The organism is Pseudomonas sp. NPDC089554 (assembly GCF_050280645.1).
GTDB lineage: Bacteria > Pseudomonadota > Gammaproteobacteria > Pseudomonadales > Pseudomonadaceae > Aquipseudomonas.
On sequence record NZ_JBNNVR010000027.1, the window covers coordinates 1 to 54,176 of the forward strand.

The 54,176-nt window shown below is 64.5% G+C and carries 58 protein-coding genes (1 of these 58 running past the window's edge); 25 read left to right on the forward strand and 33 right to left on the reverse strand.

What is annotated here, in order from left to right; genetic code table 11:
* Positions 1-148 precede the first annotated feature (148 nt).
* Positions 149-1,729: an aldehyde dehydrogenase (NADP(+)) gene (locus ACQKPE_RS10785; RefSeq protein WP_427665643.1), complete on the forward strand. Its 1,581-nt coding sequence runs from the start codon at positions 149-151 to the stop codon at positions 1,727-1,729.
* Between the two features lie 42 nt (positions 1,730-1,771).
* Here the strand turns inward: ACQKPE_RS10785 and ACQKPE_RS10790 are convergent, their stop codons facing one another.
* From ACQKPE_RS10790 to ACQKPE_RS10805, 4 genes are all read right to left on the reverse strand, one after another.
* Entirely contained in the window at positions 1,772-3,826 is a 2,055-nt protein-coding gene (locus tag ACQKPE_RS10790; RefSeq protein WP_427665645.1) for a pyridoxamine 5'-phosphate oxidase family protein, read from the reverse strand.
* A gap of 143 nt (positions 3,827-3,969) precedes the next feature.
* On the reverse strand, positions 3,970-4,719 hold the full coding sequence (locus ACQKPE_RS10795) for a FadR/GntR family transcriptional regulator (RefSeq protein ID WP_427665647.1): 750 nt from the start codon (positions 4,717-4,719) through the stop codon (positions 3,970-3,972).
* A gap of 82 nt (positions 4,720-4,801) precedes the next feature.
* Positions 4,802-6,103 (reverse strand): cation:dicarboxylate symporter family transporter, encoded by a 1,302-nt coding sequence (locus tag ACQKPE_RS10800; RefSeq protein WP_427665649.1) that lies wholly within the window; start codon positions 6,101-6,103, stop codon positions 4,802-4,804.
* 68 nt (positions 6,104-6,171) lie between these two features.
* The gene (locus ACQKPE_RS10805) at positions 6,172-7,527 is read right to left on the reverse strand and encodes a class-II fumarase/aspartase family protein (RefSeq protein ID WP_427665651.1); all 1,356 of its coding nucleotides are present in this window, start codon (positions 7,525-7,527) and stop codon (positions 6,172-6,174) included.
* Between the two features lie 117 nt (positions 7,528-7,644).
* Here ACQKPE_RS10805 and ACQKPE_RS10810 point away from each other — a divergent pair, with 117 nt between their 5' ends.
* The 3 genes from ACQKPE_RS10810 to ACQKPE_RS10820 all read left to right on the forward strand — a co-directional run bounded on the left by ACQKPE_RS10810 (position 7,645) and on the right by ACQKPE_RS10820 (position 9,947).
* Positions 7,645-8,382, forward strand: coding sequence for a GntR family transcriptional regulator (locus ACQKPE_RS10810; protein WP_427665652.1), 738 nt, complete (start codon positions 7,645-7,647; stop codon positions 8,380-8,382).
* Between the two features lie 80 nt (positions 8,383-8,462).
* A complete protein-coding gene (locus tag ACQKPE_RS10815) occupies positions 8,463-8,792 on the forward strand; it encodes a hypothetical protein (RefSeq protein ID WP_427665654.1) in 330 nt (109 codons plus the stop codon).
* A gap of 264 nt (positions 8,793-9,056) precedes the next feature.
* A complete protein-coding gene (locus tag ACQKPE_RS10820; protein ID WP_427665655.1) occupies positions 9,057-9,947 on the forward strand; it encodes a DMT family transporter in 891 nt (296 codons plus the stop codon).
* A gap of 36 nt (positions 9,948-9,983) precedes the next feature.
* Here ACQKPE_RS10820 and ACQKPE_RS10825 read toward each other — a convergent pair whose 3' ends face one another.
* On the reverse strand, positions 9,984-11,198 hold the full coding sequence (locus ACQKPE_RS10825; protein WP_427665657.1) for a YeeE/YedE family protein: 1,215 nt from the start codon (positions 11,196-11,198) through the stop codon (positions 9,984-9,986).
* A gap of 58 nt (positions 11,199-11,256) precedes the next feature.
* Positions 11,257-12,009, reverse strand: coding sequence for a methyltransferase domain-containing protein (locus tag ACQKPE_RS10830; protein ID WP_427665659.1), 753 nt, complete (start codon positions 12,007-12,009; stop codon positions 11,257-11,259).
* 96 nt (positions 12,010-12,105) lie between these two features.
* Between ACQKPE_RS10830 and ACQKPE_RS10835 the strand changes: the two genes are divergently transcribed.
* Both ACQKPE_RS10835 and ACQKPE_RS10840 read left to right on the forward strand, forming a co-directional pair.
* A complete protein-coding gene (locus ACQKPE_RS10835) occupies positions 12,106-12,777 on the forward strand; it encodes a class I SAM-dependent methyltransferase (protein WP_427665661.1) in 672 nt (223 codons plus the stop codon).
* Positions 12,778-12,935: 158 nt separating this feature from the next.
* Entirely contained in the window at positions 12,936-13,772 is an 837-nt protein-coding gene (locus tag ACQKPE_RS10840; protein WP_427665662.1) for a bifunctional allantoicase/(S)-ureidoglycine aminohydrolase, read from the forward strand.
* 70 nt (positions 13,773-13,842) lie between these two features.
* Here the strand turns inward: ACQKPE_RS10840 and ACQKPE_RS10845 are convergent, their stop codons facing one another.
* Positions 13,843-14,319: a hypothetical protein gene (locus ACQKPE_RS10845; protein WP_427665663.1), complete on the reverse strand. Its 477-nt coding sequence runs from the start codon at positions 14,317-14,319 to the stop codon at positions 13,843-13,845.
* 256 nt (positions 14,320-14,575) lie between these two features.
* Here ACQKPE_RS10845 and ACQKPE_RS10850 point away from each other — a divergent pair, with 256 nt between their 5' ends.
* Both ACQKPE_RS10850 and ACQKPE_RS10855 read left to right on the forward strand, forming a co-directional pair.
* Positions 14,576-15,181: an START domain-containing protein gene (locus ACQKPE_RS10850; RefSeq protein ID WP_427665665.1), complete on the forward strand. Its 606-nt coding sequence runs from the start codon at positions 14,576-14,578 to the stop codon at positions 15,179-15,181.
* A 216-nt stretch (positions 15,182-15,397) separates the two neighbouring features.
* The gene (locus ACQKPE_RS10855) at positions 15,398-15,685 is read left to right on the forward strand and encodes a hypothetical protein (RefSeq protein WP_427665667.1); all 288 of its coding nucleotides are present in this window, start codon (positions 15,398-15,400) and stop codon (positions 15,683-15,685) included.
* Between the two features lie 70 nt (positions 15,686-15,755).
* Here the strand turns inward: ACQKPE_RS10855 and ACQKPE_RS10860 are convergent, their stop codons facing one another.
* The gene (locus tag ACQKPE_RS10860; RefSeq protein ID WP_427665669.1) at positions 15,756-16,019 is read right to left on the reverse strand and encodes a DUF1652 domain-containing protein; all 264 of its coding nucleotides are present in this window, start codon (positions 16,017-16,019) and stop codon (positions 15,756-15,758) included.
* Positions 16,020-16,430: 411 nt separating this feature from the next.
* On the opposite strand from ACQKPE_RS10860, the gene ACQKPE_RS10865 reads away from it, so the two are divergent.
* Positions 16,431-19,616 (forward strand): hypothetical protein, encoded by a 3,186-nt coding sequence (locus ACQKPE_RS10865; protein ID WP_427665671.1) that lies wholly within the window; start codon positions 16,431-16,433, stop codon positions 19,614-19,616.
* A gap of 42 nt (positions 19,617-19,658) precedes the next feature.
* Here ACQKPE_RS10865 and ACQKPE_RS10870 read toward each other — a convergent pair whose 3' ends face one another.
* The 4 genes from ACQKPE_RS10870 to ACQKPE_RS10885 form a co-directional block, all read right to left on the reverse strand.
* Positions 19,659-20,531: an alpha/beta fold hydrolase gene (locus ACQKPE_RS10870; protein ID WP_427665672.1), complete on the reverse strand. Its 873-nt coding sequence runs from the start codon at positions 20,529-20,531 to the stop codon at positions 19,659-19,661.
* A 21-nt stretch (positions 20,532-20,552) separates the two neighbouring features.
* Positions 20,553-21,173 (reverse strand): LysE family translocator, encoded by a 621-nt coding sequence (locus tag ACQKPE_RS10875; protein ID WP_427665674.1) that lies wholly within the window; start codon positions 21,171-21,173, stop codon positions 20,553-20,555.
* A gap of 100 nt (positions 21,174-21,273) precedes the next feature.
* Positions 21,274-21,477: a helix-turn-helix transcriptional regulator gene (locus tag ACQKPE_RS10880; RefSeq protein WP_427665676.1), complete on the reverse strand. Its 204-nt coding sequence runs from the start codon at positions 21,475-21,477 to the stop codon at positions 21,274-21,276.
* Complete coding sequence (locus tag ACQKPE_RS10885) at positions 21,474-21,848, reverse strand: hypothetical protein (protein WP_427665678.1); 375 nt, start codon at positions 21,846-21,848, stop codon at positions 21,474-21,476. Before ACQKPE_RS10885 ends, ACQKPE_RS10880 begins: the two co-directional genes overlap by 4 nt.
* A gap of 159 nt (positions 21,849-22,007) precedes the next feature.
* Here ACQKPE_RS10885 and ACQKPE_RS10890 point away from each other — a divergent pair, with 159 nt between their 5' ends.
* Together ACQKPE_RS10890 and ACQKPE_RS10895 are read left to right on the forward strand one after the other, a co-directional pair.
* Complete coding sequence (locus tag ACQKPE_RS10890; RefSeq protein WP_427665679.1) at positions 22,008-22,907, forward strand: LysR family transcriptional regulator; 900 nt, start codon at positions 22,008-22,010, stop codon at positions 22,905-22,907.
* A gap of 120 nt (positions 22,908-23,027) precedes the next feature.
* Positions 23,028-23,816 (forward strand): class II aldolase/adducin family protein, encoded by a 789-nt coding sequence (locus ACQKPE_RS10895; RefSeq protein ID WP_427665681.1) that lies wholly within the window; start codon positions 23,028-23,030, stop codon positions 23,814-23,816.
* Between the two features lie 9 nt (positions 23,817-23,825).
* Here the strand turns inward: ACQKPE_RS10895 and ACQKPE_RS10900 are convergent, their stop codons facing one another.
* The 3 genes from ACQKPE_RS10900 to ACQKPE_RS10910 form a co-directional block, all read right to left on the reverse strand.
* Positions 23,826-25,145 (reverse strand): LLM class flavin-dependent oxidoreductase, encoded by a 1,320-nt coding sequence (locus ACQKPE_RS10900; protein WP_427665682.1) that lies wholly within the window; start codon positions 25,143-25,145, stop codon positions 23,826-23,828.
* A gap of 75 nt (positions 25,146-25,220) precedes the next feature.
* A complete protein-coding gene (locus ACQKPE_RS10905) occupies positions 25,221-26,174 on the reverse strand; it encodes an ABC transporter substrate-binding protein (protein WP_427665684.1) in 954 nt (317 codons plus the stop codon).
* Between the two features lie 78 nt (positions 26,175-26,252).
* On the reverse strand, positions 26,253-27,323 hold the full coding sequence (locus ACQKPE_RS10910; RefSeq protein ID WP_427665686.1) for an LLM class flavin-dependent oxidoreductase: 1,071 nt from the start codon (positions 27,321-27,323) through the stop codon (positions 26,253-26,255).
* 270 nt (positions 27,324-27,593) lie between these two features.
* Here ACQKPE_RS10910 and ACQKPE_RS10915 point away from each other — a divergent pair, with 270 nt between their 5' ends.
* The 3 genes from ACQKPE_RS10915 (at position 27,594) to ACQKPE_RS10925 (ending at position 30,965) form a co-directional block, all read left to right on the forward strand.
* On the forward strand, positions 27,594-28,202 hold the full coding sequence (locus ACQKPE_RS10915) for a cysteine dioxygenase (RefSeq protein WP_427665687.1): 609 nt from the start codon (positions 27,594-27,596) through the stop codon (positions 28,200-28,202).
* Positions 28,199-29,788 carry a rhodanese-related sulfurtransferase gene (locus ACQKPE_RS10920; protein WP_427665688.1) on the forward strand — a complete coding sequence of 530 codons (1,590 nt, stop codon included), beginning with the start codon at positions 28,199-28,201 and terminating at the stop codon, positions 29,786-29,788. The genes ACQKPE_RS10915 and ACQKPE_RS10920 overlap by 4 nt, the downstream gene beginning before the upstream one ends.
* 118 nt (positions 29,789-29,906) lie before the next feature.
* Positions 29,907-30,965 (forward strand): NAD(P)-dependent alcohol dehydrogenase, encoded by a 1,059-nt coding sequence (locus ACQKPE_RS10925; protein WP_427665690.1) that lies wholly within the window; start codon positions 29,907-29,909, stop codon positions 30,963-30,965.
* A 60-nt stretch (positions 30,966-31,025) separates the two neighbouring features.
* Here the strand turns inward: ACQKPE_RS10925 and ACQKPE_RS10930 are convergent, their stop codons facing one another.
* The 4 genes from ACQKPE_RS10930 to ACQKPE_RS10945 form a co-directional block, all read right to left on the reverse strand.
* Positions 31,026-31,316, reverse strand: a complete 291-nt coding sequence (locus tag ACQKPE_RS10930; RefSeq protein ID WP_427665691.1) for a LysR family transcriptional regulator — start codon at positions 31,314-31,316, stop codon at positions 31,026-31,028.
* Positions 31,306-31,617: an antibiotic biosynthesis monooxygenase gene (locus ACQKPE_RS10935; RefSeq protein WP_427665692.1), complete on the reverse strand. Its 312-nt coding sequence runs from the start codon at positions 31,615-31,617 to the stop codon at positions 31,306-31,308. Before ACQKPE_RS10935 ends, ACQKPE_RS10930 begins: the two co-directional genes overlap by 11 nt.
* A gap of 200 nt (positions 31,618-31,817) precedes the next feature.
* Positions 31,818-32,717 (reverse strand): LysR family transcriptional regulator, encoded by a 900-nt coding sequence (locus ACQKPE_RS10940; protein ID WP_427665738.1) that lies wholly within the window; start codon positions 32,715-32,717, stop codon positions 31,818-31,820.
* A gap of 85 nt (positions 32,718-32,802) precedes the next feature.
* On the reverse strand, positions 32,803-33,783 hold the full coding sequence (locus ACQKPE_RS10945) for a GlxA family transcriptional regulator (protein WP_427665694.1): 981 nt from the start codon (positions 33,781-33,783) through the stop codon (positions 32,803-32,805).
* A gap of 103 nt (positions 33,784-33,886) precedes the next feature.
* On the opposite strand from ACQKPE_RS10945, the gene ACQKPE_RS10950 reads away from it, so the two are divergent.
* From ACQKPE_RS10950 to ACQKPE_RS10970, 5 genes are all read left to right on the forward strand, one after another.
* Entirely contained in the window at positions 33,887-34,498 is a 612-nt protein-coding gene (locus ACQKPE_RS10950; RefSeq protein ID WP_427665696.1) for a LysE family translocator, read from the forward strand.
* Between the two features lie 43 nt (positions 34,499-34,541).
* Positions 34,542-34,883, forward strand: coding sequence for a cupin domain-containing protein (locus ACQKPE_RS10955; RefSeq protein WP_427665698.1), 342 nt, complete (start codon positions 34,542-34,544; stop codon positions 34,881-34,883).
* A gap of 102 nt (positions 34,884-34,985) precedes the next feature.
* Positions 34,986-35,903, forward strand: coding sequence for an AEC family transporter (locus ACQKPE_RS10960; RefSeq protein WP_427665699.1), 918 nt, complete (start codon positions 34,986-34,988; stop codon positions 35,901-35,903).
* A 47-nt stretch (positions 35,904-35,950) separates the two neighbouring features.
* On the forward strand, positions 35,951-36,574 hold the full coding sequence (locus tag ACQKPE_RS10965; protein WP_427665701.1) for a cell wall hydrolase: 624 nt from the start codon (positions 35,951-35,953) through the stop codon (positions 36,572-36,574).
* Positions 36,575-36,856: 282 nt separating this feature from the next.
* Entirely contained in the window at positions 36,857-37,717 is an 861-nt protein-coding gene (locus ACQKPE_RS10970) for a CAP domain-containing protein (RefSeq protein WP_427665702.1), read from the forward strand.
* A 26-nt stretch (positions 37,718-37,743) separates the two neighbouring features.
* On the opposite strand, the gene ACQKPE_RS10975 is transcribed toward ACQKPE_RS10970, so the two are convergent.
* From ACQKPE_RS10975 to ACQKPE_RS10985, 3 genes are read right to left on the reverse strand one after another with little or no spacing between them, the layout of a single operon-like run.
* Complete coding sequence (locus ACQKPE_RS10975; RefSeq protein ID WP_427665703.1) at positions 37,744-39,279, reverse strand: DHA2 family efflux MFS transporter permease subunit; 1,536 nt, start codon at positions 39,277-39,279, stop codon at positions 37,744-37,746.
* Positions 39,276-40,472, reverse strand: a complete 1,197-nt coding sequence (locus tag ACQKPE_RS10980; protein WP_427665705.1) for an efflux RND transporter periplasmic adaptor subunit — start codon at positions 40,470-40,472, stop codon at positions 39,276-39,278. Before ACQKPE_RS10980 ends, ACQKPE_RS10975 begins: the two co-directional genes overlap by 4 nt.
* Positions 40,473-40,494: 22 nt before the next feature.
* Positions 40,495-40,974: a MarR family winged helix-turn-helix transcriptional regulator gene (locus ACQKPE_RS10985; protein WP_427665707.1), complete on the reverse strand. Its 480-nt coding sequence runs from the start codon at positions 40,972-40,974 to the stop codon at positions 40,495-40,497.
* A 223-nt stretch (positions 40,975-41,197) separates the two neighbouring features.
* Here ACQKPE_RS10985 and ACQKPE_RS10990 point away from each other — a divergent pair, with 223 nt between their 5' ends.
* Positions 41,198-42,205, forward strand: a complete 1,008-nt coding sequence (locus ACQKPE_RS10990) for a FecR family protein (RefSeq protein WP_427665708.1) — start codon at positions 41,198-41,200, stop codon at positions 42,203-42,205.
* An 11-nt stretch (positions 42,206-42,216) separates the two neighbouring features.
* Here ACQKPE_RS10990 and ACQKPE_RS10995 read toward each other — a convergent pair whose 3' ends face one another.
* Complete coding sequence (locus ACQKPE_RS10995) at positions 42,217-43,536, reverse strand: Na+/H+ antiporter family protein (RefSeq protein WP_427665710.1); 1,320 nt, start codon at positions 43,534-43,536, stop codon at positions 42,217-42,219.
* A gap of 206 nt (positions 43,537-43,742) precedes the next feature.
* Between ACQKPE_RS10995 and ACQKPE_RS11000 the strand changes: the two genes are divergently transcribed.
* Positions 43,743-44,759, forward strand: coding sequence for an ABC transporter substrate-binding protein (locus ACQKPE_RS11000; RefSeq protein WP_427665712.1), 1,017 nt, complete (start codon positions 43,743-43,745; stop codon positions 44,757-44,759).
* 30 nt (positions 44,760-44,789) lie between these two features.
* On the opposite strand, the gene ACQKPE_RS11005 is transcribed toward ACQKPE_RS11000, so the two are convergent.
* The 10 genes from ACQKPE_RS11005 to ACQKPE_RS11050 all read right to left on the reverse strand — a co-directional run bounded on the left by ACQKPE_RS11005 (position 44,790) and on the right by ACQKPE_RS11050 (position 51,368).
* Positions 44,790-45,062, reverse strand: a complete 273-nt coding sequence (locus ACQKPE_RS11005) for a hypothetical protein (RefSeq protein ID WP_427665714.1) — start codon at positions 45,060-45,062, stop codon at positions 44,790-44,792.
* Positions 45,063-45,209: 147 nt separating this feature from the next.
* A complete protein-coding gene (locus ACQKPE_RS11010; RefSeq protein ID WP_427665716.1) occupies positions 45,210-45,680 on the reverse strand; it encodes a hypothetical protein in 471 nt (156 codons plus the stop codon).
* A gap of 143 nt (positions 45,681-45,823) precedes the next feature.
* Complete coding sequence (gene ureG, locus ACQKPE_RS11015) at positions 45,824-46,447, reverse strand: urease accessory protein UreG (protein WP_427665718.1); 624 nt, start codon at positions 46,445-46,447, stop codon at positions 45,824-45,826.
* A 10-nt stretch (positions 46,448-46,457) separates the two neighbouring features.
* Positions 46,458-47,132 (reverse strand): urease accessory protein UreF, encoded by a 675-nt coding sequence (locus ACQKPE_RS11020; RefSeq protein WP_427665720.1) that lies wholly within the window; start codon positions 47,130-47,132, stop codon positions 46,458-46,460.
* Positions 47,132-47,677: a HupE/UreJ family protein gene (locus tag ACQKPE_RS11025; protein WP_427665722.1), complete on the reverse strand. Its 546-nt coding sequence runs from the start codon at positions 47,675-47,677 to the stop codon at positions 47,132-47,134. Before ACQKPE_RS11025 ends, ACQKPE_RS11020 begins: the two co-directional genes overlap by 1 nt.
* Positions 47,678-47,695: 18 nt before the next feature.
* Positions 47,696-48,175, reverse strand: coding sequence for an urease accessory protein UreE (ureE, locus tag ACQKPE_RS11030; RefSeq protein ID WP_427665723.1), 480 nt, complete (start codon positions 48,173-48,175; stop codon positions 47,696-47,698).
* A 10-nt stretch (positions 48,176-48,185) separates the two neighbouring features.
* Complete coding sequence (ureC, locus tag ACQKPE_RS11035) at positions 48,186-49,889, reverse strand: urease subunit alpha (RefSeq protein WP_427665725.1); 1,704 nt, start codon at positions 49,887-49,889, stop codon at positions 48,186-48,188.
* Positions 49,886-50,203, reverse strand: a complete 318-nt coding sequence (locus ACQKPE_RS11040; protein WP_427665726.1) for an urease subunit beta — start codon at positions 50,201-50,203, stop codon at positions 49,886-49,888. The genes ureC and ACQKPE_RS11040 overlap by 4 nt, the downstream gene beginning before the upstream one ends.
* An 18-nt stretch (positions 50,204-50,221) precedes the next feature.
* The gene (locus ACQKPE_RS11045; protein WP_427665727.1) at positions 50,222-50,524 is read right to left on the reverse strand and encodes an urease subunit gamma; all 303 of its coding nucleotides are present in this window, start codon (positions 50,522-50,524) and stop codon (positions 50,222-50,224) included.
* Positions 50,525-50,534: 10 nt separating this feature from the next.
* Positions 50,535-51,368 carry an urease accessory protein UreD gene (locus tag ACQKPE_RS11050; protein ID WP_427665729.1) on the reverse strand — a complete coding sequence of 278 codons (834 nt, stop codon included), beginning with the start codon at positions 51,366-51,368 and terminating at the stop codon, positions 50,535-50,537.
* 217 nt (positions 51,369-51,585) lie between these two features.
* On the opposite strand from ACQKPE_RS11050, the gene ACQKPE_RS11055 reads away from it, so the two are divergent.
* The 4 genes from ACQKPE_RS11055 to ACQKPE_RS11070 form a co-directional block, all read left to right on the forward strand.
* Positions 51,586-51,951, forward strand: a complete 366-nt coding sequence (locus ACQKPE_RS11055; RefSeq protein ID WP_427665731.1) for a glyoxalase superfamily protein — start codon at positions 51,586-51,588, stop codon at positions 51,949-51,951.
* 119 nt (positions 51,952-52,070) lie between these two features.
* Positions 52,071-53,087 (forward strand): branched-chain amino acid aminotransferase, encoded by a 1,017-nt coding sequence (locus ACQKPE_RS11060; protein ID WP_427665732.1) that lies wholly within the window; start codon positions 52,071-52,073, stop codon positions 53,085-53,087.
* A gap of 147 nt (positions 53,088-53,234) precedes the next feature.
* Complete coding sequence (locus ACQKPE_RS11065; RefSeq protein WP_427665734.1) at positions 53,235-53,915, forward strand: response regulator transcription factor; 681 nt, start codon at positions 53,235-53,237, stop codon at positions 53,913-53,915.
* Positions 53,893-54,176, forward strand: partial view of a sensor histidine kinase gene (locus ACQKPE_RS11070; RefSeq protein WP_427665736.1) — the start only. The gene runs 1,096 nt beyond the window's last position; the window shows 284 of its 1,380 coding nt (coding positions 1-284); it begins with the start codon at positions 53,893-53,895; its stop codon lies beyond the right edge, outside the window. Before ACQKPE_RS11065 ends, ACQKPE_RS11070 begins: the two co-directional genes overlap by 23 nt.

Consider the following 54,176-nt stretch of genomic DNA (forward strand, 5'->3'; position numbering starts at 1 on the left):
CTGCAACGCCTCGGCGCGCTGCTGGATGGGAGCGTGGAGGCTATGCAAACGCCGCTCGCCCAGATAGAGCTGGACGCCAACCGCGAGCTCGGATTTCACCAGCCCATCGATAGCATTCAGTCCTCCACTTCCATTACAGGAGCAACCCATGCCTGAGATCCTCGGCCACAACTTCATCGCCGGCCTTCGCAGCGCCGCTGGCGATCAACGCCTGCAAAGCCTGGACGCCACCACCGGCGAGGCCCTGCCCTACAGCTTCATCCAGGCCACCGAGACCGAAGTCGACCAGGCCGCCCAGGCCGCTGCCGCCGCCTTCGCCGAATACCGCCAGTTGCCGCCTGCCCGTCGCGCCGAGTTCCTCGACGCCATCGCCGCCGAACTGGACGAGCTCGATGACAGCTTCGTCGCCATCGTCTGCCGTGAAACCGCCCTGCCTGCCGCACGCATCCAGGGCGAGCGCGGCCGCACCAGCGGCCAGATGCGCCTGTTCGCCCAGGTGCTGCGCCGTGGCGATTTCCTTGGTGCGCGCATCGACCTGGCCCTGCCAGAGCGCCAGCCACTGCCACGCGTCGACCTGCGCCAGATGCGCATCGGCGTTGGCCCGGTCGCCGTATTCGGCGCCAGCAACTTCCCCCTGGCCTTCTCCACCGCCGGTGGCGACACCGCCGCCGCCCTGGCTGCCGGTTGCCCAGTGGTGTTCAAGGCACACAGCGGCCACATGGCCACTGCCGACCTGGTCGGCTGCGCGATCATCCGCGCTGCCGAGCGCACCGGCATGCCCAAAGGCGTGTTCAACATGGTGTTCGGCGGTGGCGTGGGCGAGTGGCTGGTCAAGCACCCGGCCATCCAGGCCGTGGGCTTCACCGGCTCGCTGCGTGGCGGCGATGCCCTGTGCCGCATGGCGGCCGAGCGCCCGCAACCGATCCCGGTGTTCGCCGAGATGTCCAGTATCAACCCGGTGATCGTCCTGCCGGGCGCGCTGGCCAAGCGTGGCGATGCCATCGCCCGTGAACTGGCAGGTTCCGTGTGCCTCGGCGCCGGCCAGTTCTGCACCAACCCAGGCCTGGTGATCGGCCTGCAATCGCCGCAGTTCAGCCAACTGCTCGCCGACCTCGGCCAGCAACTGGACGCCCAGCCCGGCCAGACCCTGCTCAACGCCGGCGGCCTGCGCAGCTACGTTGGTGGACTGGAGCACCTGCACGCCCACGCCGGCATCGAGCACCTGGCCGGCCAAACCCAGGAAGGCAGCCAGGCCCGCGCCCAGCTGTTCAAGGCCGATGCCCGCCTGCTGGTAGACGCCGACCCACTGCTGCAAGAAGAAGTCTTCGGCCCGACCACCGTCGCCGTAGAAGCACAGGACAGTGCTCAACTGCGCGCCGCCCTGCTCGGCCTGCGTGGCCAGCTGACCGCGACGCTGATCGGTGAAACAGAGGACTTCGAAGCCTTCGCCTGGCTGGTGCCGCTGCTGGAGGAGAAAGTCGGCCGCATCCTGGTCAACGGCTACCCGACTGGCGTGGAAGTGTGCGATGCCATGGTTCACGGCGGCCCGTACCCGGCCACCTCCGATGGCCGTGGTACCTCGGTCGGCACCCTGGCCATCGACCGCTTCCTGCGCCCGGTGTGCTACCAGAACTACCCGCAGGCACTGCTGCCTGAGGCGCTGCGTGACAGCAACCCGCTGAAACTGCGCCGCCTGGTCAATGGCCAGTGGAGTGACGCGGCGCTCTGATCGCCTGCCTTGCGGGTGGCCGGCAACGGCCACCCGCATCACTTACAAGTCCAGGTGCAATACCTCGACCCCTGCGGCTGGCACTGCGCAGCAAATCAGCGCTTCCCCTTCTGCCACTTCGAATTCCGGTGCCTCGGCGTAGGTCACCGCGCCCTTGAGCACGCGCGTGCGGCAACTCCCGCAAGAACCCCCGCGGCAACCGAACGATGGCTCCAGGCCGCGCTGTTCGGCAAGCTCCAGCAACGAGCCTTCGCCAGGGTTCCAGCGCGCCTCCTTGGCCGACTCCATGAACAGTACCGGTACCGACTCTGCCGCCACCGGCGCCAGTTCCACCACCGCTGCCGCCTGGCTCTTGCGCCGCTTGAGGCTCGAAGGGCCGAATGCCTCGGCATGGATACGTGAATCATCGATGTTCAGGTGGCGCAGGCCGTCGTACATCTGCTGCATGAAGCCTTGCGGGCCGCACAGGTAGAAGTCGTAGTCGTCGAACGGCAGCAGCTTGCGCAGCAATTCGATACTCATCCGGCCTTCGAGGTCGAAGTCCACCCCGGGCTTGGCGCCCGTGGCGTCGCTGAGCAGGCGCACATGGCGCAGGGTACCGGCGGATGCGCCCACCAGTTCGGCGAACTCGTCCTGGAACGCCAACTGCGACTTATTTGAGGCGGCCTGCAACAGCCAGGTCGGGCGCCGATACTGGGTACGTCGGCCTTCGTGCACCAGGTGGCGCGCCATGGCCAGCGCCGGAGTCACGCCAACGCCGGCCGCCAGCATCACCACCGAGCGACGTACCCGCGGGTCGATGGTAAAGGCGCCGGCCGGGGCCTTGGCCTCGATCAGGTCGCCGACCTTGAGCTGCTCATGCAGATGGGTGGAGACCACGCCTTCGCGCTTCACGCTGATGCGCAGTTGGTTATCCGCCGGGCCATTGGACAGCGTGTAGGTGCGCACCAGCGCCGCCTGCTCGCCAGCAACCGGCACACGGATCGGCAGGTGCTGGCCGGCCAGGCGTACAGGCAGGCCGGCATCGTCATCGGGTTGCAGGTGGAACGAGCGGATGTGCTCGCTCTCGTCGACCACCTGCACCACCCGGTACGGGCGCCAGGCATTCTGCAACGCGGCAGCCTTGAGCCGCGCCTGCATGTCCTCCCAGCTGCCGGTCATGGTGGCGTTGGGCGAGATACCGTCGTCGATGTCCACCCAGCGCAGCGACAAGCCGCCGGGGCGGCGTATCACCCGCTGCGGGTGCAGGCGCCACATGCGCTCGGCACCGACGAAGGCCAGGGTATCGGGGTCATCCATCAGCACCTCGGTGCTGCCGGTGATCTGTAGCATGTCGCCGCTGCGCATATCGACGAACACCAGGCCAGCACGCGGGTTGACCACCATGTTGCCCAGGGTGTTGAAAAACAGGTTGCCGTTGAAGTCCGGCACGGTCAGGGTGCCGTCCTCGCCGATGTGCACGAAGCCTGGCTTGCCGCCGCGGTGCGAGACATCCACCTGGCGCACGCCATCGCGCTCTACATAGGAGGCCACATAGAAGGAGTCGCAAGCCTGGATCATCGCGCGGTCATCCGCCTCGAGCGTGGATGACTCGCTTACCGGGCCCGCAGGGGTGTCGTCGAAGACATAGCGTCGCAGGTGGATGTAGCGCGGGCAGTTGCCGTAGGCCTGGGTGGGGATGATCTCGAAGCCTGTGGCGCCGGTGCGCCGCACGTTGCCGTTCAAGCGATTGCGCCGCCGGGTGTGCAGCTCGATGCCAAGCATGCCGACGCCATCGCCATCTTCCAGGCCAGCGTCGGCCGGGTCGGCGGGCTCGCGGGGCAAGTCGACGACCAACTGACGGGGCTCGGGGGAATGCATGAAACCCGGCTGGCCAGCGCGCAAGGTGGCCCAGGCATCGCCGTTGGGGTCGACGCTGCCCAGTACCACGAAGGGCAACTGCGCGTAGAACTCACGATGCTGGTCGGGCATGAAGTCCCGGGCCATCTGGGTCTTGCCGATGCCTTCCATGCGCTCGACCGCGCCAACGAAGCCTTGCAGGCGCAACTCGCCTTCATGCCAGGCCGAAGGGGTGTCATTGACCGGGGGCTTGTTCATGGCGGCACCTGCGCAAGTGTGTGGAGGGTGAAGCTATCCTCACTCGTTCAGGGCGCGCAGGGAATCAGTACGACACACAATTGATTATTTCGAGGGTCGAAACAATTGATAAAGGGACTGCTTTACAGCCCCTTTCAGGAGAGTCAGGCAGTCTGCGCTTCGGCTGCCTCATGGGCCTGGCGCAGACGCTCACGGCTATTGGCTAGGTGCATGCGCATGGCCATCTTCGCGCCCTCGCCATCGCGTCGCGCAATGGCCTCGAAGATCGCTTCGTGCTCATGGCTCAGGCGGCTCATGTAGTGCGCCTGGTCGTCATGGGCAATGCGCGCCGAATTGAGCCGGGTGCGCGGAATGATGCTGGTACCCAGGTGGTTGATGATGTCGGCGAAATAATGGTTGCCGCTGGCCTGGGCGATGCGCAGGTGGAACAGGAAGTCTGCCGAGACCGCGTCGGAAGCATGGGCGGCGCCTTCGTTGAGCTCGTCGAGCGCCGCACGCATGCCAGCCAGTTCCTCGTCGCTACGGCGCAGCGCAGCCAAGCCCGCCGATTCCACCTCCAGAGCGATACGCAGCTCCAGCACCGACATCACCTCGCGCAGGGTGACGACGGTGGCCGGGTCGATGCGAAAACCGCCTGTGGTCGACACATCTAGCACGAAGGTGCCGATGCCGTGGCGGGTCTCCACTTGCCCGGCCGCCTGCAACCGCGAGATGGCCTCGCGCACCACCGTGCGGCTGACGCCCTCCTCGGCCATGATCTGCGACTCGGTGGGCAGCTTGTCGCCGCGCTTGAGCTGGCCGCTGCGGATGCGCTCGGTCAACACCGTGACCAGCTCCTGAGCCAGACTGCGCGGCTTGCGTCGGGTCCTTGCCTGTACCTGCTGCTCTGTCATGCCTTTAGGTTTCGCTGGGTAAGAGAAACGACATCATAGCGCAAGCAGTTGTACGATCACATACATAAGCCAGGGATTTCGTTTACAAAGCTGCCTCTGGCGCACGTCCGAGCACGCGCTGGTATTCCTGGCGGGCCGCCTGCTCGGCGAACTCCCCAGACCATTTGGCCACTACCACTGTCGCCACGCTGTTGCCGATGGTGTTGCAGGTGGCGATGGCCATCGACATGAAGCGGTACACCCCGAACAGCAACGCCAAGCCTTCCACCGGCAGCACGCCGATGGCGGTAACGGTGGCGGCGAACACCACGAAACTGCCACCCGACACCGCTGCCGCGCCCTTGGACGTCACCAGCATGATCGCCAGGATGCCCAGTTGCTGCTCCCAGCCCAGCGGTACGCCATAGGCGTTGGCGATGAACAGCACGCACAGCGACATGTAGATGGACGTGCCATCGAGGTTGAAGGCATAGCCGGTAGGCAGCACCAGGCCAACGCTCTGCTTCGAGCAACCGAACCGCTCCAGTTTCTGCAACAGGCGCGGCAAGGCGCTCTCCGAAGAGGCGGTGCCCAGCACGATGAAGATCTCGTCCTTGATGTACACCAGGAAACGCCACAGGCTGAAGCCAGACAACCGGCACACGATGGCCAACACCACGAAGATGAAGAACGCCACCGACACGTAGAACATCAGCACCAGGTTGGCCAGCGACATCAGCACCGCCGTGCCGTTGCTGCCCACCGCGTAGGCCACCGAACCGAAGGCGCCCAGCGGGGCGAACTTCATGATCAGGTTGATGAACTCGAAGAAGCACTCGGAGACGCGGTTCAGGCCATCTTCGACCACTTCACGACGCTCCTGTTTGAGCACCAGCAAGGCGAAACCGAACAGCACGGCGATCACCAGCACCTGGAGCAATTGCCCACCCGCGAACGCGCCAACGAAGTTGTCGGGGAAAATGCCGTAGATGAAGTCCATGGTCGAGGTCGGTGCATGGCCCTTGGCAACCGCGGCGCTAGCCGCCGCCGAGGCTGCGCTGCTGGCATGGGCGCCGTGCATCCCGGACCCGATGCCGATCAGGTTGCCCCACAGCAGGCCGATGGCCAGGGCCAGCGTCGAGAGAATCTCGAAATACACCAGCGCACGCCAGCCGACCTTGCCGACCCGCTTGATATCGCCGGCCGAGGCAATGCCATGCACCACGGTGAAGAACACCAGCGGCGCCACGGCGGTCTTGATCAGTTTGAGGAAGATATCCCCGAGCATCTTGAACTTGGCAGCGAGCTCCGGGGCGATGAAGCCGAAGGCGATGCCCAGCAGCATCGCCGCGACGACCTGGAAGGTCAGGTCCTTGTACAACGGTTTCTTGGTAGGGGTAGACATGGCTGCGTTCTCATTATTTTTGTAGAAACTTCAGCCGGGGCCCGGGCACTGCCGGGCCCCGGAGCCTATCAGCGGGCGACCGAGCCCGGGCGAGCCAGTGCCAGGTCGACCATCTGCGGCGCAAGGCCCAGGTAGTTGGCCGGGTCGCACAGGCGCTGCAAGGTGACCGGTTCCAGGCGCGCGGTGGCCTCGCCCTGCGCTTGAAGCGCCTCGAGCAGGCTGATGTTCTGGTCGTTGGCCATGCGGCAGGCGGCGTACACCACGTCGTGGGCGACCTGGCGGCCAAGTGCTGGGGCCAGCCCCATCATCACCGCCTCGGCGACGATCAGGCCTTGGGTCATATCCAGGTTCTGGCGCATGCGCTCGGTACGCACTTCGAGGCCGGCAAGCATGAAACGCGCCTGGCCCAAGGAGGCTGCGGTGAGGGCGAAAGCCTCCGGGATGGCGATCCACTCGGCCTGCCACGGGCCGGTGGAGCGCTCGAAGTCCTGGATCATCGCATCGAGCATCAGCCCGGCCTGCTGGCGTACACCCTTGGCAGCGGCATACATCAATTCACACGAGATCGGGTTGCGCTTCTGCGGCATGGTGCTGCTGGCGCCACGACCCTTGACGAAGGGTTCGTACACCTCGCCCAGCTCGCTGGTCATCATCATCATCACATCCAGCGCCACCTTGCCCAGCGACGCGGTCACCAGGCCGAGGAAGTTCAGGGTCTCGGCCAGGCCATCGCGGGCCACGTGCCAGGTCGCCTGCGGCACGCCCAGGCCCAGCTCGTCCATCAGCGCGGCCTGCACCTGCAGGCCCTTGTCGCCCAGCGAGGCCAAGGTACCGGCGGCACCGGCGAACTGCCCCACTTCCACCCGTGGACGCAGCTCCACCAGGCGCTCGGCATGGCGGTCGAACATGCTCAGCCACACCGCGCACTTGTAGCCGAAGGTGATCGGCAGCGCATGCTGCAGATGGGTGCGGCCCGCCATCGGCGTGTCACGGTAGCGCTGCGCAAGCTCGGCCAGCAGGCCACGTACGGCCTGCACGTCGCGCTCGACGATGGCCAGGGCGGCGCGTACCTGCAAGACCACGGCAGTGTCCATGATGTCCTGGGTGGTCGCGCCCCAGTGCACGTAGCGGCCTGCCTCGCCGCACAGCTTCGACAGTTGCTCGACCAGCGGCAGGATCGGGTAGCCGACGATCTCGGTCTCGTGCTGCATCAGCGCCAGGTCAAGGGCCTGGTAGCGGGAAAGCTCGGCGATCTGCGCCGCCGCCTCGACCGGAATCACGCCACAGCGCGCCTCGGCCTTGGCCAGCGCAACCTCCACTTCGATGTAGCGCTCGATCAAAGCCTGGTCGGAGAACACCGCGCGCATCTCGGCGGTGCCGAACATGTCGCGGAACAAGGAGGAGTCGAAAACGGTGGTGGACATGGGCAGGAATCCTGAAATGTTGTTATTGGCCGTACATATTTAATATGTCCGTACATAATTCTTGCCCTGCCGCTGATACACTGTCAACCGGTGCATTTGACGGGACTGACAGAAGGCATGAACGAAGCGCGCTACGCCGCCGTGGCGAAGGATCTGATGGAAGGCATCGCCAATGGCCGCTACCCGGTTGGCAGTCTGCTGCCCACTGAATTCGAGCTGTGCGACCTGTACGAGGTGAGCCGCCACACGGTGCGCGCGGCGATCAACCAGTTGCTCAACCAGGGCATGGTGTCGCGGCGTAAACGGGTCGGCACCCGGGTCGAGGCCAGCAGCCCTCGGGGTGGCTACTCGCACTCGTTGGCCACGGTGGCAGACCTCGCCCACCTGGCAGAAACCCAGCAGCGTGAGATCCAGCAGGTCCGGCATTTCGTCGCCGACCTCAGCGAAGCAGGCCGGCTGGGGCTGGTGCCAGGTGAGCACTATTTCTGCGTGTCGAGCATCCGGGTCGACCGCCAGCACAACACCGCGCCGCTGTGCTGGACCGACGTCTATGCCCAGCGTGACTACAGCGATGTGATCGAGTTGGCCCGCGAGCAGCCCGGGCAGTTGATCGCCAGCCTGATCGAGCAACACTTCGGCCGGGCCATCGCGGTGGTCGACCAGCAGGTGCGTGCGGTGCTGCTGTCGTCGGAGCTGGCCCGCGCATTGAGGGCCGAGGTAGGCGCGCCGGGGTTGAAGATCTTGCGCCACTATCGGGATGACACTGGGGCGTTGATGGCGGTGTCGGAAACCGTGCACCCGGACGACCGCTTCACCCTGGTGACGCAGATGCGCCGGGAAAAAGCCACGGGCTGAGACTGGCGGCAATTTGCTGGCCCCCAGGCGTTTCAAGCGAAGGCAAACTCCCTTCTTCTTCAGACGCTTAGGACAGCAACATGCGAATGTTTCTAGCCACTGTCGCCGGCTGCCTGCTGGCCGCCACCGCCTTCAGCGCACAGGCCCGCGCCCTGAGCCAGAACGAACGCCAGGTGTGCGGCTGGGGTTCGCAGATCGCCGCCGAAGCGCAGCAGGCCAAGCTTTCCGGGGTGACACTGTATGCCACGCGCAAGAAGCTGCAAGCGCGTAAGTTCCCCAAGCCATGGATGCGCATGACTGCATTCGGCATCACTGAACAGACCTACAACAGCCGCTCGCAGCTCAAGCCCGCGGCGATCAAGAAGACGTATTTCGAGCAATGTGCGCAGCATGCTGTAGCGAAGCGATAAACCAGCAAAAACAGTAACTTATGAACATAAATGAAAGTGACTTGCTAGATTTTCCATAAAAGGTAAATCCTTTCATATCAATAGCTTATAAATAAATCCTAATGTTATAAATAAGATAAAGTCGCCCTTCTGCCAGCAAGAAAAACTATCCCGCCGCCACACGAAATCTTTGTTGCTTCCCTTCCACACAGTTACCGAGACTCGGGGCACGACCTCCTGACGAACGTGCTTGCTCGCAAGCCTCCAGGCCCTACCGGTGACCCGATGCACGAAAACCATACCCCAGGCATTCGCTTGTCCGCGCAGGCTTTGTACGCACCTGTCGCGTTGAGCCTGCTGGCGTTCGCCGCCAACTCCCTGTTCTGCCGCCTGGCCCTTCGCGACGGCGCTATCGATGCGAGTTCCTTCACCGCCTTGCGCCTGGGCAGCGGCGCCTTGTTCCTCGCCTGCCTGGTCGGCTTCGGCCAACGGCGCCGACGCCTGCGTGGCAGTTGGGCCGGTGCCCTGGCACTGCTGGCCTACGCCTGGCTGTTCTCCATCGCCTACCTGCAATTGCAGGCAGGCGTTGGCGCGCTGATTCTGTTCGGTGCGGTGCAGGTGGGCATGTTCGCCTACGGCGTACTGCGCGGTGAGCCCTTGCAACGGCGGGTGGTGGCTGGGATGGCGATCGCCTTCGCCGGGCTGCTGGCACTGCTGCTGCCGGGTGCCGACGCACCACCCTTGAGTGGCGCCTTGCTGATGCTGCTGTCGGGCCTGGCCTGGGCGGCGTACTCGCTGCTCGGCAAGGGCTCCAGCGACCCACTGGCCGACACGGCTGGCAACTTCCTGCGCAGCGTGCCCCTGCTGGCAGCGCCTTTACTGTTGGCGAGCGATGCGTTGAGCATCAGCCAGGAAGGCGTGCTGTATGCCCTTGGCTCGGGAGTATTGGCCTCTGGTGCGGGCTACAGCCTGTGGTATGGCGTGGTCAGGCAGTTGAGTGCGCAACAGGCGGCGACACTGCAATTGAGCGTGCCGGTGATCGCTGCGATGGGTGCCGTGCTGTTGCTCGGGGAACCCTTGAGTTGGCGCCTGAGCCTGGCCTCGCTGGTGGTGCTTGGCGGCGTGGCGCTGGCATTGCTGCCCCACGGGCAGGCGGGGGAAAAACAAAAACCGTAGCCCTGGCGCGGTAACCCACGCCAGGACCAGGCCAACTCAGCAGCCGCTCAAGGCTGGCGCGCGACGCTCACCGGCAAAGAACAGCGGGCGCAGCCTGACGCCGATCAGGTTGCCCGCATAGGCGGCCACCAACCACAGCCAGCCGTGCACGCTGCCCGAGGCGATGCCGCTGAAGTAAGCGCCGATGTTGCAGCCGTAGGCCAGACGCGAGCCATAGCCGAGCAACAAGCCGCCAAGCACCGCAGCCACCAGCGATGGCAGTGGAATCTTCAGGCTCGGCGCGAAGCGACCGGCCAGGCCCGCTGCCAGCAACGCACCCAGCACGATACCGATGTCCATCACCGTGGTGATGTCCTGCCACAGCGGCGCGGCCAGGGCCTTGGCGTTGGCCGGCATCTGCCAGAACGCCCAGCTGCCCACGTCGACACCCAGGCCACTCAAGGTCTTGGCGCCCCACAGGGCGAAGGCCGAGGTAATGCCCCATGGGCGACCGGCCAGGGCCAGGGTGGCGTAGTTCAGCAGTGCCAGGGCGACGGCGCCCCACACCAGCGGCCAAGGGCCCCGCAGGAAACGGCGCAGGCCCTGGTACTCGCTGCTCACCGGGGCTTCGAGGGCGCCGTGGCGGCGCTTCTCCAGCAGCACCGTGGCCCAGGCGATGGCGGCGAACAACGCCAGGTTCGCCAGCAATGCCGGGGCCACGCCCCAGGTCTTGACCAGGGAGGTGGCCGGGAACGATGGCAAGGCGAACCACCAGTCGGCATGGTGGGTAGCGGTCACCGAGCCGATGATGAAGAACAGCAAGGTCACCAGCATGCGCGCGTTGCCGCCGCCGACCGTGAACAGCGTGCCAGATGCACAGCCACCGCCCAGTTGCATGCCGATACCGAAGATGAAAGCACCGAACACCACCGACACACCTGCCGGCGCCACCAGCCCGGTGACCGGCGTGCCGAACAGGCTACCGGCGGACAATGCCGGGAAGAACAACAGCACCGCCAACGCCAGCATGACCATCTGCGCGCGCACCCCGGCACCACGGCGCTCGGTGATGAACACCCGCCAGGCCGAGGTGAAGCCGAACGCGGCGTGATACAGCGTCAGGCCCAGGGCAGCGCCGACGAGCAGCAGCAGTACCTGCTTGAAACCGGCATTGAGGTTGAGAAAGAACGCCCCGGCCAGCAACAGGCCCAGCGCGATCAAGGGTGCGCCGAGACGGCGCGGTTCAGGTGTGGCGGTAGCGGAAAGACCCATCGTTTTACTCGGATAACAGTCGAACAGGCCGCGAGTATAACGCCATAGCTCGGCGCCATCACGGTTTGTACGCCATCACGCCGAAGGCCAGATCGCCAATGTAGATACCCTGGGATTGCAGGCGCTCGGCGTCCAGCCGCGCCTGTAAGGTTTCGATGCCCACCTCGCGCGCCGTGGCCACGCCCAGGTCGACGATACGTGGCAGGCAGGCCTGGATGATCTGGCCCAGGCCATAGGCGTTGTCTGGCGTCTGTACCAGGCATTCGGCGCGCAGGTCGTCTACCTGCAACCCAGCCTGGGTAAAGATACGGTGCAGGTTGAAGCCGATGTGCAGGTCTGCCCCTTCCCGTTCGAGCATACGGTGCAGCCATTTCTGCGCCTTGCGGTGCAGCGGGAAGGCATCGAGGCTTGCAGGCGCCAGGGTGCTGTCGTGCTCCTGGAACGCCATCACCCCGCCAGGCAGCAGCAGCCGCGCGAGCCCACGCACAGCCTTGACTGCATCAGGCAGGTACATCAGCACCCGGCGGCCGACGATGGCATCGAACAATCCGAGGGACGCCGGCAAGGCGTGCAGGTCGCAAGCCTCGAAGGTCGGCATGGCCGCGCCCTTGGCCGGTAGGCGCTGGCCCGCGTGCTCCAGCACCGCTGCCGACTGGTCGATCCCCACCAAAGCACCGTCGCAACCGACCAGCTCGGCCAGCAGGAAGCTGACATCGCCGCCGCCACAGCCCACATCGAGCACGCGCATGCCCGGGCCGATGCCGGCATCGACCAGCAGGCGGGAGGTGAACGTGGTATGCGAAGGTGCCATGCCGTGCTCCTCATTGCGAAGGCGCCAGTGTGCCGCGCTGACGCAAGCCTGGGCAAATGCTCTACGCTGAACTCATTCCCGCGCCAGGGCCCAACCATGCACAACCCCAGCGAGCGCCTGCTGCAAAGCTGGCACTGCAACGCCGAGGCCTGGATCGAGGCGATCCGCAGCGGCAGTATCGAATCGCGCCTGCAAGTCACCGACCGCGCCATCCTGCTGGCCATTCTCGGCCAGCAGCCCCAGCGCGTGCTCGACCTGGGCTGCGGCGAAGGTTGGCTGCTGCGCGCACTGGCCGACCGCGGCATCGACGCGGTCGGGGTCGATGGTGATCCGACCCTGGTCGCGTCGGCGCGCGCCGCAGGCTCGCCCCATGTGCACCTGGCCACCTACGCGCAATTGTCTGAGTCCAAGGTCGATATCGGCACGGGCTATGACCTGGCCTGCGCCAACTTCGCCCTGCTGCACCAGGACATCATTCCCCTACTGGTGGCTATCGAGGCGCTGCTTGTTGCCGATGGCATGCTGTTGATCCAGACCCTGCACCCCTGGAGTGTGTCCGCAGGCGACTACCAGGATGGCTGGCGCGAGGAGTCGTTCGCCGGGTTCGACGGCCACTGGAAACCGATGCCCTGGTATTTCCGCACCTTGTCCAGCTGGCTCGCGGCCCTCGACATGGCAGGCTTCGATCTGAACAGCGCGCAGGAACCCCAGCACCCACAGCAGCCGACGCCGCAGTCGCTGCTGTTGCTGGCCCGCCGCCGTCGCTGAAAGACGTCAGACTCGCATTCATCCAGCAAATACCTGGCATTCCAACATTTAATTTGTGGATGGGAGCGGCGAGCCCCTATGCTGTTCCTGCATCCCCTGCGCCGCACCGGCCGGTGTGGCTTCCGGCACGGGGAGAGAACAACAAGTCGAGACTGTCCATGTCGAAATCCTCTTACTTCGCCCCCCACGGTGGGCACCCGGCTCAAACCGAGCTGCTGACTGACCGTGCCATGTTCACCGAAGCCTATGCCGTGATTCCCAAGGGCGTGATGCGTGACATCGTCACCAGCCACCTACCGTTCTGGGACAAGATGCGCATGTGGGTCATCGCCCGCCCGCTCAGCGGCTTCGCCGAAACCTTCTCGCAGTACATCGTCGAAGTGGCCCCCGAGGGCGGCAGCGAGCGTCCCGAGCTGGACGCCAACGCGGAAGCGGTGCTGTTCATCGTCGAAGGCGAGCTGGACATCACCCTGGAAGGCAAAGCCCATACCTTGAAACCTGGCGGCTACGCGTTCATCGCTCCGGGCGCCGAGTGGAGCTTGCGCAACCACAGCCAGGCCAACGTCACCTTCCACTGGCTGCGCAAGCACTACCAGAAGGTCGAAGGCCTGGACGTGCCACCGTCCTTCGTCACCCACCGCGACAACGCCACGGTCATCGAGATGCCGGGCACCGAGGGCCGCTGGGTGACCACACGCTTCGTCGACATGGCCGACATGCGCCACGACATGCACGTGAACATCGTGACCTTCCTGCCGGGCGGGGTGATTCCGTTCGCCGAGACCCACGTGATGGAGCACGGCCTGTACGTACTCGAAGGCAAGGCGGTGTATCGCCTGAACCAGGACTGGGTCGAAGTCGAAGCCGGCGACTTCATGTGGCTGCGCGCCTTCTGCCCGCAAGCCTGCTACGCCGGCGGCCCAGGCCCGTTCAGCTACCTGTTGTACAAGGACGTCAACCGCCACGTGCACCTGACGCTGAACCCGCAGCGCTAAGGTTTCAAGGTCGACAAAAAAGCCCGCTTCAACCGAAGCGGGCTTTTTTGTCGTGCATGAACAGCAAACATCAGACAGATGCAGGAATGCAGACCCTCACGTCGCCTGCGCTGATCTTGTACGTCCTTCCCGCCAAGGTGAACCCACATTCGAACGTCACGGAAAGCGCCCCGCCTTCGCGCTTGAACGTGGCACGCCCGGTTTGACTACGCGGGGAGAACTGAAAATCCATTATGCCGCTGACCGTCACGAACTTTGTAGGGTCGGCGGGAAACGGGTGAATGTCATAACTACCATCGGTGAAGCCTAGGGGAATATTGATAATCATGTACTGAACACTGGGCCCGACCCCCGCCTGGCCGATAATCTGGACCCATTCATGCTGCCGGTATTCCACGGAAGTAGCGATGAAGGGTGTGCTGATGAAATTGTCCCAGACCATTGGCAACTGGGAGCGGGACGTGAAATTGAATCGCGAGGTATTGCCATCACAGCGGCAGCTTTCAGGTGAGGCGATGTTCTGGTCCAGCATGTGCAGCTCATTCATGAGTGGTCGTCCTTGGATAAAAACTGGAAGCTGGTGGCAGGCTTGCCCTGCCACTGCAAGGAACAACCTAGCCATTTCACAGGCGCCAATTCATCGGGCATTTATTCCTTATGGTGTAGGTATCGTCTGATGCTTCACTCGAGAACAAAACCGAGGCCGGAAATAGCAAAAAATGTGTGCATCCCGCCCACTTTCCCTCGAAATATTTTTACTTTGCCGCGCATACTCAAGACCCCTGCGCCAGAGGGCCTCACCCATGCCTCGCCTGCTGCCTTCGCTACTGCTGATATTGATGTCGATCGCAAGCACCGTGCGCGCCGACGCCTGGCACCTGGAAAGCCAGGCACATGGCGTGGATGTGTACCTCAGCGACGTACCCGGCTCTGCCTACCAGCAATTTCGCGGCGTAGCGCACATCAAGGCCAGCGTACGCACGCTGGTGGATTTGCAGGAAAACCTGCGCGTCGCCTGTAAATGGCTGTATGCCTGCGAAAGCATGCGCTTGGTGGAGGTGGACGGCGACAGCACCTGGGTCTATATCACCACCGCCCTGCCCTGGCCGGCGCAACCCCGCGACATGGTGCTGCGAGTGCGCAGCGAGCGCCTGGACGATGGCACCCTGGTACGCCACCTGAGCGCCGACCCGGACAAACTGCCCAGCGCGCCTGGGTTGATCCGGGTGCGCCAGCTCGCAGGTGAATGGACCTTTCGCCCGCTGGGCGACAAAGACACCGAGGTTATCTATCAGCTCCAGGCCGACCCCGCTGGCGCGGTGCCGGGGTGGGTAGCCAACCGCTTCGTGATCGATGCACCGATGGTGACACTCAAGACCCTGAGGGCAGTGGCTGAACGGCAACCCTGAAAGGCCCCACCGCTAGGCGAATGCCAGTCAAATTGGGGCCGCTTTGCGACCAATCAAGGTAATGGTGTGTTAACTGACTGGCATTAACTGCTACGCCGTCATATTCGGCAAAGAAACTTTGAACATCCTCGCCGTTTGCCTTTCGAAAGAGTGATGCACGTTCGCACAAGGAGCCCGTTCAATGTGCAACTCCACCCTCGCCCGGCCGACGCATCCATGAAAATGCCTCGCCCTAGCCCCAGCACCGCACTGCAACTGGACTACGTACGTGACACGCTTTTCGGCCCCGTGGCCCGCAGTGTGGAATGTCATGTGCAGCTTGCAGCCCTCAGCCTGCAAGGCCGTCCAGCCCTGCGCCTGCACATCTTGCCGCCGCTGCCCGAGAAGGTCGACCGCGCCCATAGCGTGGCTTTCGTCTGGGACGGGCGCAGCTATCGCGGGGTAGTGCGCGATCACGGCAAGTGTGGTGATGGGGGACTTAACCTGCTGCTGGAGCTGCAGTAGGCAGGCATCCACGCAAAGCGCGCCCTGTTACCGCGCTAGATACCAGGGCGGCCTGCTGGGAAGAGGCTACTCAAGCAGTGGCTTTGAGCGCTGGCGGATGGGCCAGGCGCTGCTCCTGACGCAGGTGCGCCACCAACTCGGCGACATCACGGCAGCTGTTGAGGCTGGCCAACGGCACGCCAGTGACGCTCAGGCAGCCTTCCATGCTCTGGCCTTGACCCAGGCGAATATCCAGGTTGCAGCCATCCGTGCAGGACACCTCGCAACGGTCGGGCAGACAGGCCTGCTCGATCAACTGCCGCATTTCCAACAGCGAAACACCTATCAACGACATGTCACGACCCTCTCTGTACTGGATGGCCTGTTATGGGGTGTACGCGCTTTTCAGGCGGGGTGCCAATCAGCATTGCGCAGCCAGGGCGCAGGTCCATTCGCCCAAGGCTGAGGTTCGTTCGCAAGCTCCTCTAGCACCTTAGCGGAAGAACCTCCACTATCCTGCCCCGTTCGATCGGATAGTGACAGCAAGCGACGGGCGGTCGGCGCATCGACTGAAACGGTTGAGCTTTAGCAAGATCCGGCCCTGACTCCACCCCGTGAAACATTGTGAATTGTCGCGAAGTTCTGCGAACGATGACGTCCAAGCCGCATCTCGGCTGTTAAGTTGCGGACCGAAGGCCATTACCCCAGCCTTTACGCCGCTCAGGCACGTCACATCTTGTTCGAGGTCTTTATCCGGAGAGTCACGATGACAACCAAGGTAGAAAGCACGCCTTCCAAGGACGCCATTGGCGCCAAGAACAACAACGCCGCCTTCGACAAGGAAGTCGACCGTGCCACTTCGAAAGCGCCGAAAAAGCCTCCCACCGACGAACTGGGCAGGGGCATGAAACGTCCGGAAGGCGACACCCGCACCGCCCAGCAGATCATCGACGACACCCCGCTGCTCAAATACCTGGGCAACCAGAGCGGCGTGAAGGACAACCTCAAGAAGCAGGTCGGCGACTTCGACACCGACCCCGACGCCGCCTACCGCGCTTCGAAAGTGCTCGAACATGTCGAGCGCATCGACGAGAACGGCAACCAGGTCGACAGCACCAATATCGGCAACGAAAAGATCGACGGTTTCACCAAGGACAAGGAAGCCCGCCACGGCACCGAGGCCGGGCGCCTGCAGGACTTCGGCAAGTACGGCTATTCGAGCCTGAAGGGCGAAGTGGTGAAGTCGGACCTGGGCAAGAACCAGAAGCGCCCGGAGGGCGATACTCGCAGCGCCCAGCAGATCATCGACGACACCCCGCTGCTCAAGTACCTGGGCAACCAGAGCAATGTAAAGGACAACCTCAAGAAACAGGTCGGCGACTTCGAGAAAGACCCGGATGCCGCCTACCGCGCGAGCCAGGTCGTCGAGCACGTGACCAAGCTGGATGAGAACGGCAAGCTGATCGAAAAGTCCAAGGACCGCGACGACGACAAGATCAATGGCTTTACCAAGGACAAGGAAGCCCGCCACGGTACCGAGGCCGGGCGCCTACAGGACTTCGGCAAGTACGGCTATTCGAGCCTCAAGGGCGACCTGATCCACGTCAAGCCCAAGACCCACACCGACAAGGCGCCGCCACCCGACGAACCAGAAGACGTACAAGCGCTGCGCGACAAGTACCAGATCCCGACCTTCGGCGCCGAAGGCTTGATGGACATGGAGCTGACCAACGACAAGACCGTCGGCGGCCAGACAGCCGAGAACTTCGTCAACAACATCAAGGAAGACATCAAGAACGGCAAGCTGGCCGAGAACTCCGACGAAGCCAAGCTGGTCAAGCTGATGGAGGCCCAGGCCTCGCTCGACAACGGCTACGAACTGTATGGCTATGCCGAGGGCATCAACCTGGGCAGCGGTACCTACCGCGAGTCCGACAAAAGCCCAACCAAACTCACAGGCCACGACGTCAAGGAAATCGTCGACGAGGACAAACTGGCCAAGGAAATCTCCACCCTGATGAGCAAGGAGAGCATCAAGGAGCGATACGACAAGGAGCTCAAACACAGCGTCAGCGGCCTGTCGGAGGAGCGCCTGACGGAAGTCCGCGAGCAGGTGTTCCCGGCCCTGTTCAAGGAAGGCAGCCGCGATGCCAACCTCGACTTCGAAGACTACGTGATCGCCATGAACGACTCGGGCGATCCGAAGAAGGTGGAAATCGCCGAGCTGGACGTAGACCGCTACTTCGAGTCACTGCGCATCCTGGAACCGGACAGCTACGCCGCGCGCCGCCAGACCTTCGACCAGAACATGATGACGCACCAGCTCAACACCTACATCGAGAACCCCGACAAGATCGAGCCAGAAAACGCCGAGACGGGCCTGCGCCTGACCGTCACCATCCTCAAGGGCGGCATCAACGCGGTCCTGGGCGGTTTGGACAAGGGCGACAAGAGTTACGACCTGTACAAGAAAATGCTGGATGAGGTGGATATCCTCGATGGCCACATCAAGGGCCTGACACCGGGCGAAAACAGCAAGATCGCCGCCGCCGTGCGCTTGGCCGCACAAAGTGGCGATGCCGGCGCCATCGACAAGGTGGTCGACAACCAGCTCAAGGGCCTGGCCAACAACCGCGAGGAAACCGCAGGCTCGCTGAAGAAGCTGCTGCACACCGCCAGTTCCACCGGCTCGCTGGGCGCCATGTCCGGCACCATGAACATTGTCAGCAGCGCCATGCAACTGGCCAATGGCGGCGGCTGGAACGACATGACCGATGACCAGAAACTGGCGGCCGTACGCGACTTGGTCGGTGGCCTGAGTTCCACCAACGACTTCCTCAAGTTCGGCTCGAACATCGTCGAGACCCTGGGTGGCAAGCATTCCTTCGACCCAGCCGTGGATGTCGACGGCAAGCAGAAACCCAAGGTCAACGCCACCCAGTGGCTCGGCCTGCTGGACGAAAACTTCCCGGACGTCTGGGGCAAAGACAAGATCGGCACCTCCGATGCCCTCGCCGACGCGATCTCCAACCGCGTCAAAAGCGCCTCCGCGACCCTCGACAAGCTCGACGTCGGCAACCTTACGCCCACCGAGCTCAAGGAATACGACCAGACCGTCAAGTCGCTGGGCGAGAAGATGGGGGTCAAGGACATCCCTGGCGGCGCGCCGGATGCCAAGAAGCCCAGCTTCGCTGCCGCTGCCGGGCGCTCGTTCCTGCGTTTCATGGGCGGCTCGGGCCTGGACCTGACCGGCGGCGTGATGGACATCGTGTCCGGCGCGCGCAAACTGAAGAACGCCAAGACCGCGCTGGAGAAGGCCGACGCAGGTATCTCCCTGGGCGCCGGTATCTCCGGCACCGGCATGGCGGTGTCCAACACCATCGCGATGTTCGCCCCCAAAGGCGCGCACCTGGCCGGCAAGCTGGCGGGGGACGTGGCTTCCACCGTGGTGCGTGGCCTGGCCATGGGTTCACGTATCGCCGGGCCCGTGTTCGCCGTGGCCGGTGTGGTGTTCGGGGTGGCCGGCACCCTGATTGCCGAAGCGGTGGAGCACGCCAAGATGCAGAAGCTGACCGACTCCCAGGGGCAGTTCTTCAAGGACCTGGCCGGCGCCGGGGTGACCAAGGACGACTGGGGCGACAAGCTGGAATACGCGCGCTACGCCACCTACATGTATGGTGACCGCGATACACCGGACGACAAGTCGATGTTCGACTACCAGTCCGCCGAGTGGCAGCACTTCCAGGAAACCGAGGACCACAAAGGCAGCTCGCTGTCGCGGCTGGCGCCCTACCTGCACAAGGATGGCGACCCGGACAAGAAGAACCTCTGGGAACAGCACCTGGCAGGCTCCACCACCAGCCCAGGCCCTCACGGGCATGACCGCAAGAATGACAACTGGCGTCCGTGGGGCGATACCGACATGGATGCCGGCAGCCAGCGAAATGCCTAATGCCCATGGATAAAAAAGCCCCAGCAATGGGGCCTTTTCAGCTTAGCCCTGCAGGAACGCCAGTACTCGCTCCGCCGCCATGGCCGGGTCCTCCTGCATGAAGCAGTGCCCGCCCGCCACCTGCTGCTGGCTGATCTTGGCGTTGAGCGCCACCAGACGCTGCACCGAGCGGGGCACGAAGGGGTAGGTCTGTTCGCCATGCAGGATCAGCGTCGGGGTGTCGATGCTCGCCAGAGTCGGCCACATGCGTGCGGGGAACGAGCTGAAAATCTCTACCTCGCGGCTCGGGCGGCACTTGAGCACCACCCCTTCGCCATGGTCGCCGATGGCATGTTCGATATAGGCATGCAGCGCAGTTTCGCTCCAGCCCTTGAAGATCCCCCGCCCTTGCAACGAGGCCAGCGCCGCCTCGCGGTCCGGCCAGTGGCTGCGCCGGGTCGCGGCCTTGCGCGCCAGGGCGTGCCGACCGTGCAGGCCAACCATGGCTGCCGCAGCCATCACCCCGAGCATGCGTCGGCTGAACAGCACCGGGTCGAGCAGCACGGCCCGGGCGAACAGCTCGGGCTGGCTGGCCAGGATAAGACCGGTCAGCACACCCCCGAAGCTATGGCCGACCGCCACGCGCTGCACATCGCCATACTCGCCCCTGCCGGACTCGAAGGCCTCCACCGCCAGCGCCGCGGTGCGGTTCCAGCCGCGGAAAACACCGCCGTGATCGCTGTCACCATGGCCCTGGACATCGCTGAGCCACAGGTCGAAGTGCTCGCCCAGGCGCAGCAGCAAAGGCTGGTAGGCCAGGCTGCAAAAGCCGTTGCCGTGCAGGAAATGCAGCAAGGGCCGGCCAGTGGCCTGGGTGCGCCAACCGCGCAAGGTGAAGCCTTCAGAGCAATCATGGGACCAGGGAATAAACTGCATCGGTACGCCGCGCTTGTGGTTCTAGGAAAACGACGATTCTACAAACAGCAGCGGATACAACGAAATAACCAGCAACAAGGCCATCACGACATTGAACAGCATCAGCCAGCGTGGCTTTTGCAGCACACGGCGCAAGGCACTGCCAAACATCACCCAGATCCCGACGCTGGGCAGGTTGACCAAAGCGAACAGCGCGGCAATGACGATGACGTTGACCACATAGCCCTGGGCCGGGGTGTAGGTGGTGATGGCGCCGATCGCCATGACCCAGGCCTTCGGGTTGACCCACTGGAAGGCCGCAGCGCCCAGGAAACTCAAGGGTTTGCGCGAGCCATCGGTATCACCGGACATCGGCCCGGAGGTAGCGATCTTCCACGCCAGGTACAGCAAGTAGGTAGCGCCCACGTAGCGCAGGACCGTGTAAAGCGGCGGCCAGGCCTTGAACAGCTCGCCCAGGCCAAAGCCCACCGCCAGGACCATGACCATGAAGCCGATGCTGATACCCAGGGCATGGGGAATCGAGCGGCGCACGCCGAAGTTCACCCCCGAGGCCAGCAACATGGTGTTGTTCGGGCCAGGGGTGATGGAGGACACGAAGGCGTAGAGCACGAAGGCGGTCAGCAGGTCGTAGGAGCCGAGCATGGCGAGGTTTCCGTCAGGTTTCTGGTTATCGTGCCTACACACTAACGGAGCCGAGCGCCCTCTCGAGCGATACAGTTAGGTTAAATTATTCCCGTACACATCACTGTACCGGTTCAGTGGGTTCGAAGATTTGCTCGATCGCCAAGCCCAATACCCGCGCAATAGTGAAAGCCAGTGGCAGACTGGGGTCGTAGCGCCCGGTCTCGATGGCATTGACTGTCTGGCGCGACACCCCCAGGCGCTCGGCCAGCTCCGCCTGGGACCAGCCCTGCTCGGCACGTAGCGCACGAATGTGGTTGTTCACCGGTAGCGCCTCGTACCCATGATGGTGCAAACCATCCACAACACCCCCATGAGCGGCCAGACCATGAACATCGACAGGCGCGGGAAGCCGGCGGTTTCCAGGAAGCCATAGCTGAAGGTGACCAGCGCAGTGAGCAGGAAGGCCAATGCCAGTGCATCGAATTGAATGCGCCGGGCCAGTTCGTCCACCGCCCGCAACTGGCGCACCACCACCCAGGCGATCAGCAACATCGACGGCACTGGCAGCAAGGCCCAGGCAACCTTGCCTGCACCTTCCTCGCTGACGGCAACCTGGTAACTGCTGAGCGCGACACAGGCCGCGTAGGCGAGGAAGGCCAGGAAGAACTCGACGATAAAGCGCTTGCGTCCCATGCTTGGAACCTCCGATGTAAAGGGTGTTTTACATTGGCGACTGCCAGAGCGAATGTCAAGCATGCTTTACATGGCGTACCAACCCGCACATGACAGCAGACGCTCACAGGATTATTCTTCGCAGGCATGTCCCATCGTCTCAATATGTGAGCGCCGAATATGAAAATCGATGACATGGACGCCTTCGTGGCGGTCATCCGTTGCCAGTCGACCAACCTCGCCGCCGAGGCCCTGCAACTGACCCAGCCGGCCATCACGCGGCGGGTGCAGAACTTCGAGCACGACCTGGGCGCCACCTTGCTGGACCGCAACACCAAGCCACTCAAGCCCACGCCCATGGGCCTGCGCGTGTACCAGCAGTGCAAGGCGATACTGCGCGAGATAGACGCCCTGCGCGAGTTGGTAGCCAGCGACGGCGCGCCCTCGGGCACCTTGCGCCTGGGCGTGCCGCAGACCTTGGGCGACGTGGTATTGCTCGACGCCCTGGCACGCATTCGCGAGACCTACCCGGACCTGCGTACCCAGGTCACCAGCGGCTGGGGCAGCAGCTTGGTCACGCGCATGGAGAACGGCGAGCTGGACGCTGCGGCGGCGCTGTTCCCTACTGGCAAGATCTTCCCCGAAGGCATCGCCAGCCACTCCATCGCCCGCATGCCGCTGCGCGTGGTGACAGCCAAGGGTAGCGCCGGCAAGCGCAGCTACAAGCTGCGTGATTGCTACACCCGTGGCTGGGTGCTCAACCCTGATGGCTGCGGCTTTCGCGCAGGCTTGCAGCGTGCCCTGAGCGAACAGGGTTTGTCGCTGTCGATCAGCCTGGAAACCTTCGGCACCGAGCTGCAACTGGGGCTGGTTGCCAATGGCCAGGGCCTGGGGTTGGTACCCGAGCCGTTGCTGCTGGGCAGCCGTCATCTGGAGCAGTTGGAAGTGCTGAACGTCAGTGACTTCAAGCCACAGGTCGACCTGTGGCTGTTCCACCCCCGTTACCTGGGCAACCTGCAGGAGCCTGTGGAGCTGTTCGGCGAAATCGCGGGGCTGCGGCTGCAGACACAAAATAAATAAACCGCATTATTAAAAACATTAAAAACAAATAATTAGCATATAACGACAAAGCCTTTTACAGCCTCCAACGCCCCGGCATAGGGTTCCTCCAGCCCATTGCCCAGCCTAAGGAGAGCCGACATGCATTCACTGTCCCCCCCCCCACCCGCCCTACCCCGAGCCCGCTTCAGCGCAGAGGAATGGGAGGTGCGGGTCAAACTGGCCGCGGCCTATCGCCTAGCGGCGCAACTGCGCTGGACCGACCATATCTACACGCACTTCTCTGCCCGCGTACCCGGCCCGCAGGAGCATTTCCTGATCAACGCCTTCGGCTTGTTGTTCGACGAAGTCAACGCCTCCAACCTGGTCAAGGTGGACGTCGATGGCACGATCATCGACGACCCGCTGGGCCTGGGCATCAACCAGGCCGGCTATGTCATCCACAGCGCCATCCACCGCGCCCGTCCCGACCTCAAGGCGGTACTGCACACCCATACCCGCGATGGCGCTGCCGTGTCTGCCCAGCGCGATGGCCTGCTGCCGATTTCCCAGCATGCCCTGGCCTACTACAGCCGCGTGGTCTACCACGACTACGAGGGCGTGGCGCTGGACCTGGACGAGCAGGCGCGGTTGGTGGCGAACCTGGGTGACAGCAATATCCTCATCCTGCGCAACCACGGCCTGCTCACCGGCGGCATCAGTGTCGAGCACGCGTTCCGTGAGCTGCACGGGCTGGAGCGGGCCTGTGCGATCCAGATCGCCGCGCAGGCCGGCGGCAACGAACACTTGCAACACGCCTCGCCCGCCGCCATCGCCAAGGTGCATGAACAGTCCAAGCGCTTTTCCGACGGCCTTGGCGAAGGCATCCAGCGGCACTGGGATGCGCTGATCCGCCAACTGGAGCGCGACGGCCTGGGCTACCAGGATTGACCGCTATCTCTAGCGAACGAAGCGCGGTATCGACAGCCCGAGGCTATCGCGCAAGGTAGAGCCTTCATATGCGGTGCGATACACCCCGCGTTCCTGCAACAACGGCACCACCTCCTGAGTGAAGCGACGGAACTGGCCAGGGTGGCCAATGTAGATATTGAAACCATCCAGGGCCCGCGCCTCGAACCACTCGGCCATCTTCGCCGCCACCGTCTCGGCACTGCCGACGAAGGCGCCGGGACGCAGCTGGCGACCGAACTCCACCGCCTGGCGCAGGGTGAAACCCTGCGCCCTGGCCTGGTCGGCAATACGCTTGGCCTGGGTGAAGAAGCTACTGCGGGCGTACTCCAGGCTCTGCTGCGGGAACGGCGCATCGAGGTCGTACTGGCTGAAGTCGTGCCAGCCGAAGTTGCGCCCGAACTCCTTGAGTGCCAGCTCGAAACTGTGGTCGGCTTGGTGGTAATGGCGCTCGATCTCGCGCGCATGCTCATCGCTGTCGCCGACGTAGATCTCGGCCCCGGGCAGCACCAGCAATTGCTCCGGGTCACGCCCCAGGCGCGCGGCACGGCCCTTGATGTCGCGGTAGAACGCCTGGCCCTGCTCGATACTGGCGGCATGGGTGAAGACCACATCGCTGCTCGCAGCGCCCAGATCACGCCCCTGCTCGGAGTCACCGGCCTGGAAGATCACCGGTTGGCCCTGGGGCGAGCGCTGGATGTTCAGCGGGCCGACCACCGAGAAGTACTCGCCCTTGTGGTTCAGCGCATGCAGTTTGGCCGGGTCGAGGAACTGGCCGGTACTGCGGTCACGCACGAAGGCATCGTCCTCGTAGGAATGCCACAACCCCTGCACCACCTTGACGTGCTCCAGGGCGCGGGCATAGCGGGTGTCGTAGTCGTAGTGCTCGTCCAGCCCATAGTTGCCGGCGGTGCCGGCATCACCGCTGGTGACCACGTTCCAGCCTGCGCGGCCCTTGCTGATCAGGTCCAGCGAGGCCAGGCGCCGGGCCACGTTGAACGGCGCGTTGTAGGAGGTGGTGAGGGTGCCGACCAGGCCGATATGGCGGGTGCTTACCGCCAGTGCCGAAAGCAGGGTCAGCGGCTCCAGGCGGTTGAGGTAATGGGAGGGCGAACCGGGGGTGATGAATTGGCTGTCGACGATGAAGATCAGGTCGAACAGCGCCGCCTCGGCCTGGCGGGCGATATCGATGTACCAGTCGATATTGACGCTGGCATCGGCCGGCAGTTGCGGGTCCAGCCACAGGTTGTGGCGGCCGGGGCCGCCGCAGCCCATGGTCAGGGCACCGAGTTTGATCTGTCGTTTGGTCATGAGGGCTCCTGGGTTGTCCTTGAAGCCCTCTTCGCGGGCTTGTCGGGGCGCCGAACCGCCGCGAAAAGGGCTGAATCAGTGCTTGCTGACCACCGGGGCCTGCAGCGCCGGCGAGAACGAGGTATCGAACAGGCTGCTGGCCGGGTAGGCCTTGATCAGCCCGAGACCTGCGAAGAAGTCCACGGTCTTCTGCGCATCCACCACCACCTGCGGGTTGAGGGGCGCAAGGTCGGTGCGCGCCTGGGCAAACCAGGCGCGGGCGATCTCGCGGTCGGCGCGGGTGCTCTTGGCCCAGGCGTCGGCGTAGGCCGACGTGTGGGCCGGGTCGCTCAGGGTCCAGTCGCGGGCTTTCTTCAGGCGTTGGAGGAAATCGGCGATCTGCGCCCGCTTGTCTTCTACCGAGCGAGCATTTGCAACCACGAAACTCTGCGCGGGAATCAGCCCTTCGGCAGTGGCCAATACCCGTGCACCCTGGCGTTTTTGCTGGGTGACATAGGGTTCCCAGGTGGCGATCACATCCACCGAGCCGCCATCGAGCGCGTGGGAGGCATCCAGTGCGCTCAGGTAGCGCAGCTCCAGGGCGTCGCGCGGCACGCCGGCCTTGTCCAGGGCGGTGAACAGCAGCTGCTGGCTCCACGAACCTTTCCAGATCGCCGCCCGCTTGCCCTTGAGGTCGGCCAGGCTGTGGATGTCAGAGTCCTTGCGCGCCAGGATGGCCACGCCTTCGAGGTTCTGCCGCGACACCGCGATGACCTTGATCGGCGCGCCCAGGGCGCCGAGGAACAGCGGCGGTGCATCGCCCAGCAGGCCGATGTCGAGGCTGCCGACATTGAGCGCCTCGGCCACCGGCGAGCCTGCGGTGAACTGCTTCCACTCCAGGGTGTAGGGCACATCGTCGAGCACCCCGGCCGCCTCCATCACGGCGCGGGCGTTGAAGCTTTGGTCTCCGACCACCAAGGTTTGCGCGCTGGCGGCCAGGCTCAGGGAGGTGGCCAGCACACCGGCGGCCAGTTGCTTGAGGTAACGCACGTTCGTCTCCAGATGCCACGATGGGCATGTCAGGGCGATCCGCGCGTGCGGTCTCGTATCAGGGGTAAGGGGTCGTATTCAGGTGTGGCGCGCGGCCACTTTGGCGCGGGTCAGCGGGATCAATTCGCGACCGTAGTCCTCGGCATCGGCGAGCGGGTCGAAGCCCCGGATCAGGAACGTGGTTACGCCCAGGTCGTAGTAGGCCAGCAAGGCATCGGCCACCTGCTCGGCGGTGCCGACCAGGGCGGTGGAATTGTGCCCGCCGCCGACCAGCGCGGCGATGCCGGTCCACAGCCGCTCATCGACCCGCTCGCCTTTGGCCACGGTGTCGCGCAGGCGTTGTGCGCCCACGCTCTGCGGTTTGTGGGCGATCACCGGGCCATTGGCGGCCAGCCGCTCGCGGGCCTGGCCCAGGATCGTCTGCGCTTTGGCCCAGGCGGCCTGCTCGGTGTCGGCGATGATCGGCCGGAACGACACGCTGAACTGCACGCTGCGCCCATGGCGGGCCGCCTGCTCGCGCACCGCCGCGATGGTTTCGGCGGTCTGCTCCAGCGACTCGCCCCACAGCGCATACACATCGGCATGCTTGCCCGCCACCGCCAGAGCCGCAGGCGATGAGCCGCCGAAATAGATCGGCAGGTGCGGCTGCTGCAACGGCTTGATCGCCGAGAACGCGCCGGCCACCTGGTAGTGCTCGCCGACATGGTCGAAGGGCGCTTGCTCGGTCCATACCCGGCGCACCACCTCGAGGAACTCATCGCTGCGCGCATAACGCTGGTCATGGGCCAGGTGGTCGCCGTCCTTGCGCTGCTCGGTGTCGCTGCCGCCGCTGATGATATGCACCGCCAGGCGCCCGTCGAGCAGGTGTTCGAGCGTCGCCAACTTGCGGGCAGCCAGGGTTGGCGCCACGAAGCCGGGGCGATGGGCGAGCAGGAACTGGATACGAGAAGTGGCCTGGCCGGCCAGCGCGGTCACCAGGAAGCCGTCAGGCTGATCGGACCAGTAGCCCACCAGAATTCGGTCGAAGCCGGCCTGCTCATGGGCCTGGGCAAAGCGCGTGATGTAGGCTTTGTCGAAGATCGGGCCACTGGGAGCCAGGGTTTCCGACACGGACCGATGGCCGATCATGCCGATAAATTGCACGCTCATGCGGGGCGTTCTCCCGTTCAGGTGAGGTCCATGGAAAGTGTTATAGCGTTTGAAGCTAAGCAGGTTCTTGCTTATACGCTAGCGACTTCAAGACCCCCTGTAAAATTCGTTATAGGCATAACCTAATGCCTGCTACATGCAAATTTTTTAGATAAAAACACCCACCGAACAAATGCATAATGCGCATATTAGCTTATGAATATTTTGAATTTTGAGAATATTCAAGCAATTGCTAGGGTGACTTCACGATTGTCAGCCTGAGCCCGAACCATGAGCGACACCCCGCACCTTGCGCGCTTGCGCCACTTCATCGGCGAGCTGTCCGACCTGCTGGACCGCCACCCCGACGAGCCCACCCTCCTCGACCACGGCCAACGGCTGCTGCAAGACCTGGTGGCCCACGACGACTGGCTGCCCGATGCCCTGGCCGTACCCGACCCACAGCGCTACCAGCAGTACCTGCTGCACTGCGATTCACGTCAGCGCTTCTCCATCGTCAGTTTCGTCTGGGGGCCGGGGCAGTCCACGCCCATCCATGACCACCGGGTCTGGGGCCTGATCGGCATGCTGCGCGGCGCCGAGCATGCCCAGGGCTTTGCCCGCGATGCCCAGGGCGCCTTGCAGCCCAGTGGCGCGCCAGTGCGCCTTGCGCCCGGCCAGGTAGAGGCAGTGTCGCCACGCATCGGCGATATCCACCAGGTCAGCAACGCCTTCGATGACCGCGTGTCGATCAGCATCCACGTCTACGGCGCCAATATCGGCGCGGTCAGCCGGGCCGTGTACCTGCCCGATGGCAGCGAGAAGCCCTTCATTTCCGGTTATTCCAACACCCTCCTGCCCAACCTCTGGGACCTGTCCAAAGAGAACCCTGCCCCATGAGTACCTTCAGCACCCGCCGCTACCACGACATCCGCCAGGCCTTGCTGGCCCGCCAGGAACTCGCACTGATCGATGTACGCGAAGAAGACCCCTTCGCCCAGGAACACCCGTTGTTCGCGGCCAATATCCCGCTGTCGAAACTGGAGCTGGAAACCTATGCCCGCGTGCCTAGGCGCACCACTGCGATCACTGTCTACGATGACGGCGAAGGCCTGGCCAGGCTGGCTGCCGAGCGCTTGCAAGCCCTGGGCTACAGCGATGTGGCCGTGCTCGAGGGAGGCCTGGCGGGTTGGCGTGAAGCGGGCGGCGAGCTGTTTCGCGACGTCAACGTGCCGAGCAAGGCCTTTGGCGAGCTGGTGGAGAGCGTGCGCCACACGCCGTCGTTGCCGTCCGAACAGGTGCAGGCGCTGCTCGATGCCAAGGCCGATCTGGTGGTGCTCGATGCCCGGCGTTTCGACGAGTACCAGACCATGAGCATTCCCGGCGGCATCAGCGTGCCGGGCGCCGAGCTGGTGCTGCGGGTGGCCGAGCTGGCCCCGAACCCGGCCACCCAGGTCATCGTCAACTGCGCCGGGCGCACCCGCAGCATCATCGGCACCCAGTCGCTGCTCAACGCAGGCATTCCCAACCCGGTGGCGGCCCTGCGCAATGGCACCATCGGCTGGACCCTGGCCGGCCAGGCCTTGGCCCACGGCCAGGCGCAGCGCTTTACCGAAGTATCCGAAACCACCCGCCAAAGCGCTGCCCAGCGCGCCCGCAGCCTGGCCGACCGCGCAGGCGTGCAGCGCCTGGATTGCCAAGGCCTCGCCGCCTGGCAGGCGGACGATCACCGCACCACCTACCTGTTCGATGTGCGCACCCCCGAGGAATACGCCGCCGGGCACCTGCCCGGCAGCCGCAGCACGCCGGGCGGGCAGCTTGTGCAAGAGACCGATCACACGGCCAGCGTACGCGGCGCGCGTATCGTGCTGGTGGACGACGACGGCGTGCGCGCCAATATGAGCGCCTCCTGGCTGGCCCAGATGGGCTGGCAGGTGGCGGTGCTCGACGGGCTGAGCGCGGACGACTTCAGCGAAACCGGCGACTGGCAGCCACCCCTGCCCACGTTGCCACAGGTCGCCGAAGTCGATGTGGAGCAACTGGCTACCTGGCTGGACGACAGCGCCACCGTGGTGCTGGATTTCACTGCCAGCGCCAACTACGTCAAGCGCCACATCCCCGGTGCGCACTGGGTCATTCGCGCGCAGCTGGCGCAAGCACTGGAGACGCTTCCCGTCGCCGAACGCTATGTGCTGACCTGCGCCAGCAGCCTGCTGGCCCGCTTCGCCGCAGTCGACCTGCAGGCGCTGACGCGTAAACCGGTGTACCTGCTGCAAGGCGGCACCGCCCGCTGGGTAGCGGCGGGCAAGCCCCTGCAAGACGGCGAGACGCACCTGGCCGTGCCGCGCAGCGACCGTTACCGCCGCCCTTATGAAGGCACCGACAACCCGCGCGAGGCGATGCAGGGTTACCTGGACTGGGAGTTCGGGCTGGTCGCGCAACTGGAGCGCGATGGCAGCCACGGGTTCAAGGTACTGCAGGCGTGACGCCAAGCGATTCATGAGCCCAGCTTACGACCCTATGCACCTACGCACTGCAATCCGGCACCTCGAAGTTGTCTAGCATTGAGCCGCCACTCAATTCGTCTGAACATCGAGGTGCACCATGCTTACTATCGGTTATGCAGCACAGACGCCAAAAAGCCCACTCGCGCCGTGGACGTTCAATCGCCGTGAATTGCGGCCAAACGACGTAGCCATGGACGTCCTCTACTGTGGTGTCTGCCACTCCGACCTGCATACCGCGCGCAGTGACTGGGGCTGGGCGGTCCACCCGGTCCTGCCCGGCCACGAAATCGTCGGGCGGGTGAGCGCCGTGGGCAGCGCAGTCAGCCGCTACAAGATTGGCGATGCAGTCGCCGTCGGTTGCCTGGTCGATGCCTGCCTGAGCTGCGATCAATGCCGCAAGGGTGAAGAGCAGTTCTGTCGCGAAGGCGCCACCGAAACCTACAACAGCAAGGACCGCATCACCGGCGAAATGACCTACGGCGGCTACTCCAAGCACCTGGTGGTGCGCGAGGAATTCGTGCTGCGTGTGCCTGACAACCTCGACCTGTCCAGGGTTGCGCCGCTGCTGTGCGCAGGCATCACCACCTATTCCCCCCTGCACACCTGGAATGTGGTGCCTGGCAGCCGGGTCGGTGTGATCGGGCTCGGTGGCCTGGGTCATATGGCCGTCAAACTGGCGGTAGGCCTGGGCGCCGAGGTCAGCGTGATCAGTCGCAACCGCGACAAGCAAGCCGATGCCCTGGCCCTGGGGGCCAAGCGCCTGTTGTCCTCGAGCGATGCGCAAGAGATGGCCACGGCCGCCTCCAGCTTCGACCTGATCATCGATACGGTCCCGGTCAAGCACCCGCTGGATCCCTACCTGCCGTTGCTGGACGTCGATGCAACGCTCGTGCTGGTTGGCCAGCTCGGGCCGATGGATGAGCAAAACACCGTGCCATTGATTCGCGGCCGCCGCCGGGTCGCGGGCTCGCCGATTGGCGGTATTCGCGAAACCCAGCAACTGCTCGACCTGTGCGCGGAAAAGAACATCCTTCCCGAGTGCGAGATGATCCGCATGGATCAGATCAACGAGGCGTTCGAGCGCATGGAGCGTGCCGATGTGCGTTACCGCTTCGTCATCGACATGAGCACGCTCCAAGCCCCGCAAGGCCGCTAGCGTTCGGTGCGATGCCGTTCACTCGACGCCCCAGCACTACCCGGCGCGAGTGAACGGTGCTCAGCGGCTCGGCCGAGCCTGCTTCAGGCACCGCTGGATATGCTCGAACGCCAGGCCCAGTTCCTTGGCGATATGCTGGGCCAATGGAGTGGGAACCAGCGCGTTGCCGTCTCGGACAAACAACGGGTCGCCGAAATGCAGCCTCAGCTTGGCGAGCGTGTTGCTCACCGCAGGCTGGGTGATGCCTAGCTGTTCGGCTGCACGACTCACGCTGTGCTCGTGATAGATCAACAAGAATGCCAGCAAGCTGTTGAGGTCTATGCGCTGCAGTAGCTCAGCATCAATGGCCATGGGGTTTAGCCATGCCATGGGCAAACATGCCAAAGCTCAGGCTCGCGCCATGCAGGATCAACTGGTCCAGCAACTCGGCCATGGCCGCGCCCTCGAACGATCGCTCCATCAACTGTTGGTTTTCCCAGTAGCCGCTGAGCCACCAAAGGCATCGATCCTGGGTGCTTTGAACCAGCACATAGTCATGGCACCCAGAAGACTGCTGCAGGCGCAGCACATAGGCCTGGGCAGACTGCGCAAAAGCGTCGCTGAAACGCTCGGGCAACTTGATCTTGATGGTGTTGACGAATTGGATGGTCACAGCAAAACCCCCGCTTTTTGACATAGCGGGAATCTAGCTTCGCCTGCGCCGGACGACTACGGCACGCAAACGCAATGCGCCTATGAAACTGGCTCATCAATCGAACATAACCCGCGCCGCACCTGGCCTGCGGCACTGGAAACGAGTCCTGGGGACACAATTTGAAAAGGTTGCCGAGGCGGCATGGTAGGCAACCTGGCCTATCCCAGGTAACTGTCGAACCGCTCCAGCAAAAAGCTGTGCAGCAGGCGCACCGCGGGCGTCAGCGAATGCCGGTGGGCGCACATCATCTGCAACGGCGCCGGCTGCCCGACCAGCCCGGGCAGCAGCTCTACCAGGCGCCCGGCGCGGATATCCTCCAGCACATCGAGTCGCGACTTGTACACCACCCCTACCCCCGCCACCGCCCAGCGCCGGACCACATCGGCATCGTCGCTGCTGCGATCGCCTGTGACCTGCACCGTGGTCACGCCTTCGTCGCCGTGGAAGCTCCAGCGATCATGTGTCTGTTCGCCCATCACGTAGCGCAGGCAGTTATGCCCGGCCAGTTGCGCGGGGGTTTGCGGCGCGCCATGCCGGGCAAGGTAGGCAGGGGCTGCGCAGGCGGCGCGACGGTTGGCGGGGGCCAGCGGCAGCGACACCAGGCTGGAGTCGGCCAGCAGGCCATAACGAATGCTGGCATCGAGGTGTTCGCCCACCAGGTCGGCGACTTGGTCGCTGATGCGCAGTTGCAGCTGCAATTGCGGGTAGGCCGCCTGGAATTCATCCAGCCAGGGCAGCAGCACATTGCGCCCCAAATCCGACGGCAACGACAGGCGCAGCGGCCCGGCCAGCACATCACGCGCCTGCTCCAGCGCCAGCTCGCCATCACCCAGCGCTGCCAGGGCCTGGCGCGCGTGGGGCAGGTAGCGTTCGCCATCGTCCGACAGCCGCAGGCGGCGGGTGGAGCGCACCAGCAGGCGAATGCCCAGCGCCCGTTCCAGGCGCTGCAACGCCGCGCTGGCCAGCGCCGGGGAGATGTCCAACTGCCGCGCGGCAGCCGACAGGCCGCCGGCCTCGACCGTGCTGACGAACACCTGCAAATCGTCCATGCGCACCAGTTTCTTCATTCCCCGCCCCTTGCGTGACGCCAAAGGCCGCAAGCATGCCTCAGGCTGCGGGCGCCGTCACTCGATGGACAGCGTTTCAATCAAGACGCGGCTCACAGCCATCGCGCAGCGCCAGCGCCGTGCAGCCGAAACGCCGACGTACCTGCTTGCCCAGGTAACTGGCATCGCCCAGGCCCGACTCCTCGGCGATCTGCGCCAGGCTGTGGCTGGAATTGAGCAAGCGCCAGCGCACCTGTTGCAGGCGCATCTCCAGCCACCAAGCCTTGGCGCTCATGCCATGCTCGCCGAGGAACTGGCGGTCGAGCTGACGTCGGCTGATACCCAGTTGCGCCGCCAGTTGCTCCACCGAAAGCCCTGAGGCCAGGTGATGACGCATCAGCGCCGTGGCGCGCTGTACCTGGCGCCCCCGCCCGGTCCCGGTTTCCAGCGAGCGCAGGGCGTGGCGGCTGTCGCGGGTCTCGTCTACCAGCATGTCGGCCAGGCCTTTGAGCGCCCGTGCCCGGCCACTGGCTCGCGACAGCAGCTCTACCGCCAGGTCGATGGCCGCAGTGCCACCGGCGCAGGAAATGCGCGCACCGTCGAAGCAGTAGAGCTGCTCGGGCTGCACCTTCACGCGCGGGAAGGCCGCGCGGAACTCCGCCTCGTGGCGCCAATGCACCACCACCTTGTGGCCGTCCAGCAGGCCACAGGCGGCCAGCAGGAAGACCGCGTTGTCGACGCCTACCAGCTTCACCCCGGCCTTTGCCGCGCGCCGCAGCAAGGGCTTGTAACTTGCGGCCAGGCTGGCCGTGGCCGCTGCGCTACGCCCACCGAACAGCACCAGGTAGTCGTATTGCCCCAGCGCCAGGGCCTGTACAGCACTTTGCACCTGTACCACAGCGCCGCTGCTCGACGGCACCGGGTCCGGGGTCAACCCGGCCAGGGTCCAGGTCACGTAGCGCTGGCGGCTGTAGTCTTCGTCGTCGGCGCTGAAGCGCAACTTATCAAGGAAGGCCCCGAACGGCAGCAGGGCGAACTCGGGCAAGGGCACGATCAGCAGGCGCATGTCGGGCGTCATGGGCAGCAATGTCCATAAATGACCATTAGATGTCCGAATCATACCCTCGATTGCTAACGCAGCACCTTAGACTGCGTTCCATCCATTCCTGGAAGACATCGTCATGGCACTCGACACCTGGCTTCTCTACCTGCTGGCCAGCATCGGCCTCTCGCTCACCCCCGGCCCCAACAGCCTGCTCGCCTTGACCCACGGTGCGCTGTACGGCGCGCGGCGCACCTTGTTCACCATCGTTGGCGGCGTGTTCGGCTTCAGCGCCCTGATCGCCCTGGCGATGTTCGGCCTGAGCGCGCTGCTGCAAACCTCGGCCTCGGTGCTGGTGGTGCTCAAGTGGGTGGGCGGGGCCTACCTGCTGTGGCTGGGTATCCAGCTGTGGCGCAGCCCGCCGCTGCACCTGGAGCAGGCCAAGGGCAAGGCCTCGTTGAGCAATGCCGGGCTGTTGCGCCAGGGCTTTTTCTCGGCCCTGGCCAACCCCAAGGTGCTGCTGTTCTATGGCGCCTTCCTGCCCCAGTTCATCGACCCGCAGCGCCCTCTGGCATTGCAGTTCGTGGTCATGGCGGCGACCTTCGCCAGCGTGGAGTTCATCGTCGAATACCTGTTGGCGCGCCTGGCGTTTCGCATTCGTCCCTGGCTGGCCAAGGGTGGGCGAGGTTTCAACCGGTGCTGTGGCGGGTTGTTCGCGTTGATTGGCGTGGCGCTGCCACTGGGGCGCTAAGTGCCTACAATGTGCCCTGCCCCTCGCCTTGGACACCCGCCCCATGCCACTCGCCAACCTGTTCAGCCAGCTTGCCCCCCTCGCCCCCGACGCCGCCGAGCAGGTAGACGACCTGCTGCAACGGCCTGGCCTGCGCATCGAGCGCATCGTCTCCAGCGGCCAGTGCAGCCCGCCGGGTTTCTGGTACGACCAGGCCGAAGGCGAATGGATCGTGCTGCTCAGTGGCCGCGCCGGGCTGCGCCTGGAACATGAAGCCGATATTCGTGTGCTGGAGCCGGGCGACTGCCTGGACATTCCCGCGCATTGCCGACATCGTGTGGAATGGACCGAGGCAGGTAGTGCCACGGTCTGGCTGGCCGTGTTCTATAGCGCCCCACCGCCCTGACAACAGTGCATTTTTCCTAAACAGTCACTACAGAAAACAACGGTTTTTTCTGCTCGCTCACCCCGTTAACCTGTGCCGGTACCCGTCCACGGATCGCCCGCCATGCTTCACCTGCTGCTGACCACCCTGCTGCCCATCATCCTGCTGATCGCCCTGGGCACCTTGCTGCGGGTTCGCAGCTTCCTGCCAGACACCTTCTGGCCCGGCGCCGAACGCCTGAGCTACTACGTCTTGCTGCCCTCGCTGTTCCTGCACGGCCTGGCCACCGCCAACCTCGAAGGCGTGCCGGTGCTGGGGATGGTCGCGGTGCTGATGCTCTCGACCCTGGCCGGCGCGCTGCTGCTGGTGCTCTACCAAGGCGTGGCCAGCCACGATGGCGCCGACTTCACCTCGGTGTTCCAGGGCGGCGTGCGCTTCAACAACTACATCGGCGCCACCTTGGCCTCGGGTATCTACGGCACTGCCGGTATCGCCCTGGCAGCGGTGGCCAACGCCTCGATCGTGCCCTTGGTCAATTTGCTCTGCGTACTGGTATTCGCCCGCTTCAGCGCCCGCCACAGCTCACCACTGGCGATTGCCCGGGCGATCTTCGCCAACCCATTGATCGTCGGGTGTGCAGCCGGCCTGCTGCTGCGGGTCACCGGCATCGGCCTGCCGGCAGGCCTCGAACCGACCGTCAAGGCGCTCGGCCAGGCCGCCCTGCCCCTTGGCTTGCTGTGCGTGGGCGCAGCGCTCGGCGGGGCGCGGCTGGGCCAGCAGGTGCGGCCGTTGATGGCGGCGTCGCTGTTCAAGTTCCTGGTCATGCCCGTGACCACCTGGGGCCTGTGCCGGCTACTGGGCCTCAGTGGCCAGGCCGCCGTGATAGCCGTCCTGTTCCAGGCACTGCCGACGGCTTCCTCGTCCTACGTCATGGCCCGGCAAATGGGCGGCAACGCACCGCTGATGGCCACCATCATCGCCTTGCAGACAGTCGCCGCCGCCGTGACCCTGCCGCTAGTGCTGGCCCTTGCGCTGAGTTGACAACCTGCGACTAGAATGGAAATCAGCCCCCCTTCGGAAGCACAGCCATGCGCTACTCGTGGATGGTAACCAGCCTCACCCTGGCCCTGCTTGCAGGCACTTTCCACGCCCCGCTACACGCCGCCGACAGCGCCAAGGCCGCCGTCGCCGAAGACAAGGCCCAGGCACTGGAGGAAAAGGTGGTGGAAGAAGCACCGCCGCCGAAAAAAAGCGAAACCCTCACCCCCAGCGAAGTGCAAGCCGTGGACCCGGCCGGCCAGGCGCCGATGGACGACAGCATCACCTGCCTGGCCCGCACGATCTATTGGGAAGCCAAGGGCACCGACTCCGAAGACATGAGCGCAGTGGCCAACGTGGTACTCAACCGCCTCGGCCACGAGGGCTTTCCCGACACCATCTGCGGCGTGGTCAAGCAAGGCGTCGAGAGCAAGAGCTGCCAGTTTTCCTGGTGGTGCGACGGGCGCCCGGACCAGGTCGAGGAAGAAGGCCGCTACGGCGTCGCCAAGGAAATCGCCCGCAAGGCCTTGAACCAGCAGCTCAAGGACAGCACCGGCGGCGCCTTGTACTTTCATGACCGCAACGTGCATCCAGACTGGGCCAAGGCCTACCGCAGGACTGCCCAGACCCGTCACTTCCTGTTCTACAAGCCAAACCAGGCACTGGCGCGCTGAAAGTGCAGCGCCCCCGAAGGTGATGGCGAGGGAACAGCACCGCCTGCGCAGAGTCGGACGAAAAGGCGAATGAGCATGCGCAGTTGCACGTAGCGCGCTCAGCCGCCGTCATAATTGACTTCCATGCACTGCACTTTTGCGCCGGGCACCGGTCTACCCACTCTTTTGTCGCGGGTAAACCAAAGCCCGTCGTAACGCATGAGACAAGGCCAAAAGCCCGATGCTTGTGTAGGATGGGCAGCGCATACCATGAGGCCGCTGCCAGTCATAGGGAGATTCTTGATGCGCGTCCTGTCATCCGTTGCCTACTTGGCCACCCTGTCGCTGGGTCTGGTGGTCTCTACCAGTGCCCAGGCCATCAGCGGTGCCGAAGCGCAACTGATCGATTCGATCAACGCCTACCGCAGCCAGACCCAACGCTGCGGTGGCGAAGCCTCGCTGGAACTGGCGCCGCTCAACAGCGACACGCGCCTGGCGTTGTCTCCGGAAGGCACCCGCGACTTGCAACAGGCCATGACCCGCGCCGCCTACCCCATGGTCAACGTCCAGGCCATCAGCCTGTCGGGCCCGCGCGATGCCCCGGCGGCGATGCGTGCCATCGAGGAAAGCTTCTGCCAGGTGGTGCTCGACCCGCAGTTCGTCGATATCGGCGTCAGCCAGGAAGGCCGCGACTGGCGCATCGTGCTGGCGCGTCCGCTGCTCAGCGGCCGCCTGGGCGACTGGCAGGCCGAGGGCCAGAAAATGCTGCAAGAGATCAACGCTGCGCGCAACGTGCCGCGCCAATGCGGCGGCCAGCCCTTCGCCGCCGCCCCCGCATTGACCTGGAACACCACCCTGGCCGGCGTTGCCGCCAACCATACGCGGGCCATGGCCAACCAGAACTACTTCGACCATATCGACCGCGATGGCCGCACCCCAGGCGACCGCGCCGAGCTTGCCGGCTACCTGTATCAGCAGATCGGCGAAAACATCGCCGCCGGGCGCGACACACCGCGCAAGGTGGTCGACGGCTGGCTGGCCAGCCCCGGTCATTGCGCCACCCTGATGAACCCCGACTTCCGCGAGCTGGGCGCGGCCTACGCGGTCGACCCGAAGAGCGATGCGGGCATCTACTGGACGGGTATGTTCGGCACCGCGCAGTAACCGCGCCTACACAATATCGCTGCCCTTCAATGCCCCGCCGAGGCCGGCCCGGCCTTGGCCGTGAACGGCGGTTTGGCCAGCCACACCAGCAGGATCAAGCCGGCGAATACCCAGGTCAGCAAGGTGAAGTAGTCCACCGTCGACATCATGTAGGCCTGGCTGTTGAGGATCTGCTCCAGCTGCGCGTAACTCTGGGTATTGGCGCCGCCCAGCTGCTGTAGCGCATGCTGGGTGGCCGGGTCGTACTGGCTGATGTGCTCGCTGAGATAGGCATGGTGCTGGTCGGCCCGGCGAATCCAGATCCAGCTGGTCAAGGACGCCGCGAAGCTACCGCCCAGGGTGCGCAGGAAGGTTGCCAGCCCGGATCCATCGGCGATCTGCTGTGGCGGCAGGTCCGACAGCAATATGCTCAAGGTCGGCATGAAGAACAGCGCAACGCCAATGCCCATGAACAGCTGCACCAACGCCACATGGGTGAAGTCCACCTCGTTGGTGAAGCCGGCACGCATGTAGCAGCTGGCGCCAATCGCCAGGAACGCCAGGCCCGCCAGCAGGCGCAGGTCGAAGCGGTGCGCGTACTTGCCCACGAACGGCGACATCAGCACCGGCAACAGGCCGATCGGTGCCACCGCCAGGCCGGCCCAGGTGGCGGTGTAGCCCATCTGCGTCTGCAGCCACTGCGGCAGGATCAGGTTGATGCCGAAGAACCCGGCATAGCCGCCCACCAGCACCATCGTGCCGATGCGGAAATTGCGGTGCACGAACAGCCGCAGGTTCACCACCGGGTGGCGGTCAGTCAGTTCCCAGATCACGAACACTGCCAGGAACACCACGGAAATCAGGCTGCCGATGACGATGAACGACGACTCGAACCAGTCAAGGTCATTGCCTTTGTCCAGCACCACCTGCAACGCCCCCACCCCGACGATCAGCGTCAGCAGGCCGACGTAGTCCATCGGCTGATGGCTGGTGTGCACCGGCCGCGCCCGCATCTGCTGGCGCACCACGGCGGCGGCGAACAGGCCGATGGGCACGTTGATGAAGAAGATCCATGGCCAGCTGTAGCTGTCGGTGATCCAACCGCCGAGAATGGGCCCGGCGATCGGCGCCACCACCGTGACCATCGCCAGCAAGGCCAGGGCCATGCCCCGTTTCGCCGGTGGGTAGACGGCAATCAGCAGGGTCTGGGTCATGGGGTACAAGGGGCCGGCGACCACCCCTTGTATGACCCGGAACGCCACCAGTTCCGGCATCGACTGGGCGATGCCGCACAGGAACGAGGCCAGCACGAATAGCAGCGTGGCCCAGGTGAACAGCTTCACCTCGCCGAAGCGCCGGCTCAACCAGCCGGTCAGCGGCAAGGCGATGGCATTGCTCACGGCGAACGAGGTAATTACCCAGGTGCCCTGCTCGTAGCTCACCCCCAGGTTGCCGGAAATGGTCGGCAGGGCGACGTTGGCGATGGTGGTGTCGAGCACCTGCATGAACGTCGCCAGCGACAGGCCGATGGTGGTCAGCAGCAGGCTCGGCGGGGTGAACTGCGCGGGGGCGGCGTTGCTCATCGCAGCGCCGTCTTGCCAGTACCGGCACTGTTGTCGTGGATCAGCCGGGCAATCAGGCTGTCGGCCTCGGCCAGTTGCTGGTCATACACCGCAGTGGTGTAGCTGGCCTGTTGTGGCGGCTGCTGGGCCAGGGCCGGGCCGCTCTGGTCGTGCAGGTCGACCTCGGCCACCGTCGACAGGCCGATGCGCAGCGGGTGGTCCTTCAGTTGCGCGGCATCGAGGTGGATACGCACCGGCACGCGCTGGACGATCTTGATCCAGTTGCCGGTGGCGTTCTGCGCCGGCAGCAAGGCGAAAGCACTGCCAGTGCCGGCCCCCAGGCTGTCGACGGTGCCATCGAAGGTGACCGCACTGCCGTACAGGTCGGCGGTGATCTTCACCGGCTGGCCGATGCGCATGTCACGCAACTGGGTTTCCTTGAAGTTGGCATCGACCCACACCTGGTCCAGGGGGATCACCGCCATGGTCGCCGCGCCCGGTTGCAGGCGCTGGCCCAACTGCACGGTGCGCTTGGCCACATAGCCGGTCACCGGCGCCACCAGGGTGCTGCGGGCGTTGTCCAGGTAGGCCTGGCGCAGGTCGGCGGCGGCGGCCATGACCTCAGGGTGCGAGGACACTACGGTGTCGTCGACCAGTGCAGTGCTGGTGGCCAGTTGTTGGCGGGCGTTGTCCAGGGCGCTCTGCGCGGCGGTGAGGTCGTCGCGCGAATGGGACAGTTCTTCGGCGGCGATCGCCCCGCTGTCGGCCAGCACCTTGCGGCGGTTGTAGTTTTCCTGGGCTTTCTTCAGCTCGGCCTGGCGGGTTTGCATCTGTGCCTTGAGGGCATCGACGTTGCTGTACAGCCCGCGTGTTTCGCGGACCGTACGCGCCAACTTGGCCTTGGCGGCCTGCAAGGCCACTTCGCTGTCGCTGGGGTCGAAGCGCAGCAGCACCTGGCCAGCCTGCACCAGGTCGCCATCGTCGGCGCCAATGCTGGTGACGGTACCGGCCACCAGCGGGGTGATCTGCACCACGTTGCCATTGACGTAGGCATCGTCGGTGCTTTCGTGCCAGCGCCCGACCAGGCTGTACCAGGCCCAAGTACCGGCGCCTGCGAGCAGGACGATCAGCAGCAGGGCCAGCAGCCAGGCTTTGCGCTTGCGATTGGATTCGGGCAGCTCGGAGGTGGCGGGTGCGTCCGCAGAAGAAGCCATGGCAATACCTTGAAAAGTGGGTTCAGCGTTCTCGATCGCCGAAACGGGCGATCGTCAGGGGGTCGCCGGCGGCCAGAAGCACCTTGGCCAGCAACGTCTCGAGGGTGTGCAGCTCTTCGGCTGCCAGCACCCCGACCAACTCGTTCATCGCCATCGCGCCGATTTCCGGCAGGCGATCGGCCAGGCGCTGGCCGTCTGCAGTCAACGCCAGGCGGACCTGGCGGCGATCTTCCGGGCAGCGCTTGCGCAGCATCAGGCCCTTCTGCTCGAGGCGGTCGAGCATGCGGGTCATCGAGCCGCTGTCCAGGCCCAGGTAGCGGCACAGCTCAGCCGGGGTATCGACTTGGTACTGGGTGACGATGATCAACACCTTGAATTGCGCGGCGGTCACCCCGTCAGCTTCCAGGTGCCAATCGAGGATGCGGTCCTTGAGCACGGCGGTGCGCCCGAGCAGCATGCCGATGCTGCAACGCTCGAAATTTTCCGGGGTGAAATGCGGCATGACGGCTCGCTCAAGGTGGATATTTCAAAATATTACTGCCTAAGCAGTGAATGTCAAAACCTTTATTAGCAGGCTATGTATTTCCGCGATAAATGGCGGGGCGTGCCAATCGTTTTCCAAGAGGCGAAAAGCGACGAAAAAACTCACAACTGATAGTCATTCGCCATTATCTCGTTCCTTGGAACCCTTTCCGGGGTTAGAATGCGCAAAACCGGGAGCTGCAATGAATCACGACCGCCACCTCCACAACGACGACGATGCAATCACCGATGCTGCGGCGCATTGGTGCATGCGCCTGCACGAGGACGACTGTTCCTCGGCAGAGCGTGAAGCATTCGCCCAGTGGTTGGCGGCCGACCCACGGCACGCCCAGGAGTACCACGCGATGCAGGAGATCTGGCAGACCGCCGACCTGCTGCCGCGTAATGAAGCAGTGGTCACGCCCTTCCCCGTTGCACCGCGTGCGGCCCGCACACGGCAATGGCGGCCTTTGGCCTCGGCTGCGGTAATCACTTTGCTGGCCCTGCCGCTGGCCGGCTGGGTGGGCTGGGAACAAGGCTGGCTGCCCAACCACTACCAGCGCTTCGAAAGCGAAGGCCAGGTGCGCCAGGTGCGCTTGAGCGATGGCAGCGACGTCGAGCTCAACCTGAACACCCAGCTGCGCTACCTCAACTTCAAGGACCGCCGCCAGGTCACCCTGGTCAATGGCGAGGCATTCTTCAAGGTCAAGCACGACAGCGAGCACCCCTTCATCGTGCAGGCCGGCCACGGCCAGACCCGGGTCACCGGTACCCAGTTCAACGTGTGGAAGTATCAGGACCAGGTCAAGGTGACGCTGGTGGAAGGCTCGGTGCTGGTGTCCAGCAACAGCAAGGATGGCGGCTATCGCCTCGGCCCTGGCATGCAGGCCAGCTACCGCGTGGGCGACTTCGAGCCGCAACTGGCACAAAGCGGCGATTATGCCAACGCCCTGGCCTGGCGTAACGGCCGCCTGGTGCTGGACAACCTGAGCCTGTCCCAGGCCCTGCCGGTGATCAACCGCTACCTGAACAAACCGCTGCTGCTGGCCGATGCCAATGTCGGGCGCATTCGCATCAGCGGCATCTACAGCACCCGCGAAGTGAACCGCCTGGTGGACAACCTGCCCAAGGTGCTGCCGGTGTACCTGACCCGCAGCAAGGACGGCAGTACGGTACTGAACCGTATCCTCCCGTCCCCCGGTCGCGGATAAGCGCCCCTACCCTACAGCACCATCGCCGCCAACCAGCCGAACGCCAGCAGCGGCAGGTTGTAGTGGATGAAGGTGGGCACCACGGTGTCCCAGATATGGTGGTGCTGGCCATCGACGTTCAGCCCCGAGGTCGGCCCCAGCGTCGAGTCCGAGGCGGGCGAGCCGGCATCGCCCAAGGCCCCGGCAGTACCGACGATGCACACGGTGGCGATCGGGTCGAAGCCCAGTTGCACGCACAACGGCACGAAGATCGCCGCCAGAATCGGCACGGTGGAGAACGACGAGCCGATGCCCATGGTCACCAGCAGCCCCACCAACAGCATCAGCAGGGCACCGATGCCCTTGTTGTGGCCGATCCATTGCGCCGAGGTCTCGACCAGGCTGTTGATTTCCCCCGTGGCCTTCATCACTTCGGCAAAGCCCGAGGCTGCGATCATGATGAAGCCAATCATCGCCATCATCTTCATGCCTTCGGTGAACAGGTCATCGGTCTCTCTCCAGCGCACGATGCCCGAGGCCGAGAAGATCAGGAAACCGACCATGGCACCGATGATCATCGAGTCCAGCCACAGCTGGACGATGAACGCCGCAGCAATGGCCACACCGGCCACCAACAAGGTCAGCGGGTTGTAGCGCACGCTCACCTGCTCCACCTGCTCGATGCGGCTCAGGTCATAGTCGCGCTTGCGCCGGTAGCTGACGAACACTGCCAGCAACAGGCCCGCGAGCATGCCCGCCGCCGGGATGGCCATGGCCTGGGTGACGTTGACGCCACTGACATCCACGCCTGCGCGGCTGACGTTGGCCAGCAGGATCTCGTTGAGAAAGATGTTGCCGAAACCCACGGGCAGGAACATGTAGGGCGTGATCAAGCCGAAGGTGATGACGCAGGCGATCAACCGGCGGTCGATGCGCAGGCGCGTCAGCACGTACAAAAGCGGCGGCACCAGCAACGGGATGAAGGCGATGTGGATCGGCAGGATGTTCTGCGAAGACACCGCCACCACCAGCATCAGGCCAATCAGCAGCCATTTCATCTTGCCGCCATCGGCGTGGCCCTGGCGGTCGACCATGGCCAGGGCACGATCGGCCAGGGCGTGGGCCAATCCGGACTTGGCAATCGCCACGGCGAAGGCGCCGAGCAAAGCATACGACAGCGCCACCGTGGCGCCGCCGCCCAGGCCGCCGTTGAAGGCCTTGAGCGTGGCTTCGATGCCCAAGCCGCCGACCAGGCCACCGGCCAGGGCGCCGATGATCAGGGCGATGACCACGTGCACGCGGGACAGGCTCAGGATGAGCATGATGCCAACCGCGGCAATAACTGCATTCATGGTGTGCAATACCTCGTTACGACAGACCAAAAGCAAAGGCACCGGCGACAGGCTGCGGGCTACGCAGAAGCCGGACCAAGGGATGTTGTTATGAAGGGCGCGTACTCTGAAGCAGTGGGCGGCGGATGTCAAAAACGCCCGGAAAGAGGCTGAAAAGGCCTGGTCTACACTTGCCGCACGTGCCAACGGCAACCGACGAGGCCTTGATGAAGAAGATTCCAACGCTGCTGGCCAGCCTGCTGCTTGCAGTCGGCCTGGCCAGTACCGACAGCGCCGCAGCCGCCACCGCCCGCGAGCCCATCCACTTCGGCGCCATCGGCTGGGAAAGCGGCGCGTTCACCACCGAAGTGCTGCGCCTGATCGTCGAGCGTGGCCATGGCTACGCAACCGACACCCTCCCCGGCAGTACCGTCAGCATGGAAGTGGCCCTGGCGCGCAACGACCTGCAAGTGATCGCCGAAGAGTGGGCCGGACGCAGCCCCGCCTGGGTCAAGGCCGAACAGGCCGGCCAGGTGTTCGCCCTGGGCGACACGGTGAAGAACGCCGAGGAAGGCTGGTGGGTGCCTGCCTACGTGATCAAGGGCGATGTGGCAAAAGGCATCGAGCCCATGGCGCCCGAGCTGCGTAGCGTCGACGACCTCAAGCGCTACCCCGAGGTGTTCAAGGACGCCGAAGCGCCCAGCAAGGGCCGCTTCCTCAACAGCCCCGCAGGCTGGACCTCCGAGATCGTCAACACCCAGAAACTCAAGGCCTATGGCCTGGACGGGCTGTACAACAACTTCCGCACCGGCTCCGGCGCCGCCCTCGATGCCGAGGTCACCTCGGCGATCCGCCGTGGCCAACCGGTGCTGTTCTATTACTGGAGCCCGACCCCGCTGATGGGGCGTTTCGACCTGGTGCGCCTGGAAGAACCGGCGTTCGACGAACAGGCCTGGGCCACCCTCACCGACCCGGCCAACCCCAACCCCAAAGGCAGCGGCTCGCTGGCGGCAAAGCTGTCGATCGGCGTATCGGCGCAATTTCGTGAGCAGTACCCGGAGCTGGTGGCCTGGTTCGAGAAGGTCGACCTGCCCATCGACACCCTGAACCAGGCCCTGGCGCACATGAGCGAAACCCGCCAGGACCCGCGCGAGGCCGCGCTGGGGTTCCTGCGCGAGCACCCCGAGGTGTGGAAGGCCTGGGTGCCGGACGAGGTGGCCGCGAAGGTGGCCGCATCGCTGTAGCAGAACGTGTCTGGGCCGGCCAGGCGAGGATCATTCAAATTCGGTGTTCGCATATACGCAGTCGTCCCCGATCTGCTTGTAGCCATTCTCACACACCATGCCAACCACTGGGCCCATTCCCCGCGCCTGAGCCCTATGGGTAGGTGGCTCCGTTGAACGATGAGTCGCCTGCTCATCCAACGGCTTTCTTTCAGCGGTGGTTTTCTCGACCACCTGGGTAGACATCTTGCCCGAGCCGTCGGCCAGGGCAAGCAGGGTCGATAGCGCACCGGCCGCTGCGAGTGCGGCAATTACAGTCTTCATACATGACCTTCTCAAGTTGGCTGCAAGGGGGTGCGAGCAGCCAGACTGTAATGGCATGACCTCGGTGCGCGCATTTGGAGCTATGTCCATGTGCTGGCCCAGGCCTGCATTTGCAGTGGCCTGGGCGTTTTCTTCATCAAGCCTGGATCAAGGCTGCTGCCAGGTGATCTGTGCAGGGTCTGCAATGGTGTTGGCCGCCTCGGTGAAGGTGCCATGCTGGGGTGGAATGGACTGGTCGGCGTGGGTGATTGCCTGTTGCTGGAACACCTTGCGCTGGTTGTCGAAGGTCAGGTCGTGCTTGGCGACGTTGTCGCCCCAGTCCGCCGAGGGCAATGACAGGTAGCTGATGCGGTAGACCGGATCGGTGGTCGCCCCCTCCACCAGGTACACGCCGTAGTGGTCCTCACCCGGCGAGACGATCTTGTAGAGGCCATTGTCGAAATAGTAGATGGTTGCCAGTTCGAAGGGCTTCTCGCTGTACATCACCTGGTAGGTCAGCTGATGCACCATGGTCGGCTTGCCGACCGGTACGTCGATGCGAAAGGCCTTTTCTTCGCTGGCCTGTACAACGGCAGACAGCCCAAGGGCTGCGCCGAACAAGGTATTTCTCACGCTCATGAAATTCTCCAGTGACCCCAAGACACTCTCGGGCGCGCCAAGAGTAGGCGCGCAGTGGCTTGGGGTGGGCTGGAGAACGCTGATCGAGACCAATCCTGCCGTATTTGGCGAAAGGTCTTACGACGCTAGCTCGTCCGGCAGGTTCAGCCCCGCACGCCCAGCATGCCGCGGTCGACGATGAAGTCGATCACCGCCTGCAACCCGTCACCTTTCTTCAGGTTGCTGAAGGTCCACGGACGCTCCGGGCGCATGCGGTTGGTGTCACGCTCCATCACTTCGAGCGAAGCGCCAACGTAAGGCGCCAGGTCGGTCTTGTTGATCACCAGGAAATCCGACTTGGTGATGCCCGGCCCGCCCTTGCGCGGAATCTTCTCGCCTTCGGCGACGTCGATCACGTAGATGGTCAGGTCGGCCAGCTCCGGGCTGAAGGTGGCACTGAGGTTGTCGCCGCCGCTCTCGACGAAGATCACCTCCAGGTTGCCGAACTTGCGCGCCAGCTCTTCCACCGCCGCCAGGTTCATCGAGGCATCCTCGCGAATGGCGGTGTGCGGGCAGCCGCCGGTTTCCACGCCAACGATGCGCTCGGGCTCCAGCGCACCGGCCTCGGTGAGGATGCGCTGGTCTTCCTTGGTGTAGATGTCGTTGGTGACCACGGCGATCTGGTAGTGGTCGCGCATGGCCTTGCACAGGGCTTCGAGCAGCGCGGTCTTGCCAGAGCCGACCGGGCCGCCGACACCGACGCGCAGGGGTTGCTGATAGCTTTGCATAAGGCAGTCCTCAGGAACGGAACAATCGGGTGTATTGGGTTTCATGGCGCGACGAGGCAATAGCCAGCAGCGGCAGGCCGCCGCCGAGCTGGTCGTCAGGCAGCGCCAGGGCCTGGTCGAGCACTTCGGGCAGTTCGGCGCCCAGGTCGCGCAGCAGGGTCTGGGCGGCTTGCTGGCCGAACGGCACCAGCTTGACCCCGGCCATCACGGCGCCCTCCAGCCAGGCGAAGCCGAGGCCCAATGCCAGGTCGCGCAAAGGAATCGCCCAGTGCGCGCCGAGCCAGGCCATGCCGCCCAACTGGGTGAGTTCCAGGCTTTCACGCCAGGCCGGGGCCTGGCCCAGTTGCCAACCGTCGAGCAGGCGCGCCAGGGCGCTGCCACGCTGGCGCTCTTCCAGGCGCAGCTCGGCGGTTTCACGGTTGGCCAGCAGGAACGCGCTCCAGTGTGCGAAGGCTTCGGCGTCGTCGACCTGGCAAGCCTGGTAGAGGCGCGCCAGTACGGGCCAGTCGAGGCAGCCCAGGGTGTCGTGCAGCTGCTCGCGCTGCCAGGCGCAGAAGCCTGCGGTGTCACGCACCCAGCCGGCCTCCACGGCCCACTCCAGGCCTTGGGAATAGGTAAAGCCGCCCACTGGCAAGCCGGGGCTTGCCAGTTGCAGCAGGCGCAGCAGCGCCAGGTCGCGGCTCATCAGCCGGCCAGCACGTAGGCGGCGCCAGCCAGTAACCCACCGCCAAAGGCCTTCTGCAACTTGGCGTGGCGGCGCAGCAAGCAACCGACGCCGAAGCCGGCCACCAGCAGCAAGCCACTGACGGTCACGAAACCTGCGCTGAACTGCCAGAACGCGCTAGGGGTGGCTTCCACGCCATGGGCCCAGCCGTGGAACAGCGCGAACACCGGCATCGCCAGGGCCAGCAGCAGTTGACGGTTGGGCAGCAGCAGCGCGACCGCAGCCACCACCAACGATGCCAGGATCAAGGTTTCCAGGCCCACCATGCCGCCAAACAGATGGCCGAGCACCGCGCCGCCGAACATCGCGCCGAGGGTCGCCAGCGGCAGGCTCAGGTTGCGTCGGGTCAGCGCCGCCAGCACGCCGGTGCCCAGCAGCATCAGCAGGTGGTCGAGGCCGGTCAGCGGGTGCAGCAGGCCATCCTGCAAGGGGTTGCTGTCATGCCCTGGGTGGGCGAAAGCCGGCAAGGCCACCATCAGTAAAACAAGGGCGAGGGTCTTTTTCATCGGGTGCTCCTAGGCAGTTCAGGAATGGGTCGGCAGGCGGACAAACGGATGGTCGTGGCTGTGGCCGTGCGGGGCGCTCTGGTAGGCACCGGCTTCAGGCTCGAACGGCGCACGCTCGGCCTGCACCTCCAGGCCCAGGCCGCGCACCATCTCGTCCAGCACGTGGTCATGCTGGTAGCGCAAAAAGCCAGTCTCGATCTGCAACGGCACGTGGCGGTTGCCCAGGTGGTAGGCGGCACGCGCCAGCAGCAGCGGGTCGGCGCAGCGCACGGTGGACACCGCCTCGGGCGCCGCGATCACCTGCACCACGTGCAGGCCTTCGGCATCGGCCAGCCGCTCGCCGCCGCGCAGCAGGTGCCCACGCTCGAGCATCAGGCCCGCTTCGCGACCATCGTCGAGGGTCACGCGCAGGCGGCTCTTGATGCGGCTGTCCACATCCAGGGTGACGGTGCCGGTGGCCGTTGCGGCTTCGGCAACACGGCGGGTCAGGACAATCATGCTTGCTCCTTCAGAACAGGAAGTAACGCTGGGCCAGCGGCAGTTCGCTGGCCGGCTCGCACACCAGCAGTTCGCCGTCGGCGCGCACCTGATAGGTCTGGGCGTCGACTTCGATGACCGGTTGCAGGGTGTTGTGGACCATGTCGGCCTTGCGCACCCGGCGGCAGCCTTGGGCCACGCCGATCAGGCTGCGCAGGCCCAGTTCCTCGGACAAGCCGCGGTCCATGGCGGCCTGGGACAGGAAGGTCATGCGCGTGGCATGGCGCGCCGCGCCCAGGGCGCCGAACATTGGCCGGTAGTGCACGGGCTGGGGCGTAGGGATGGAGCCATTGATATCGCCCATGGGCGCGGTGACGATCATCCCGCCCTTGACCACCAGCGCCGGCTTGACCGCGAAGAAGGCCGGCGACCACAGCACCAGGTCGGCCAGCTTGCCCACCTCGACCGAGCCGACCTCGTGGGCGATGCCGTGGGTCAGCGCCGGGTTCATGGTGTACTTGGCGATGTAGCGCTTGACCCGGAAGTTGTCGCTGTAGTCGCTGTCCGGGGCCAGCGGGCCGCGGCGCACCTTCATCTGGTGCGCCACCTGCCAGGTGCGCAGCACCACCTCGCCCACCCGGCCCATGGCCTGGGAGTCGGAGGACGTCATGGAAAACGCGCCCATGTCGTGGAGGATGTCTTCTGCGGCGATGGTCTCGCGGCGGATACGCGACTCGGCAAAGGCCACGTCCTCGGCGATGCTTGGGTCGAGGTGGTGGCAGACCATGAGCATGTCCAGGTGCTCATCGACGGTATTGATGGTGTACGGCAGGGTCGGGTTGGTCGAGGACGGCAGCACGTTGGCCTGGCCGGCCGCGCGGATGATGTCCGGCGCATGGCCACCGCCCGCCCCTTCGGTGTGGAAGGTATGGATGGTGCGATCGCCGATGGCCGCCAGGGTGTCTTCGATGCAACCGGACTCGTTGAGCGTGTCGGTATGGATCGCCACCTGGATGTCCATCTCCTCGGCCACGCCCAGGCAGCAGTCGATGGCCGCCGGGGTCGAGCCCCAGTCCTCGTGCAGCTTCAGGCCCACGGCCCCAGCAGCAATCTGCTCGCGCAGGGCTTCGGGGCGCGAGGCGTTGCCCTTGCCCAGCAGGCCGATGTTGATCGGCAGGCTGTCGGCCGCCTGGAGCATGCGCGCCAGGTACCAGGGGCCTGGGGTGCAGGTGGTGGCATTGGTGCCAGTGGCCGGCCCCGTGCCGCCGCCGATGAAGGTGGTGACGCCGCTGGTCAGAGCCTCCTCGACCTGCTGTGGGCAAATGAAGTGGATATGCGAGTCGATGCCGCCAGCGGTGACGATCTTGCCTTCGGCAGCGATCACCTCGGTGCCTGGCCCGACGGGCACGTTCACCCCCGGCTGCACATCGGGGTTACCGGCCTTGCCGATGGCGGCGATACGCCCATGCTTGACCCCGATATCGGCCTTGACGATGCCCCAGTGGTCGATGATGACGGCGTTGGTCAGCACCAGGTCCATGGCCTCGGCCGCCAGCATCTGGCCCTGGCCCATGCCATCGCGAATGACCTTGCCGCCGCCGAACTTCACCTCTTCGCCGTAGATCGTGAAGTCCTTCTCGACTTCGACCCACAACGCGGTGTCGGCCAGGCGCATGCGGTCGCCCACGGTAGGGCCGAACATGTCGGCGTAGGCCCTGCGGGAAATCCGGCTCATGCCTTGCCCTCCAGCGCGCCCATCACCTTGCCCTGGAAGCCGTATACCTCGCGCTTGCCGGCGTAGGCCACCAGTTGCACGGTGCGCGACTGGCCTGGCTCGAAGCGCACGGCAGTGCCGGCGGGGATGTCCAGGCGATAACCGCGGCTGGGTTCGCGGTCGAACACCAAGGCGTCGTTGACCTCAAAGAAGTGGTAGTGCGAGCCGACCTGCACCGGGCGGTCGCCGTGGTTGGCCACGCTGACGCTGACCGTTTCGCGGCCGGCGTTGAGTTCGATGTCGCCGTCGGCGACCTGGATTTCTCCGGGAATCATGGGCATCTCCTGGTCGCTTCAGACGATGGGGTCGTGCACGGTCACAAGCTTGGTGCCGTCGGGGAACGTGGCCTCGACCTGCACGTCGTGGAGCATCTCAGGCACGCCGTCCATCACCTGGTCGCGGCTCAACACCTCGCGGCCCAGGCTCATCAGCTCGGCCACCGTACGGCCATCACGCGCGCCTTCGAGCACCGCGGCGCTGATCAGCGCCACCGCTTCCGGGTAGTTGAGCTTCAGGCCACGGGCCAGGCGCCGTTCGGCCAGCAACGCGGCGGTGAACAGCAGCAGTTTGTCTTTCTCTCTTGGGGTCAGCTCCATCGCGTCTCTCTCAAGTGGCCCAGATGCGCGGCGGGCACGGCGCCAGGCCGAGCACGGCCGGGCGCAGCAGGTGCCAGAGCCGCTGCAGGTTGCGTTGCAAGTGTTGGTTGTCGTGGTCGAGCAGGCGGATCACCAACAGCGGCCCGAGCAAGGTGGCGCCGGCTGGGGTGCCCAGTTCATCGAGCAACTGGCGCACCTGCTCCAGCACCGCGCTGTCGGCCGGTGCGGCACAGAAGGTGGCGACCAGCGGGTGACCGCCAAGCTTGTCCAACTGGCCACCGGTGATGCGCAGGCGCTCGTGCAGGCCAGGGTCGCCTGGCAGCTCGATACGCAAGCGGCTGTCCAGGGCCCCGTTATCGAAGCGCTCGCTCATGACCGGACGGCCCAGGCACAGGGTTTCCCAGGCCAACAGGCGCGCGCCGGGCTCGAGGGTGAAGCGGCTGTCGAGGCTGGCGCGGGCACCGTCGAAGAAGATGCTGTCTTGCGGCAGCCATTCCAGGGTGCTATCGGCGGCCAGGTGAAAACGTTGTTCGAGGCGCGCCGTGGGGCCGATGCTGCGGTAGAACTTGCTCGCCCCGGGCATGGTCAGCAGCGCGTGGCTGCCAGGCTCGAGGTGGATGTCCAGCTCCAGGCGGTCCCCGGCGACGATACCGCCAGGTGGATGCAGGATGTAGACGTGGCATGGCGCGCCCTCCGGGTGGAAGGGCCGCTGCACCAAAAGAGGACCGAAGTGCCGACGCGCACCAAGACGGGTCATGCCATCACGCAGCACGAAACGCAGCTGCAGATGCGCGCTCCAGCCCGCCTGCTCGTCCACCTGCCCTGCCCGCTCTGCCAACGACATCCTGCATTCCTTGAAATACTTGGTCTGAAAGCGCTGTACCGGTTAATTCTCCCAAGGAAGAATCAGACAGCTCAGACCAGTCGATCAGTCTTTACCTAATGCCATTAGCAGATTGCGGGCCAACTCCATCTCCGCCGTGCCCCTTTCCAGTGCCTACGCAACAGGCACGCGCTGCGTTACAGTGCCCCTCCCACCTTTTCCCTTGCAGGACGCAACCATGCACTTCGCCCCGGCCATTCCGGTACTGCGCATCTTCTCGGTCGACAAGGCCAAGGAGTTCTACCTCGACTTTCTCGGCTTCTCCCTCGACTGGGAGCACCGCTTCGCCCCCGACCTGCCGCTGTACGCGCAGATCCACCGCGACGGCCTGGTGCTGCACCTGTCCGAACACCACGGCGATGCCTCGCCCGGCTCCACCGTGTTCGCCCGCGTCGAAGACCTGCGCGCCCTGGAGCGTGAGCTGCTGGACAAGCAATACGGCTACGCACGGCCGCAGGCCGAGGAGGTCGACTGGGGCTTGCAGATGCAGGTGTGGGACCCGTTCGGCAACCGCTTGCGGTTTTGCCAGCAGATAGACGGCTGAGCGCCAGCGCCAATTCGTGACTGGGCGTTTCCGATCCTCGGCGGATGGTTTATCGTGGCGGGGTGCGCATATAAAAGGAGGCCCACCAACCGGGCCTCGGCAAGACAATAGAGGGTGTCATGAGTAACGAGATCAACTGGGACAAGCTGGGCTTCGACTACATCAAGACCGACAAGCGCTACCTGTCCGTATGGCGCGACGGCGAGTGGGACAAAGGCACCCTGACCGAAGACAACGTACTGCACATCAGCGAAGGCTCCACCGCCCTGCACTACGGCCAGCAATGCTTCGAGGGCCTGAAGGCCTACCGCTGCAAGGATGGCTCGATCAACCTGTTCCGCCCCGACCAGAACGCCGCGCGCATGCAACGCAGCTGCGCCCGCCTGCTGATGCCGCAGGTGCCGACCGAGGTGTTCGTCGAAGCGTGCAAGCAGGTGGTCAAGGCCAATGAGAAGTTCGTGCCGCCGCACGGCAAGGGTGCGCTGTACCTGCGTCCATTCGTGATCGGCACTGGCGATAACATCGGCGTGCGCACCGCGCCCGAGTTCATTTTCTCGATCTTCGCCATCCCGGTCGGCTCGTACTTCAAAGGTGGCATGAAGCCGCACAACTTCCAGATCTCCAGCTTCGACCGCGCGGCCCCGCAAGGTACCGGTGCAGCCAAGGTCGGCGGCAACTACGCTGCCAGCCTGCAGCCAGGCGCCGAGGCCAAGAAGGCCAACTTCGCCGATGCCATCTACCTGGACCCGCTGACCCACAGCAAGATCGAGGAAGTCGGCTCGGCCAACTTCTTCGGCATCACTGCCAACAACGAGTTCGTTACCCCGAAATCGGCGTCGGTGCTGCCCGGCATCACCCGCCTGTCGCTGATGGAACTGGCGCAATCGCGCCTGGGCCTGACCGTGATCGAGGGCGACGTGGAGATCAGCAAGCTCGACCGCTTCATCGAAGCCGGCGCCTGCGGTACTGCGGCGGTGATCACACCAATCGGCGGTATCGAGTACAACGGCAACCTGCACATGTTCCACGACCTGGAAAAGGTCGGCCCGGTGACCCAGAAGCTCTACCAGGAGCTGACCGGCATCCAGAGCGGTGACGTCGAAGCACCGGCAGGCTGGATCGTCAAGGTCGCCTGACGCTTCGCCTTGCAGTGAAAACGGGGCATGCCAGCAATGGCATGCCCCGTTTTCGTTTGCACCGCCGCCCTAGATGAATTTTTCTTAAATCGCCGGTTGTCTATTCTTTGGCACAATCAAATTTCCCCACGCCGCCCAGGAACCAGCATGCCCCGCGTACTGACCATTGAAGACGATGCCGTTACCGGCCAGGAGATCGTCGCCGAACTCACCAGCCACGGCCTGGAAGTGGATTGGGCCGACAATGGCCGCGAAGGGCTGGCCAAGGCCATCGCCGGTGGCTACGACCTGATTACCGTGGACCGCATGCTGCCGGAAGTCGACGGCCTGACCATCGTCACCACCCTGCGCAGCCTGAAGATCGCCACGCCCATCCTGATGATCAGCGCCTTGTCGGATGTCGACGAGCGTGTGCGCGGCCTGCGTGCCGGCGGCGACGACTACCTGACCAAGCCATTCGCCTCCGACGAAATGGCGGCCCGGGTCGAAGTGCTGCTGCGCCGCAACAGCGTGCCCATGACCCAGACCCGCCTGCAGGTCGCCGACCTCGAGCTGGACCTGATCAGCCATGAAGCACGACGCGGCGAAAACAGCCTCAACCTGCTGCCCACCGAGTACAAGTTGCTGGAGTACCTGATGCGTCACGCAGGCCAGGTGATTACCCGGATGATGATCTTCGAGGAAGTCTGGGGCTACCACTTCGACCCCGGCACCAACCTGATCGACGTGCACATCGGCCGCCTGCGCAAGAAGATCGACGCACCGGGCCAGTCCCCGTTGATCCGTACCGTGCGGGGCTCCGGCTATGCCATTGCCGAACCCGTCTAAGGGCTGGAGCTCCTCCACCAGCCGCCTGCTGGCGCTGTACAGCTTCCTGTTCGTGGCCTGGAGCAGCATCCTCATGGGGGTGCTGTACTTCGAGGTGTCCAGCTACCTGAACAAGTTTACCCGCCATTCCATGTTGCAGCGTCAGCACTTGTTCTCGCACATGACCGGCAAGCAGCTCGATGACGCGCTGATCGCCAGCCAAGCCTTCGAGGAACGCGGCTTCGACGCCTATGGTCTGTTCGACCGCCAGCTCAACCCGCT

Bases quoted from the DNA above. Each gene is read 5' to 3' on its own strand.
- ACQKPE_RS10785 (WP_427665643.1), top strand. From the start codon at position 149: ATGCCTGAGATCCTCGGCCACAACTTCATCGCCGGCCTTCGCAGCGCC.
- ACQKPE_RS10790 (WP_427665645.1), bottom strand. From the start codon at position 3,826: ATGAACAAGCCCCCGGTCAATGACACCCCTTCGGCCTGGCATGAAGGC.
- ACQKPE_RS10795 (WP_427665647.1), bottom strand. From the start codon at position 4,719: ATGACAGAGCAGCAGGTACAGGCAAGGACCCGACGCAAGCCGCGCAGT.
- ACQKPE_RS10800 (WP_427665649.1), bottom strand. From the start codon at position 6,103: ATGTCTACCCCTACCAAGAAACCGTTGTACAAGGACCTGACCTTCCAG.
- ACQKPE_RS10805 (WP_427665651.1), bottom strand. From the start codon at position 7,527: ATGTCCACCACCGTTTTCGACTCCTCCTTGTTCCGCGACATGTTCGGC.
- ACQKPE_RS10810 (WP_427665652.1), top strand. From the start codon at position 7,645: ATGAACGAAGCGCGCTACGCCGCCGTGGCGAAGGATCTGATGGAAGGC.
- ACQKPE_RS10815 (WP_427665654.1), top strand. From the start codon at position 8,463: ATGCGAATGTTTCTAGCCACTGTCGCCGGCTGCCTGCTGGCCGCCACC.
- ACQKPE_RS10820 (WP_427665655.1), top strand. From the start codon at position 9,057: ATGCACGAAAACCATACCCCAGGCATTCGCTTGTCCGCGCAGGCTTTG.
- ACQKPE_RS10825 (WP_427665657.1), bottom strand. From the start codon at position 11,198: ATGGGTCTTTCCGCTACCGCCACACCTGAACCGCGCCGTCTCGGCGCA.
- ACQKPE_RS10830 (WP_427665659.1), bottom strand. From the start codon at position 12,009: ATGGCACCTTCGCATACCACGTTCACCTCCCGCCTGCTGGTCGATGCC.
- ACQKPE_RS10835 (WP_427665661.1), top strand. From the start codon at position 12,106: ATGCACAACCCCAGCGAGCGCCTGCTGCAAAGCTGGCACTGCAACGCC.
- ACQKPE_RS10840 (WP_427665662.1), top strand. From the start codon at position 12,936: ATGTCGAAATCCTCTTACTTCGCCCCCCACGGTGGGCACCCGGCTCAA.
- ACQKPE_RS10845 (WP_427665663.1), bottom strand. From the start codon at position 14,319: ATGAATGAGCTGCACATGCTGGACCAGAACATCGCCTCACCTGAAAGC.
- ACQKPE_RS10850 (WP_427665665.1), top strand. From the start codon at position 14,576: ATGCCTCGCCTGCTGCCTTCGCTACTGCTGATATTGATGTCGATCGCA.
- ACQKPE_RS10855 (WP_427665667.1), top strand. From the start codon at position 15,398: ATGAAAATGCCTCGCCCTAGCCCCAGCACCGCACTGCAACTGGACTAC.
- ACQKPE_RS10860 (WP_427665669.1), bottom strand. From the start codon at position 16,019: ATGTCGTTGATAGGTGTTTCGCTGTTGGAAATGCGGCAGTTGATCGAG.
- ACQKPE_RS10865 (WP_427665671.1), top strand. From the start codon at position 16,431: ATGACAACCAAGGTAGAAAGCACGCCTTCCAAGGACGCCATTGGCGCC.
- ACQKPE_RS10870 (WP_427665672.1), bottom strand. From the start codon at position 20,531: ATGCAGTTTATTCCCTGGTCCCATGATTGCTCTGAAGGCTTCACCTTG.
- ACQKPE_RS10875 (WP_427665674.1), bottom strand. From the start codon at position 21,173: ATGCTCGGCTCCTACGACCTGCTGACCGCCTTCGTGCTCTACGCCTTC.
- ACQKPE_RS10885 (WP_427665678.1), bottom strand. From the start codon at position 21,848: ATGGGACGCAAGCGCTTTATCGTCGAGTTCTTCCTGGCCTTCCTCGCC.
- ACQKPE_RS10890 (WP_427665679.1), top strand. From the start codon at position 22,008: ATGAAAATCGATGACATGGACGCCTTCGTGGCGGTCATCCGTTGCCAG.
- ACQKPE_RS10895 (WP_427665681.1), top strand. From the start codon at position 23,028: ATGCATTCACTGTCCCCCCCCCCACCCGCCCTACCCCGAGCCCGCTTC.
- ACQKPE_RS10900 (WP_427665682.1), bottom strand. From the start codon at position 25,145: ATGACCAAACGACAGATCAAACTCGGTGCCCTGACCATGGGCTGCGGC.
- ACQKPE_RS10910 (WP_427665686.1), bottom strand. From the start codon at position 27,323: ATGAGCGTGCAATTTATCGGCATGATCGGCCATCGGTCCGTGTCGGAA.
- ACQKPE_RS10915 (WP_427665687.1), top strand. From the start codon at position 27,594: ATGAGCGACACCCCGCACCTTGCGCGCTTGCGCCACTTCATCGGCGAG.
- ACQKPE_RS10920 (WP_427665688.1), top strand. From the start codon at position 28,199: ATGAGTACCTTCAGCACCCGCCGCTACCACGACATCCGCCAGGCCTTG.
- ACQKPE_RS10925 (WP_427665690.1), top strand. From the start codon at position 29,907: ATGCTTACTATCGGTTATGCAGCACAGACGCCAAAAAGCCCACTCGCG.
- ACQKPE_RS10930 (WP_427665691.1), bottom strand. From the start codon at position 31,316: ATGGCCATTGATGCTGAGCTACTGCAGCGCATAGACCTCAACAGCTTG.
- ACQKPE_RS10945 (WP_427665694.1), bottom strand. From the start codon at position 33,783: ATGACGCCCGACATGCGCCTGCTGATCGTGCCCTTGCCCGAGTTCGCC.
- ACQKPE_RS10950 (WP_427665696.1), top strand. From the start codon at position 33,887: ATGGCACTCGACACCTGGCTTCTCTACCTGCTGGCCAGCATCGGCCTC.
- ACQKPE_RS10955 (WP_427665698.1), top strand. From the start codon at position 34,542: ATGCCACTCGCCAACCTGTTCAGCCAGCTTGCCCCCCTCGCCCCCGAC.
- ACQKPE_RS10960 (WP_427665699.1), top strand. From the start codon at position 34,986: ATGCTTCACCTGCTGCTGACCACCCTGCTGCCCATCATCCTGCTGATC.
- ACQKPE_RS10965 (WP_427665701.1), top strand. From the start codon at position 35,951: ATGCGCTACTCGTGGATGGTAACCAGCCTCACCCTGGCCCTGCTTGCA.
- ACQKPE_RS10970 (WP_427665702.1), top strand. From the start codon at position 36,857: ATGCGCGTCCTGTCATCCGTTGCCTACTTGGCCACCCTGTCGCTGGGT.
- ACQKPE_RS10975 (WP_427665703.1), bottom strand. From the start codon at position 39,279: ATGAGCAACGCCGCCCCCGCGCAGTTCACCCCGCCGAGCCTGCTGCTG.
- ACQKPE_RS10980 (WP_427665705.1), bottom strand. From the start codon at position 40,472: ATGGCTTCTTCTGCGGACGCACCCGCCACCTCCGAGCTGCCCGAATCC.
- ACQKPE_RS10985 (WP_427665707.1), bottom strand. From the start codon at position 40,974: ATGCCGCATTTCACCCCGGAAAATTTCGAGCGTTGCAGCATCGGCATG.
- ACQKPE_RS10990 (WP_427665708.1), top strand. From the start codon at position 41,198: ATGAATCACGACCGCCACCTCCACAACGACGACGATGCAATCACCGAT.
- ACQKPE_RS10995 (WP_427665710.1), bottom strand. From the start codon at position 43,536: ATGAATGCAGTTATTGCCGCGGTTGGCATCATGCTCATCCTGAGCCTG.
- ACQKPE_RS11000 (WP_427665712.1), top strand. From the start codon at position 43,743: ATGAAGAAGATTCCAACGCTGCTGGCCAGCCTGCTGCTTGCAGTCGGC.
- ACQKPE_RS11005 (WP_427665714.1), bottom strand. From the start codon at position 45,062: ATGAAGACTGTAATTGCCGCACTCGCAGCGGCCGGTGCGCTATCGACC.
- ACQKPE_RS11010 (WP_427665716.1), bottom strand. From the start codon at position 45,680: ATGAGCGTGAGAAATACCTTGTTCGGCGCAGCCCTTGGGCTGTCTGCC.
- ureG (WP_427665718.1), bottom strand. From the start codon at position 46,447: ATGCAAAGCTATCAGCAACCCCTGCGCGTCGGTGTCGGCGGCCCGGTC.
- ACQKPE_RS11020 (WP_427665720.1), bottom strand. From the start codon at position 47,132: ATGAGCCGCGACCTGGCGCTGCTGCGCCTGCTGCAACTGGCAAGCCCC.
- ACQKPE_RS11025 (WP_427665722.1), bottom strand. From the start codon at position 47,677: ATGAAAAAGACCCTCGCCCTTGTTTTACTGATGGTGGCCTTGCCGGCT.
- ureE (WP_427665723.1), bottom strand. From the start codon at position 48,175: ATGATTGTCCTGACCCGCCGTGTTGCCGAAGCCGCAACGGCCACCGGC.
- ureC (WP_427665725.1), bottom strand. From the start codon at position 49,889: ATGAGCCGGATTTCCCGCAGGGCCTACGCCGACATGTTCGGCCCTACC.
- ACQKPE_RS11040 (WP_427665726.1), bottom strand. From the start codon at position 50,203: ATGATTCCCGGAGAAATCCAGGTCGCCGACGGCGACATCGAACTCAAC.
- ACQKPE_RS11045 (WP_427665727.1), bottom strand. From the start codon at position 50,524: ATGGAGCTGACCCCAAGAGAGAAAGACAAACTGCTGCTGTTCACCGCC.
- ACQKPE_RS11050 (WP_427665729.1), bottom strand. From the start codon at position 51,368: ATGTCGTTGGCAGAGCGGGCAGGGCAGGTGGACGAGCAGGCGGGCTGG.
- ACQKPE_RS11055 (WP_427665731.1), top strand. From the start codon at position 51,586: ATGCACTTCGCCCCGGCCATTCCGGTACTGCGCATCTTCTCGGTCGAC.
- ACQKPE_RS11060 (WP_427665732.1), top strand. From the start codon at position 52,071: ATGAGTAACGAGATCAACTGGGACAAGCTGGGCTTCGACTACATCAAG.
- ACQKPE_RS11065 (WP_427665734.1), top strand. From the start codon at position 53,235: ATGCCCCGCGTACTGACCATTGAAGACGATGCCGTTACCGGCCAGGAG.